General features: G+C 70.1%; 51 protein-coding genes and 1 pseudogene. 33 read left to right on the top strand and 19 right to left on the bottom strand.

The window, feature by feature from the left end; all coding sequences use genetic code 11:
• The first annotated feature begins 40 nt into the window (after positions 1-40).
• The 8 genes from SPR02S_RS65270 (at position 41) to SPR02S_RS41305 (ending at position 8,119) form a co-directional block, all read left to right on the top strand.
• On the top strand, positions 41-250 hold the full coding sequence (locus SPR02S_RS65270) for a hypothetical protein (protein ID WP_019062909.1): 210 nt from the start codon (positions 41-43) through the stop codon (positions 248-250).
• Positions 251-284: 34 nt separating this feature from the next.
• Positions 285-1,118: a M55 family metallopeptidase gene (locus SPR02S_RS41335; RefSeq protein WP_019062908.1), complete on the top strand. Its 834-nt coding sequence runs from the start codon at positions 285-287 to the stop codon at positions 1,116-1,118.
• A complete protein-coding gene (locus tag SPR02S_RS41330; protein ID WP_019062907.1) occupies positions 1,111-2,421 on the top strand; it encodes a M20/M25/M40 family metallo-hydrolase in 1,311 nt (436 codons plus the stop codon). The genes SPR02S_RS41335 and SPR02S_RS41330 overlap by 8 nt, the downstream gene beginning before the upstream one ends.
• 15 nt (positions 2,422-2,436) lie before the next feature.
• Complete coding sequence (locus SPR02S_RS41325) at positions 2,437-4,389, top strand: S9 family peptidase (RefSeq protein ID WP_019062906.1); 1,953 nt, start codon at positions 2,437-2,439, stop codon at positions 4,387-4,389.
• Positions 4,386-5,315, top strand: a complete 930-nt coding sequence (locus SPR02S_RS41320) for a S66 peptidase family protein (protein WP_019062905.1) — start codon at positions 4,386-4,388, stop codon at positions 5,313-5,315. The genes SPR02S_RS41325 and SPR02S_RS41320 overlap by 4 nt, the downstream gene beginning before the upstream one ends.
• Before the next feature lie 138 nt (positions 5,316-5,453).
• A complete protein-coding gene (locus SPR02S_RS41315; protein ID WP_086021698.1) occupies positions 5,454-7,262 on the top strand; it encodes a CocE/NonD family hydrolase in 1,809 nt (602 codons plus the stop codon).
• A 43-nt stretch (positions 7,263-7,305) separates the two neighbouring features.
• On the top strand, positions 7,306-7,548 hold the full coding sequence (locus SPR02S_RS41310; protein WP_019062903.1) for a LapA family protein: 243 nt from the start codon (positions 7,306-7,308) through the stop codon (positions 7,546-7,548).
• A 19-nt stretch (positions 7,549-7,567) separates the two neighbouring features.
• Positions 7,568-8,119, top strand: a complete 552-nt coding sequence (locus SPR02S_RS41305; RefSeq protein ID WP_019062902.1) for a GNAT family N-acetyltransferase — start codon at positions 7,568-7,570, stop codon at positions 8,117-8,119.
• Here SPR02S_RS41305 and SPR02S_RS41300 read toward each other — a convergent pair.
• Positions 8,091-8,438, bottom strand: coding sequence for a DUF6204 family protein (locus SPR02S_RS41300; RefSeq protein ID WP_019062901.1), 348 nt, complete (start codon positions 8,436-8,438; stop codon positions 8,091-8,093). The two genes, SPR02S_RS41305 and SPR02S_RS41300, sit on opposite strands and share 29 nt — an antisense overlap.
• A gap of 159 nt (positions 8,439-8,597) precedes the next feature.
• On the opposite strand from SPR02S_RS41300, the gene SPR02S_RS41295 reads away from it, so the two are divergent.
• A complete protein-coding gene (locus SPR02S_RS41295) occupies positions 8,598-10,565 on the top strand; it encodes a DUF5107 domain-containing protein (RefSeq protein WP_026151331.1) in 1,968 nt (655 codons plus the stop codon).
• Between the two features lie 27 nt (positions 10,566-10,592).
• Here the strand turns inward: SPR02S_RS41295 and SPR02S_RS41290 are convergent, their stop codons facing one another.
• Positions 10,593-10,940 (bottom strand): VOC family protein, encoded by a 348-nt coding sequence (locus SPR02S_RS41290; protein WP_019062899.1) that lies wholly within the window; start codon positions 10,938-10,940, stop codon positions 10,593-10,595.
• Between the two features lie 135 nt (positions 10,941-11,075).
• Between SPR02S_RS41290 and SPR02S_RS41285 the strand changes: the two genes are divergently transcribed.
• A complete protein-coding gene (locus SPR02S_RS41285; protein ID WP_019062898.1) occupies positions 11,076-12,923 on the top strand; it encodes a transketolase in 1,848 nt (615 codons plus the stop codon).
• An 82-nt stretch (positions 12,924-13,005) separates the two neighbouring features.
• Here SPR02S_RS41285 and SPR02S_RS41280 read toward each other — a convergent pair whose 3' ends face one another.
• From SPR02S_RS41280 to SPR02S_RS41270, 3 genes are all read right to left on the bottom strand, one after another.
• Positions 13,006-13,176 carry a hypothetical protein gene (locus SPR02S_RS41280; RefSeq protein ID WP_019062897.1) on the bottom strand — a complete coding sequence of 57 codons (171 nt, stop codon included), beginning with the start codon at positions 13,174-13,176 and terminating at the stop codon, positions 13,006-13,008.
• A gap of 43 nt (positions 13,177-13,219) precedes the next feature.
• A complete protein-coding gene (locus tag SPR02S_RS41275; protein ID WP_019062896.1) occupies positions 13,220-14,041 on the bottom strand; it encodes a class I SAM-dependent methyltransferase in 822 nt (273 codons plus the stop codon).
• A 78-nt stretch (positions 14,042-14,119) separates the two neighbouring features.
• Entirely contained in the window at positions 14,120-15,637 is a 1,518-nt protein-coding gene (locus tag SPR02S_RS41270) for a bifunctional phosphatase PAP2/diacylglycerol kinase family protein (protein ID WP_019062895.1), read from the bottom strand.
• 160 nt (positions 15,638-15,797) lie between these two features.
• Between SPR02S_RS41270 and SPR02S_RS41265 the strand changes: the two genes are divergently transcribed.
• The 7 genes and pseudogenes from SPR02S_RS41265 to SPR02S_RS41240 all read left to right on the top strand — a co-directional run bounded on the left by SPR02S_RS41265 (position 15,798) and on the right by SPR02S_RS41240 (position 21,854).
• Positions 15,798-16,469 carry a histidine phosphatase family protein gene (locus SPR02S_RS41265; RefSeq protein WP_019062894.1) on the top strand — a complete coding sequence of 224 codons (672 nt, stop codon included), beginning with the start codon at positions 15,798-15,800 and terminating at the stop codon, positions 16,467-16,469.
• A gap of 76 nt (positions 16,470-16,545) precedes the next feature.
• Positions 16,546-18,165, top strand: a complete 1,620-nt coding sequence (locus SPR02S_RS41260) for an ABC-F family ATP-binding cassette domain-containing protein (RefSeq protein WP_019062893.1) — start codon at positions 16,546-16,548, stop codon at positions 18,163-18,165.
• A 112-nt stretch (positions 18,166-18,277) separates the two neighbouring features.
• Entirely contained in the window at positions 18,278-18,499 is a 222-nt protein-coding gene (locus SPR02S_RS41255) for a DUF6158 family protein (protein ID WP_019062892.1), read from the top strand.
• Positions 18,500-18,594: 95 nt separating this feature from the next.
• Positions 18,595-18,705, top strand: a pseudogene (locus tag SPR02S_RS60985) (sigma factor-like helix-turn-helix DNA-binding protein); the annotation flags it as partial.
• A gap of 205 nt (positions 18,706-18,910) precedes the next feature.
• Positions 18,911-19,501, top strand: coding sequence for a hypothetical protein (locus SPR02S_RS41250; RefSeq protein WP_019062891.1), 591 nt, complete (start codon positions 18,911-18,913; stop codon positions 19,499-19,501).
• Positions 19,502-19,554: 53 nt separating this feature from the next.
• Positions 19,555-20,802: an aminotransferase class I/II-fold pyridoxal phosphate-dependent enzyme gene (locus SPR02S_RS41245; protein ID WP_019062890.1), complete on the top strand. Its 1,248-nt coding sequence runs from the start codon at positions 19,555-19,557 to the stop codon at positions 20,800-20,802.
• Positions 20,799-21,854, top strand: a complete 1,056-nt coding sequence (locus tag SPR02S_RS41240) for an MBL fold metallo-hydrolase (protein ID WP_019062889.1) — start codon at positions 20,799-20,801, stop codon at positions 21,852-21,854. Before SPR02S_RS41245 ends, SPR02S_RS41240 begins: the two co-directional genes overlap by 4 nt.
• Positions 21,855-21,945: 91 nt before the next feature.
• Here the strand turns inward: SPR02S_RS41240 and SPR02S_RS41235 are convergent, their stop codons facing one another.
• A complete protein-coding gene (locus SPR02S_RS41235; RefSeq protein WP_019062888.1) occupies positions 21,946-22,566 on the bottom strand; it encodes a DedA family protein in 621 nt (206 codons plus the stop codon).
• A complete protein-coding gene (locus SPR02S_RS41230) occupies positions 22,563-23,336 on the bottom strand; it encodes an MBL fold metallo-hydrolase (protein ID WP_019062887.1) in 774 nt (257 codons plus the stop codon). The genes SPR02S_RS41235 and SPR02S_RS41230 overlap by 4 nt, the downstream gene beginning before the upstream one ends.
• 85 nt (positions 23,337-23,421) lie before the next feature.
• On the opposite strand from SPR02S_RS41230, the gene SPR02S_RS41225 reads away from it, so the two are divergent.
• From SPR02S_RS41225 to dnaK, 6 genes are all read left to right on the top strand, one after another.
• The gene (locus tag SPR02S_RS41225; RefSeq protein ID WP_019062886.1) at positions 23,422-23,853 is read left to right on the top strand and encodes a hypothetical protein; all 432 of its coding nucleotides are present in this window, start codon (positions 23,422-23,424) and stop codon (positions 23,851-23,853) included.
• A 127-nt stretch (positions 23,854-23,980) separates the two neighbouring features.
• Positions 23,981-26,056: a phage holin family protein gene (locus SPR02S_RS41220; RefSeq protein ID WP_019062885.1), complete on the top strand. Its 2,076-nt coding sequence runs from the start codon at positions 23,981-23,983 to the stop codon at positions 26,054-26,056.
• A 79-nt stretch (positions 26,057-26,135) separates the two neighbouring features.
• Positions 26,136-27,197: an ATP-binding protein gene (locus SPR02S_RS41215; RefSeq protein ID WP_019062884.1), complete on the top strand. Its 1,062-nt coding sequence runs from the start codon at positions 26,136-26,138 to the stop codon at positions 27,195-27,197.
• A complete protein-coding gene (locus SPR02S_RS41210) occupies positions 27,194-29,011 on the top strand; it encodes a vWA domain-containing protein (protein WP_019062883.1) in 1,818 nt (605 codons plus the stop codon). The genes SPR02S_RS41215 and SPR02S_RS41210 overlap by 4 nt, the downstream gene beginning before the upstream one ends.
• A gap of 53 nt (positions 29,012-29,064) precedes the next feature.
• Complete coding sequence (locus SPR02S_RS41205) at positions 29,065-29,490, top strand: OsmC family peroxiredoxin (RefSeq protein WP_019062882.1); 426 nt, start codon at positions 29,065-29,067, stop codon at positions 29,488-29,490.
• A 116-nt stretch (positions 29,491-29,606) separates the two neighbouring features.
• Positions 29,607-31,490 (top strand): molecular chaperone DnaK, encoded by a 1,884-nt coding sequence (gene dnaK, locus SPR02S_RS41200; RefSeq protein ID WP_019062881.1) that lies wholly within the window; start codon positions 29,607-29,609, stop codon positions 31,488-31,490.
• Positions 31,491-31,493: 3 nt separating this feature from the next.
• On the opposite strand, the gene SPR02S_RS41195 is transcribed toward dnaK, so the two are convergent.
• From SPR02S_RS41195 to SPR02S_RS41185, 3 genes are all read right to left on the bottom strand, one after another.
• Positions 31,494-32,309: an SAM-dependent methyltransferase gene (locus tag SPR02S_RS41195; protein WP_019062880.1), complete on the bottom strand. Its 816-nt coding sequence runs from the start codon at positions 32,307-32,309 to the stop codon at positions 31,494-31,496.
• 66 nt (positions 32,310-32,375) lie between these two features.
• Positions 32,376-33,239: a Sco1979 family transcriptional regulator gene (locus SPR02S_RS41190; protein WP_026151329.1), complete on the bottom strand. Its 864-nt coding sequence runs from the start codon at positions 33,237-33,239 to the stop codon at positions 32,376-32,378.
• Positions 33,240-33,322: 83 nt separating this feature from the next.
• Entirely contained in the window at positions 33,323-34,174 is an 852-nt protein-coding gene (locus tag SPR02S_RS41185; protein WP_019062878.1) for a helix-turn-helix domain-containing protein, read from the bottom strand.
• A gap of 75 nt (positions 34,175-34,249) precedes the next feature.
• Between SPR02S_RS41185 and SPR02S_RS41180 the strand changes: the two genes are divergently transcribed.
• From SPR02S_RS41180 to SPR02S_RS41170, 3 genes are all read left to right on the top strand, one after another.
• Positions 34,250-35,293 carry an ADP-ribosylglycohydrolase family protein gene (locus SPR02S_RS41180; protein WP_019062877.1) on the top strand — a complete coding sequence of 348 codons (1,044 nt, stop codon included), beginning with the start codon at positions 34,250-34,252 and terminating at the stop codon, positions 35,291-35,293.
• Positions 35,294-35,379: 86 nt separating this feature from the next.
• On the top strand, positions 35,380-35,685 hold the full coding sequence (locus SPR02S_RS41175; RefSeq protein WP_019062876.1) for a 4a-hydroxytetrahydrobiopterin dehydratase: 306 nt from the start codon (positions 35,380-35,382) through the stop codon (positions 35,683-35,685).
• Positions 35,686-35,750: 65 nt separating this feature from the next.
• Complete coding sequence (locus SPR02S_RS41170; RefSeq protein WP_019062875.1) at positions 35,751-36,500, top strand: class I SAM-dependent methyltransferase; 750 nt, start codon at positions 35,751-35,753, stop codon at positions 36,498-36,500.
• Here SPR02S_RS41170 and SPR02S_RS41165 read toward each other — a convergent pair.
• The gene (locus SPR02S_RS41165) at positions 36,478-36,945 is read right to left on the bottom strand and encodes a hypothetical protein (protein ID WP_019062874.1); all 468 of its coding nucleotides are present in this window, start codon (positions 36,943-36,945) and stop codon (positions 36,478-36,480) included. The genes SPR02S_RS41170 and SPR02S_RS41165 overlap by 23 nt on opposite strands.
• The gene (locus tag SPR02S_RS41160) at positions 36,942-37,421 is read right to left on the bottom strand and encodes a hypothetical protein (RefSeq protein WP_019062873.1); all 480 of its coding nucleotides are present in this window, start codon (positions 37,419-37,421) and stop codon (positions 36,942-36,944) included. The genes SPR02S_RS41165 and SPR02S_RS41160 overlap by 4 nt, the downstream gene beginning before the upstream one ends.
• Positions 37,422-37,460: 39 nt before the next feature.
• Between SPR02S_RS41160 and SPR02S_RS41155 the strand changes: the two genes are divergently transcribed.
• Positions 37,461-38,423, top strand: coding sequence for a helix-turn-helix transcriptional regulator (locus SPR02S_RS41155; RefSeq protein ID WP_019062872.1), 963 nt, complete (start codon positions 37,461-37,463; stop codon positions 38,421-38,423).
• 39 nt (positions 38,424-38,462) lie between these two features.
• A complete protein-coding gene (locus SPR02S_RS41150) occupies positions 38,463-40,364 on the top strand; it encodes a rhamnogalacturonan lyase (protein ID WP_019062871.1) in 1,902 nt (633 codons plus the stop codon).
• 44 nt (positions 40,365-40,408) lie between these two features.
• Here the strand turns inward: SPR02S_RS41150 and SPR02S_RS65265 are convergent, their stop codons facing one another.
• The 3 genes from SPR02S_RS65265 to SPR02S_RS41135 form a co-directional block, all read right to left on the bottom strand.
• Positions 40,409-40,945 carry an MmpS family transport accessory protein gene (locus SPR02S_RS65265; RefSeq protein WP_019062870.1) on the bottom strand — a complete coding sequence of 179 codons (537 nt, stop codon included), beginning with the start codon at positions 40,943-40,945 and terminating at the stop codon, positions 40,409-40,411.
• Between the two features lie 220 nt (positions 40,946-41,165).
• Positions 41,166-43,835: a cellulose binding domain-containing protein gene (locus tag SPR02S_RS41140; protein ID WP_026151326.1), complete on the bottom strand. Its 2,670-nt coding sequence runs from the start codon at positions 43,833-43,835 to the stop codon at positions 41,166-41,168.
• Positions 43,836-44,084: 249 nt separating this feature from the next.
• A complete protein-coding gene (locus tag SPR02S_RS41135; RefSeq protein WP_026151325.1) occupies positions 44,085-47,003 on the bottom strand; it encodes a glycoside hydrolase family 48 protein in 2,919 nt (972 codons plus the stop codon).
• 267 nt (positions 47,004-47,270) lie between these two features.
• Here SPR02S_RS41135 and SPR02S_RS41130 point away from each other — a divergent pair, with 267 nt between their 5' ends.
• Both SPR02S_RS41130 and SPR02S_RS41125 read left to right on the top strand, forming a co-directional pair.
• Entirely contained in the window at positions 47,271-48,752 is a 1,482-nt protein-coding gene (locus SPR02S_RS41130; protein ID WP_026151324.1) for a cellulase family glycosylhydrolase, read from the top strand.
• Positions 48,753-48,817: 65 nt separating this feature from the next.
• Positions 48,818-50,524, top strand: a complete 1,707-nt coding sequence (locus tag SPR02S_RS41125; RefSeq protein WP_026151323.1) for a glycoside hydrolase family 6 protein — start codon at positions 48,818-48,820, stop codon at positions 50,522-50,524.
• 96 nt (positions 50,525-50,620) lie between these two features.
• Here SPR02S_RS41125 and SPR02S_RS41120 read toward each other — a convergent pair whose 3' ends face one another.
• Positions 50,621-51,406, bottom strand: coding sequence for a phytanoyl-CoA dioxygenase family protein (locus SPR02S_RS41120; protein WP_019062865.1), 786 nt, complete (start codon positions 51,404-51,406; stop codon positions 50,621-50,623).
• A gap of 123 nt (positions 51,407-51,529) precedes the next feature.
• Here SPR02S_RS41120 and SPR02S_RS41115 point away from each other — a divergent pair, with 123 nt between their 5' ends.
• Both SPR02S_RS41115 and SPR02S_RS41110 read left to right on the top strand, forming a co-directional pair.
• Positions 51,530-52,468 carry a class I SAM-dependent methyltransferase gene (locus SPR02S_RS41115; RefSeq protein WP_019062864.1) on the top strand — a complete coding sequence of 313 codons (939 nt, stop codon included), beginning with the start codon at positions 51,530-51,532 and terminating at the stop codon, positions 52,466-52,468.
• A 101-nt stretch (positions 52,469-52,569) separates the two neighbouring features.
• On the top strand, positions 52,570-53,274 hold the full coding sequence (locus SPR02S_RS41110; protein WP_019062863.1) for an SDR family oxidoreductase: 705 nt from the start codon (positions 52,570-52,572) through the stop codon (positions 53,272-53,274).
• A 91-nt stretch (positions 53,275-53,365) separates the two neighbouring features.
• Here SPR02S_RS41110 and SPR02S_RS41105 read toward each other — a convergent pair whose 3' ends face one another.
• Positions 53,366-54,058, bottom strand: coding sequence for a glycoside hydrolase family 75 protein (locus tag SPR02S_RS41105; RefSeq protein ID WP_026151322.1), 693 nt, complete (start codon positions 54,056-54,058; stop codon positions 53,366-53,368).
• Between the two features lie 38 nt (positions 54,059-54,096).
• Here SPR02S_RS41105 and SPR02S_RS63580 point away from each other — a divergent pair, with 38 nt between their 5' ends.
• Positions 54,097-54,318 carry a hypothetical protein gene (locus SPR02S_RS63580; protein WP_158697965.1) on the top strand — a complete coding sequence of 74 codons (222 nt, stop codon included), beginning with the start codon at positions 54,097-54,099 and terminating at the stop codon, positions 54,316-54,318.
• On the opposite strand, the gene SPR02S_RS41100 is transcribed toward SPR02S_RS63580, so the two are convergent.
• Positions 54,305-55,141: an aldo/keto reductase gene (locus SPR02S_RS41100; protein WP_020684267.1), complete on the bottom strand. Its 837-nt coding sequence runs from the start codon at positions 55,139-55,141 to the stop codon at positions 54,305-54,307. The genes SPR02S_RS63580 and SPR02S_RS41100 overlap by 14 nt on opposite strands.
• 119 nt (positions 55,142-55,260) lie before the next feature.
• Entirely contained in the window at positions 55,261-57,087 is a 1,827-nt protein-coding gene (locus SPR02S_RS41095; RefSeq protein WP_019062860.1) for an AMP-dependent synthetase/ligase, read from the bottom strand.
• Positions 57,088-57,671: the final 584 nt, after the last annotated feature.

Here is a 57,671-nt window from a genome sequence, read left to right as displayed (position 1 = left end):
CGTCGAGCGTGGCATCGCGCCCTTCCTCTCGGGGTCCACCGTGTGCCGCCGGCTCGACCAGGACGCGCTCAAGCCCTGGCGGCACCGCTCGTGGATCTTCCTCACCGACCCGGACTTCCGGCCCAAGGCCGAGCGCGTACTGGACCTGTATGCCCGCACCTGGGACGACATCCCGCTCGGCGCGGACGAGTACGTGATCAGCGCGACCGGACCGCTCGGTGATCCACGGCGTGCCCGCGCCGCCCCGTAGGAAGTTGCCTCACGGACGCGTAACGTGACGCTTCATGAAGATCCTCATCAGCGCCGACATGGAGGGTGCCACCGGCGTCACCTGGCCGGCCGACGTGCTGCCGGGGACACCGCAGTGGGAGCGGTGCCGCTCGCTGTTCACCTCGGACGTGAACGCGGCCGTCCTCGGTTTCTACGACGGCGGCGCCGACGAGGTGCTCGTCAACGAGGCCCACTGGACGATGCGCAACCTGCTGCTGGAGCGGCTCGACGAGCGCACCGAGATGCTCACCGGCCGGCACAAGTCCCTCTCCATGGTGGAGGGCGTGCAGCACGGCGACGTCGACGGCATCGCGTTCGTCGGCTACCACGCGGGCGCCGGCATGGAGGGCGTCCTCGCCCACACCTACCTCGCGAACTCGATCACCGGCGTGTGGCTGAACGACGTCCGCGCGAGCGAGGGTCTGCTCAACGCGCATGTCGTCGCCGAGTACGGGGTACCGGTGGTCCTTGTCACGGGTGACGACGTGGCCTGCGAGGACGCCCTCGGGTACGCGCCCGAGGCGCTGAAGGTGGCCGTCAAGGACCATGTGTCGCGGTACGCGGCCGTGTGCCGGACACCGGCCAGGACGGCCGCCGACATCCGCGCGGCGGCGAAGGAGGCGGCGAAGCTGGCGGTCCGTCAGGAACCGGTCAGGGGTGGGCCGTTCACCGTCGCCCTGGAATTCGACGCCGAGCACCTCGCGATGGCCGCGACCGTCGTGCCGGGTGTCGGGCGGGTCGGGGAGCGGAAGGTCGCGTACACAAGCGACACCATGCACGAGGGGATCCGAACCTTCAAGGCGGTCACCACGATCGTTTCGGCCGCGGTGGAGGAGCAGTATGGCTGATATCGACGAGCGGGCGCTGGACGACGTCGTGACGTTCACCTCCGACCTCATCCGCATCGACACCACCAACCGGGGCGGCGGCGACTGCCAGGAGCGGCCCGCCGCCGAGTACGCCGCCGGGCAACTGGCGGGCGCGGGGCTCGAACCCATCCTCTTGGAACGCTCCAAGGGCCGCACCAACGTCGTCGCCCGCATCGAGGGCACCGACCCCTCGGCGGACGCGCTGCTCGTGCACGGTCACCTGGACGTCGTACCGGCGCAGGCCGACGAGTGGAGCGTGCACCCGTTCTCCGGGGAGATCCGCGACGGCGTCGTCTGGGGGCGCGGCGCGGTCGACATGAAGAACATGGACGCGATGATCCTCGCCGTCGTCCGCGCCTGGGCCCGGCTGGGCGTACGGCCCCGCCGTGACCTCGTGATCGCGTTCACCGCCGACGAGGAGGCGAGCGCCGAGGACGGCTCCGGATTCCTCGCCGACCAGCATGCCGGGCTCTTCGAGGGCTGCACCGAAGGCATCAGCGAATCAGGGGCGTTCACCTTCCATGACGGCGGTGGCCGGGAGATCTACCCCATCGCGGCCGGCGAACGCGGCACCGGCTGGCTGAAGTTGACCGCGCGCGGCCGGGCGGGCCACGGCTCCAAGGTCAACCACGAGAACGCCGTCACCCGTCTCGCCGCCGCGATCACCCGCATCGGCGAGCACGAATGGCCGCTACGGCTCACCCCGACCGTCCGTGCCTCCCTCACCGAACTCGCCGCCCTGTACGGCATCGACGCCGACCTTGACGATGTCGACGGGCTCCTGACCAAGCTCGGCCCGGCGGGCAAGCTCGTCGAGCCCACGGTCCGCAACAGTGCCAACCCGACCATGCTGGACGCCGGTTACAAGGTCAACGTGATCCCGGGCGAGGCCGTGGCCTACGTCGACGGACGTTATCTGCCGGGCGGCGAGGACGAGTTCCGCATCACCCTGGACCGGCTCACCGGACCGGACGTCGACTGGGAGTTCCACCACCGCGAGGTGGCCCTCCAGGCGCCGGTCGATTCCCTGACGTACGCTCAGATGCGGTCCGCCGTCGAGGAGTTCGCACCCGAGGGGCATGTGGTCCCGTACTGCATGTCCGGCGGCACGGACGCCAAACAGTTCTCACGCCTCGGCATCACCGGCTACGGCTTCGCACCACTGAAGCTCCCCGAGGGCTTCGACTACCAGGCGCTGTTCCACGGAGTCGACGAGCGTGTCCCCGTCGAGGCACTGCACTTCGGCGTCCACGTCCTCGACCGCTTCCTGCGGAACGCCTAGCAAGTGAGGGAAAGCATGCGGACGTTGGCGTACGGCTCGTGGCCCTCGCCCATCGACGCGGCGCTCGCCGCCGCGCATGACGGACATCCCGAGTGGGTCGGTTTCGTCGGCGACGAGGTCTGGTGGACCGAACCACGGCCCACCGAGGGCGGCCGCCGCACCCTGGTACGGCGCCTCGCGGACGGCACCGAGGAGCCGGTGCTGCCCGCGCCGTGGAACGTCCGCAGCCGGGTCATGGAGTACGGCGGACTGCCCTGGGCTGGAACGGTCCAAAACGGCCAACCTCTCGTGGTCTTCGTGAACTTCACCGACCAGCGGCTCTACCTTTACCAGCCGGGGAGCGAACCGGAGCCTCTGACGCCGGTCTCTCCCGTGGGCGGCGGACTCCGCTGGGCGGAACCGCAGGTGCGCCCGGACCTGGGTGAAGTGTGGTGCGTTCTTGAGGAGTTCACCGGCGAGGGCCCCGGTGATGTGCGGCGCGTCCTGGCCGCCGTACCGTTGGACCGGTCCGCCGCCGAGGACCGGCACGCCGTACGTGAACTCACCGGCGAACAGCACCGGTTCGTGTCCGGGCTGCGGATCTCGCCCGACGGGCGGAAGGCGGCCTGGCTCGGCTGGGATCATCCTCGGATGCCTTGGGACGGCACGGAGTTGATGCTCGCCGAGGTGGCCGACGACGGCGCGTTCGGGGAGCCGCGGAACGTCGCCGGTGGGCCCGAGGAGTCGATCGCGCAGGTCGACTGGGGGTTCGACGGCTCGCTGCTGTACGCGAGCGACCGCACCGGCTGGTGGAACCTCTACCGCGACCACCAGCCGCTGTGCGCCCGCGAGGAGGAGTTCGGCGGGCCGCTGTGGAAGCTCGGCCAGCGCTGGTTCGCACCCCTGGAGAGCGGCCCGATCGCCGTCGTGCACGGCCGGGGCGCCACCCTGCTCGGCGTCCTGGACCCGGAGACCGGCGAGGTCGTCGACGCGGCCGGACCCTGGACCGAGTTCGCCTCCACCCTCGCGGTGCACGGCGAGCGGATCGTCGGCGTCGGAGCCAGCCCGCGCAGCGCCTACGAGGTCGTCGAACTCGACACCCGCACCGGCAGAGCCCGGGTCATCGGCGCCGCCCACGACGACCCCGTCGACCCCGCCCACTATCCCGAACCGCAGATCCGCACCTTCGACGGCCCCGCCGGACGCGATATCCACGCCCACATCTACCCACCGCACAACCCGAGTTGGGCCGCGCCGGGCGACCAACTGCCGCCGTACGTCATCTGGGCGCACGGCGGACCCACCAGCCGGGCGCCGCTCGTCCTCGACCTGGAGATCGCCTACTTCACCTCGCGCGGCATCGGCGTCGCCGAGGTCAACTACGGCGGCTCGACCGGGCACGGCCGCGAGTACCGCAACCGGCTGCGCGAGCAGTGGGGTGTCGTCGACGTCGAGGACTGCGCCGCCGTCGCGCTCGCCCTCGCCGACGAGGGCACCGCCGACCGCGCCCGGCTCGCGATCAGGGGCGGCAGCGCCGGCGGCTGGACCAGCGCCGCGTCCCTCGTCACGACCGACGTCTACGCCTGCGGCACCATCATCTATCCCGTCCTCGACCTGGCCAACTGGGCCTCGGGGGAGACCCACGACTTCGAGTCCCGCTACCTGGAGACCCTGGTCGGACCGCTCGCCGAGGTGCCCGCCCGGTACGCCGAGCGCTCACCCGTCGAGCACGCCGACCGGGTCACCGCGCCCTTCCTGCTGATGCAGGGCCTGGCCGACGTGATCTGCCCGCCAGTCCAGTGCGAACGCTTCCTGGAGCGGATGCGCGGACGCCAAGTCCCGCACGCCTACCTCGCGTTCGAGGGCGAGGGCCACGGCTTCCGCCGCGCCGACACCATGATCCGCGCCCTGGAGGCCGAACTCTCCCTGTACGCCCAGGTCTTCGGCATCGAACCGCCCGGCGTCCCGACCCTGGAGCTCACCAAGTGACCGCGCTCGTCCGGCCGTACCGACTCGCCCCCGGCGCCCGCGTCGCCGTCGTCGCGCCCAGCGGGCCGGTGGCCGAGGAACGGCTGGAGGCGGGCCTCGACATCCTGCGCGGCTGGGACCTCGATCCGGTCGTGGCACCCCATGTGCGGGACCGGCACGGCGAGTTGGGCTACCTGGCGGGCACGGAAACCGACCGCGCGGCCGATCTGCAGAACGCCTGGTGCGACCCGTCCGTGGCCGCCGTGCTGTGCGCCCGCGGCGGCTACGGCGTGCAGCGCATCATCGAGCTCCTCGACTGGGAGGCGATGCGGGCCGCCGGGCCGAAGGTGTTCGTCGGCTTCAGCGACCCCACCGTGCTGCACCAGGCGTTCGCCGCCCGGCTGGGCCTGGTCACCCTGTACGGGCCCGCCGCGGCCGGCGCCGACTTCATCAAGAACGCCCGCACGCAGGAGCACTTGAGGGCGACCCTCTTCGACCCGGAGTCCGTGCGGACCATCCATGCCGCCCCGACCGGCGGCGTACTGGTGCCGGGGCGGGCTCGGGGCGTCACCCTCGGCGGCTGTCTGAGCCTGCTCACCTCCGACCTCGGCACCCCGCACGCGCCCGCCGGTGCGCGCGGCGGGCTGCTGATGATCGAGGACATCGGCGAACTCGCGTACCGCGTCGACCGGATGCTGACCCAACTCCTGCGCAGCGGCTGGCTGGACGGCGTCGCCGGGATCGCGCTCGGCTCCTGGGCCGGATGCGGACCGTACGAGAGACTGCGCCCCGTGTTCGTCGACCGGCTCGGCGGACTCGGTGTGCCCGTGGTGGAGGAGTTCGGGTTCGGGCACGGCGAGGGGGCGCTGACGATACCCCTCGGCGTGGCGGCCGAACTCGACGCGGACACAGGCACGTTGACGCTGGACGAGCCCGCACTGCGGTAGCCGCCCGCTTCTCGAACGGTCACCAAGTCGCCCTGTCGTCAGTCGCCTTGCTCCCCATTCGGTTGCCCTCAGCCCCTCTTCGTCTGCCCTCAGTCTTTCTTCGTCCTCAGTCGGGTTGTCCTCAGTGTGGAGGTCCCTGTGTCCCGTCGTGTGCCTGGAATCCGCGCCGCGCTGGCTCTCACGCTCACCGCACCGCTCACCCTCACCGCACCCCTCGCCCTCGGCGGTCCCGCCACCGCCGCCGACCAATACACCGTCACCGCGCTGAAGTTCACCGTCCCCGCGGGCGGCCGGGACTGCACGGTCGACGCCGATTTGTACCGGCCCGCGGGCGTGGACCGTTCCAACCCGGCGCCCGCCGTGCTGGCGACCAACGGCTTCGGGGGCAGCAAGTCGGACGGTTCGACGGACGCCATCGGCAAGGTCTTCGCACGGCGCGGCTATGTCGGGCTCGTCTACTCGGGGCTGGGCTTCGGAAGGTCGGGGTGTCTCATCTCGCTCGACGATCCACGCATCGACGGGGCGGCCGCCTCGGGGCTGATCGACTTCCTGGCGGGGACGCGGGCCGCCGTCGACGGGACCAGGGCCGACTTCGTGACGCTCGACGCGAAGGGCGATCCGCGCGTCGGGATGATCGGCGGCTCGTACGGGGGCGCGGTCCAGCTGGCGACGGCGGCCGTGGACCACCGGGTCGACGCGCTCGTCCCGCTGATCACCTGGAACGACCTGGCGTACTCCCTCGACCCCAACTCCCTCGCTCCCGACAACACGGTCGGCGAAGGCGGTTGGACCGTTCCAGGCGCCTTCAAGTGGCAGTGGGCCAACAGCTTCTACCTCACCGGCGAGACCCAGCCCCTGACCGTACCGAGCCTCGACCCGACCCGGATCAACTCCCTCACCTGTCTGCACTTCGTCACCAGGGCCTGCGCCATGTTCCGCACCCTGAACTCCGGGAGCTACCCGACCAGGGCGACGGCCGACCTGCTCGCCTACATGCGCAGCGTCTCGCCGGTGTCGTATCTGAACCGGGTGAAGGCACCGACGCTGCTCGTCCAGGGGCAGGCCGACAGCCTGTTCAACCTCAACGAGGCGACGGCGACGTACAAGACGCTGAAGGCGCACGGGACGACCGCGAAGATGATCTGGCAGTCGCTGGGGCACAGCAGCGGGACGGCAGCGCCGGTCGCCGGTGAACTCGACCTGAGTCAGGGCGACTTGGAGTCGAGCTATGTCGGCAGGCGCATCGCGGCCTGGTTCGACCGCTATCTGCTCCGGCGGACGGACACGGACACCGGACCGGCGTTCGCCTACTACCGCGACTGGATCACGGACCCCGCCGACACCTACGCCACCGCGAACCAACTCCCTGCGCTCGACGAGAAGTTGTACCTCTCCGGCGACGGCAAGCTGGTGGACGACCGGGCGAAGGTGGCGCGTGGCAGCGGTAAGTACGCCAACCGGCTTGTCCCCACGAGCCATTCGGAGAGCTCGTTGGCCGGGACGATCGGCCTGCCGGACCCGGCGCCGTACGACATGGCGGGCACGTACCTGGGTTGGACCGGTCCACCCCTGGCCCGTACCACGGACGTCGTCGGCGCCCCGAAGGCGACGCTCAAGGTCGTCTCACCGGAGGCACGGCGCGTCCAGAACTCCGGCGACGCGGCCGACAACCTGGTCCTCTTCGCCAAGCTCTACGATCTCGCCCCCGACGGCACCAACACCCTTGTCCACCGGTTGGTCGCTCCTGTCCGCGTGCCGGACGTCACGAAGAGCTTCACGGTCACCCTGCCGGGGATCGTGCACCGGTACGCGAAGGGGCACCGGCTGCGGTTCGTGATCGCGGCGAGCGACGACGCGTACACCGGGAACCGGGGGATCAAGCCGGTCACGGTGGTCAGCTCGCCGCAGGACACCGGGGTGCTGGAGCTGCCGGTCCTCGCGGACTGAGTCTCACCGTGCGTGATGGGCGATTCGGGCTCACCCTGGAGGCATGAGCCCGAAGACCACCGAGAGCGGCGGTAGGACCGGCCAGCGGGAACGCGTGCTGACGCCCGCCCGGATCACGGTTCTGCTGCTCGCCGTCCTGGCCCTGATCTTCATCTTCGAGAACACCCGCGACACGAAGATCCGCCTGCTGATCCCCGAGGTCACCATGCCGCTGTGGATGGCTCTGCTGGGCACGGCGATCATCGGCGCCCTGTGCGGGTGGTATTTCATGCGACGCCGCCGCTAGGCCGGATTAGGGTGTCGGGATGCCGCACACCGCTTCCCGCTATCTCGCCGAGGGCCCCCGCGTGGGCATTCGCCACTTCTCCTACGAGGACGGTGCCGAGTTCACCTCGCGTGCCAGGGAGAGCAAGGACCTGCACCAGCCGTGGCTGTTCCCGCCGGCGAGCGGGGACGCGTACACCGCCTACGCGCGGCGGCTGATCCAGGATCCGACCAAGGCCGGGTTCCTCGTGTGTGAGGTGGACGGCGGCGGCATCGCCGGGTTCATCAACATCAACAACATCGTCCAGGGCGGCTTCCAGTGCGGAGCGCTGGGCTACGGCGCCTTCGCGCACGCGGCCGGGCGCGGGCTGATGCGCGAGGGGATGAACCTCGTGGTGGGGCACGCCTTCGGACCGATGCGGCTGCACCGGCTCGAAATCAACGTGCAGCCCACCAACGCCGCGTCGATCGCCCTCGCCCGCAGCTGCGGGTTCCGCCTCGAAGGCTTCTCGCCGGACATGATCTACATCGACGGCGCGTGGCGGGACCACGAGCGCTGGGCGATCACCGCCGAGATGCGGACTTCCGGTTGACCTTCATCGTGTCCAGGTCCGTCACCGTCGACTTCAGGTCGCGGAAGCCGTAGCCGAGGCCCTTGAGCGCGGTCTCCGCGCGATCCTCCGCGAGCGCCGCCGCCATCTCCGGGCCGTCCGCCGCGTCCGACACCACCACATACCGCCACGAGAAGTGCTTGAGCGGCGCCGGTTCGTAACTGAGCGAGCCCTCCTCGGTGAACCGCATGCTCAGCATCCCGTGCTCCGCCGCCTCGCCCAGCAGCCGCTGCCGCGCCTCGTCCGTCAGTGCGTCCCAGGTGCCCCGGACGATCACCCGGTACGTGTGCTGCTCGCCCATCCGCTGTTCCACTCCTCGGTCCCTGTCGTCGAACGGCCCGACTGTACGTCGGCGAGCGGCGACCGCACGCGGATTTTTCCGCCCGCTCCCCGCGGGCCCCCGTCTTTGCGGAATCCTGACTGGCAATGCCCCTGGCCACCGCACCCGTTGCCGGGTTCCATAGTGATCGTGACGACGATCCGACGTGAGGTACTGACCCTGCCCACCGCCGAGTTGGGTCCGGACAACCCGCTGCCCCCACTGTGTCCGCTCGACGAGACACACCGTGTCGACGACCGGGACCGCGAGGACCTGCCGCGCGACATGGCCCGGCAGGTCGGCTACGAACCCCTCCGCAGCCTGCTGCCGACCCGCGTCCGGGACGGCTACGACAGAGACCGCACACCCCGCCGCATCGACGCCCTCGTGATCGAGAACGACCGGCTCCGCGCCACCGTGCTGCCCGCCCTCGGCGGCCGGATCGCCTCCCTCGTCCACAAGCCCACCGACCGTGAACTCCTGTACCGCAACCCGGTGTTGCAGCCCGCCAACTTCGCCCTCAACGGTGCCTGGTTCTCCGGCGGCATCGAGTGGAACATCGGCGCCACCGGCCACACCACCCTCTCCTGCGCACCCCTGCACGCGGCCCGCGTTCCCGCCCCCGACGGCGGCGAGATGCTCCGCCTCTGGGAGTGGGAACGCCTCCGCGACCTCCCCTTCCAGGTCGACCTCTGGCTCCCGGACGGCTCCGACTTCCTCTACGTCGGCGTCCGCATCCGCAACCCGCACGAGCGGCCCGCGCCCACCTACTGGTGGTCCAACATCGCGGTACCGGAGGAACACCGGGTCCTCGCACCGGCGGAGGAGGCCTGGCACTTCGGATACGAGCGGCGGCTGCGCCGGGTGCCCGTGCCGTCGTACGACGGATTGGACCGGTCCTATCCCCTCAACAGCCCCTACGCAGCCGACTACTTCTACGAGATGCCGGACGGGCGGCGCCGTTGGATCGCCGCGCTCGACGCGGACGGGCACGGGCTGGTGCAGACGTCCACCGATGCGCTGCGGGGGCGAAAGCTGTTCGTGTGGGGCACCGGCACCGGCACCGGCGGCCGGCGCTGGCAGGAGTGGCTCACCGAGCCCGGGACCGGCGGCTACTGCGAGATCCAAGCAGGCCTGGCCCGTACCCAGTTGGAGCACGTAAGGCTGGACCCGGAGAGCGAGGTGTCCTGGCTGGAGGCGTACGGGCCGCTCGACGCCGAGGCGGCGGGGGAGTGGTCCGCCGTCGTGGACGGTGCCGAGGCGCGGCTCGAAACCGCCCTGCCTCGCGCCGACTTGGACGCCGCCTATACCGCCTGGAAGCCGTATGCCGACACCGAACCCGGTGAGATCCTCGCGACCGGCTCCGGCTGGGGCACCCTCGAAGTCCTGCGCACCGACTGGAAGTTGCCCGGCACGCCCTTCGAGGAGTCCATGCTCGGCGAGGCCCAGGCGCCCTGGGCGGAACTCCTGCGCAGCGGTGTCCTGCCCGAGCCGCGCCGGGTCCGGCCGCCCGGCGAGACACTGGTCGCCTCGCACTGGCGGGACATGCTGGAGACCGCGCCCGCGACCCCGCTCACCGAGTACCACCTCGGCGTCGCGCAGTGGCACGCCGGTGATCGGGCGCAGGCGGTGCGGAGTTGGGAGCGGGCCCTCGAACTCGCCCCGTCCCTCTGGCCGTTGCTGCGCTGCCTCGCCGTAGCCGATCAGGAGGCGGGGAACCACGAGCGGGCCGCGGACCGGTACAACGAGGCCTTCGCCGATCTGTGTCATGAGCGGCGGGACGCGGGGGAGCGGTGGACCGCCGCGACGGCCGCGCTCGGGCGGGAGGCCGTCGAGGCGCTGCTGCGGGTGCGGCGGACGGCGGACGCCCGGGCGGTGTGGGAGATGCTGCATCCCGTGACCCGGGAACGCGGCCGATTCCTGCTGCTCCAGGCCGAGTTGCTGCTCGCGGAAGGGCGGCGCGACGACGCGTGGGCGGTCTTCGCCGACGGCTTCGAGGTCGCCGACCTGCGCGAGGGCGCGGAGTCGATCGGTCGGCTGTGGTCCCGGCTCACCGATGAGCCACTGCCGACGCGCTACGACTTCAGGATGCGCCCGGACACGCCCTGAGACGAACCGCGGACCGGCGGTTTCCGATCAGCCCCGCCGGTCCACGTACTCGTAGACCATCCCGTCCGGATGCATCGCGATCAGGTTGCGGCCCGCCGGTGAGGCGATGGGGCCCGCGACGATGTGGGCGCCCAGTTCGGTCAGGACCGCGTGGGTCTCGTCGACGTCCTTGACGGCGATGGTGGCGGCGACCTTGCGCAACACCTCCAGCTCCGCCGACGGCCCGCTCATCAGCAGGAAACAGCCGACCGCGGCCACCGAGACCCCACCCCGCTCGAAACGGAGCGCGGTGCCTCCCGCGAGCCGTTCGTAGAAGGGGACGGCGGTCTCCAGGTCGTCGACGCAGATACGCAGCGTGGCTCCCAGAATCTCCATACGGACGAGCCTAGTTGGGGCGGGCGGGCCGTGGTGATCCTTTCGGGCGATCCCGGTGAGCGTTCGGCACGTGTTTGGGCGGCCTGCTCAGGGGGACGCGGAATGCCTCGCACGGCCACCCTCCGAAGGAGCCTCATGAACACCGGTGAACTCGTCGAACTCGGACAGCAACTGCGCGTGGACAGTGTGCGGGCCGCCGACGCGGCGGGCTCCGGTCATCCCACGTCCTCCATGTCCGCCGCGGACCTGATGGCCGTCCTGCTCGCCCACCACCTCCGCTACGACTTCGACCGCCCCGCCCACCCCGGCAACGACCGCTTCGTCCTCTCCAAGGGACACGCCTCACCCCTGCTCTACGCCGCCTACAAGGCCGCAGGAGCGATCGACGACGCCGAACTGCTCACCTTCCGCATGCTGGACAGCCGTCTCGAAGGGCATCCCACTCCGCAGCGGCTCCCGTGGGTCGAGACCGCCACCGGCTCGCTCGGCCAGGGACTCCCGGTCGGCGTCGGCATCGCCCTGTCCGGCAAACGCCTTGAGCGCGCCGGGTACCGCGTGTGGGTGCTGTGCGGGGACAGCGAGCTGGCCGAGGGCTCGGTGTGGGAGGCCGCCGAGCACGCGGCGTACGAACACCTCGACAACCTCACCCTGATCGTCGACGTCAACCGGCTCGGGCAGCGCGGACCGACCCGGCACGGGCACGACCTGGACGCGTACGCGCGCCGGTTCCAGGCCTTCGGCTGGCACACGGTGGAGATCGACGGACACGACGTGGACGCCGTCGACCGCGCGTACGGCGAGGCAGCGTCCACGCATGGGCAGCCCACCGTGATCCTCGCCCGCACCCTCAAGGGCAAGGGCGTCGCGTCCGTCCAGGACCGCGAGGGCCTGCACGGCAAACCGCTGCCGGACGCGGACGCGGCGATCGCCGAACTGGGCGGCCCGCGCGATCTGCGTGTCCAGGTGCGGGAACCCTCCGCCGCCCGCGCGCTGCACTCCGTACGCGCCGACCACCTGGAGCTCCCGCGCTACGACCGGGGCGACGACGTCCCCACCCGCGACGCCTTCGGCCAGGCCCTCGCCGCGCTCGGCGCCGCCCGCGGTGACGTCGTGGCGCTCGACGGCGAGGTCGGTGACTCCACCCGCACCGAGTACTTCGCCAAGGAACACCCCGACCGCTACTTCGAGTGCTACATCGCCGAGCAGCAGCTCGTCGGCACCGCGGTCGGGCTCGCGGCGCGCGGCTGGGTGCCGTACGCCTCCACGTTCGCGGCGTTCTTCACGCGCGCGTACGACTTCATCCGCATGGCCGCCGTCAGTGGCGCGGGGATCAACCTGGTCGGCTCGCACGCTGGTGTGTCGATCGGGCAGGACGGGCCCTCGCAGATGGGCCTGGAGGACCTGGCGATGATGCGCGCGGTGCACGGCTCGACCGTGCTGTACCCGTGTGACGCCAACCAGACCGCCCGGCTCGTCGCCACCATGGCCGGCCTGGAAGGCGTGCGCTATCTGCGGACCTCGCGCGGCGCCGGGCCGGTCGTCTACGGCCCCGACGAGGAGTTCCCGGTCGGCGGCAGCAAGGTGCTGCGCTTCTCCAGCCGGGACCGCCTGACGATCGTGGCCGCCGGGGTGACCGTGCCCGAGGCGCTGGCCGCCGCCGACGCGCTCGACCGCGACGGCATCCAGGTGCGGGTCGTCGACCTGTACTCGGTCAAGCCCGTCGACGTGGAGACCCTGCGCCAGGCCGCCGAGGACACCGGCTGTCTGCTCACCGTCGAGGACCACCATCCCCAGGGCGGTGTCGGGGACGCGGTCCTGGACGCCTTCCTCGACGGCCGGCCGGTGCCGCGCCTGGTCCGGCTCGCCGTACGCACCATGCCCGGCTCGGCGAGCCCGGCCGAGCAGCTGCACGCGGCCGGCATCGACGCGGAGTCGATCGCGGCGGCCGGGCGGCTGCTGGTGGAGACGGCGGTCGTGCGCTGAACGCGCTCGCCGCCAGGGGCCCGTGCCCGCCGACTTCCCGGCGGGCACGGGCCCGATGTCTGTGGGGTGATGAGGTGGTCCGCTACCAGCGGTACCAGCGTCCCCTGGCGCCGCCCGCCGAGGTGCCGCGCACCAGGAAGCCGAGCAGCCACACGGCGAGCACGATCAGCGCCACCCACCAGAGGATCTTCACTGCGAAGCCGGCGCCGAACAGGACCAGCGCCAGCAGAAGGACGATCAGGATCGGAACCATGTGTGTAACCTCCTGACCGCCCGAGTGCCCCCGAACCGGCGGATCACGCGCCCTTACGGCCCAGGATCTCCCCGTGCAGCACGGCGAACCAGCCGTCCTCCCGCTTCCCCCACTCCCGCCACGCCTCCGATACGGCGGTCAGCTCATCGGCGGTCGCGTGGCCGCCCTCGGTGGCGACCCCGGCATACGAGGAGGCGACGGTACGGTCCGCCCACAGGCCGCTCCACCAGGCCCGCTCGTCCGGGGTGTGGAACGTCCAGGTGCTGGAGGTGGCCGTGACGTCCGTCAGCCCCGCCCGCAGTGCCCACGATTTGAGACGCCGTCCGGCATCCGGCTCGCCCCCGTTGGCGCGGGCCACCCGGCGGTACAGGTCCAGCCAGTCGTCCAGCCCCGGCACCAGCGGGTACCAGGTCATGACCGCGAAGTCCGCGTCGCGGACGGCGATGAACCCGGTCGGCTTGGTCACCCGGATCATCTCGCGCAGCGCCTGCACCGGATCGCCCACGTGCTGGAGCACCTGATGGGCGTGGACCACACAGAACGTGTTGTCCGGATAGTCCAGCGCGTGCACGTCGGCGACCGCGAAGTCGACGTTCGTCAGGCCGCGTTGGGCGGCGGTGGCCCGGGCCTGGTCCAGGATGCCCGGCTCGCGGTCGACACCGGTGACGTGCCCGTCGGGTACCAGCGCCGCCAGGTCCGCGGTGATCGTGCCCGGACCGCAGCCGATGTCCAGGATCTTCATGTGCGGCTTGAGCGAACCGAGCAGGTAGGCCGCGGAGTTGGCGGCGGTGCGCTGGGTGTGCGAACGCAGTACGGACTCGTGGTGCCCGTGCGTGTAGACGGCGGTCTCCTGCGGCTTCGGCATGGCTCTACCTACCCCTTCGCGTCTTCTTCGGCGTAGGCAGAACGGTACGCGCGCATGTCGCATGATGAGACCTGCGTTTTACAATGTGGACTGATGGGTGATCAGGGTCTCTGTCGGCGGGCGGTACACGGTCAGTGCCTCGGGCTGCTCCTCCAACGTCAACTCGCCTGCCACATCCGTGACTTCGCCGTCGTAGGCGAGCAGCGTGCCCGGCGCCAGACCGCTCAGGCGCAGGCGGTGCACCTGGGCCGCCGCGTGGGCGGGGGAGCGGGTGAACGGGCCCGCGAGGGCCGCCGCGAGCAGACGCAGTGCGGGCCTCCTGCCGCCGTGCACGAGCCGGATGTCGAGACGCCCGTCCGCCAGGTCGACGCGGCGGCCGGAGGCGATCCCCATCCGGTGATAGGTGCCGTTGCCGGCGAACAGCAGCCACAACGGGCGGGTACGGCCGTCGAGTTCGGCCTCCAGCGGATGCCGGTCCGCGCGCAGCACCCACAGCGCCGCGAGGACGCCCGCCGGCCAGCCGCCGATCCGGGGCGCCCAGCGCTCCCGCTCGCGCACCAGCTCCGGATAGACGCCCAGGCTCAGGGCGTTGAGGAAGATGCCCCGGGTGGCACCGGACCTGAACCGGCCGACGTCCACGCGTACGGCGGCGCCCTGCTTGATCGCCCTGCTCAGATCGCGCGGGCCCTCCACGCCGAGGTCGTAGGCGAAGTGGTTGAGCGTGCCGCCCGGGAGGACCGCTAGGGGCAGGCCGTGACGCAGGGCGACCTCGGCCGCCGCGTTCACCGTGCCGTCGCCGCCGCACACCCCGAGCACCCGGGCGCGGGCCGCCGCCTTCTCCAACTCGGTCTGTATGTCCGCCGGTTGGCAAGCCACGACCTCCGCGCCGGGCAGGAAGTCCGTCAGCGCGTCCGCCCGGTCCGCGCTGCCCGACGCCGAGTTGACCACCATGACCAGGCCCTCGCCGGCCTCCAGCGCCGGGACCTCGGCGCGGGCACGGGCCGGCGGCACGATCTGCCCACGCGTCGGCACCATGCCCCGCACCGCGAACGCCGCGCACGCGCCGAGGGCGGCGCCCGCCAGCACGTCGCTCGGGAAGTGGACACCGGTGTAGACGCGGGAGGCGGCGACCGAGAACGCGATCGGCGCCACCACCGCGCCCCAGGCGGGGGACTCCAGGGCCACACCGGTCGCGAAGGCCGCCGCCGACGCCGCGTGCCCGGACGGGAACGAGGTGGTGATCGGCTGCCGCTTCAGCTGCCGGCCCAGCGGGACGGGGTCCAGGACGGGACGGGGGCGGCGCACGGTCCGCTTGCCGATCGTGTTGATGGCCAGCGAGGCCAGGGACAGGGAGGCGATGCCCCGGGCGGCGGCCCGGCGGGCCCGCGGAGTGCGGCTCGCGGCCACCGCGGCGGCCGTCGCGAACCACAGCACGCCGTGATTGGCGCTCCGGCTCAGCCGCGGCAGCACGGGCTCGCCGGCGGGCCAGTTCCGGTCGGCGGCCACCTCGAAGAGGCGCGAGTCGAGGGAGAGCAGCCACTCGCGCAGGGCGTGGCGGCCGGGGAGGGGGACCGTGAGGTCGACGTCAGGGCTCATGCTCTGCCGGGTACCCTGAAATGGCCGTTTGCTGCCCGGCGGACCGTCGGTGGACCGTTCCAACGTCATCCACCGTCGGCGGCCCGTTCCAGCGACATCCACCGTCGGCGGCCCGTTCCGCCCGGACCGTGGATGGACCGTTCCATCGGAGGACCCCCGCATGCGCCTGCTCCTCATACGCCACGGCCAGACGACGGCCAACGTGGCCTACCTCCTCGACACGGCCGTCCCCGGCGCGGAGCTGACCGACTTGGGCCGCCGCCAGGCCGTCGCCCTCCCGGAGGCCCTCGCCGACGAGGACATCGAGGCCCTCTACGCCTCCACCCTGATCCGCACCCAGCACACCGCGGCCCCGCTGGCCGCCGCCCGCGGCCTCGACGTACGCGTCCGCGACGGCATCCGCGAGCTGACCGCCGGTGACCTGGAGATGCTGCCCGGCGACACGGAGCCCGGCCACGAGTACATGCGGATCGTGTTCGCGTGGGCGGCCGGTGACACGGAGCTGCGGATGCCCGGCGGCGAGAGTGGCGCCGAGGCCCTCGCCCGCTACGACAGCGTGATCGCGGAGGCCGCGGACAGCGGCGCCCGCACCGTCGCCATGATCAGCCACGGCGCCGCGATCCGGATGTGGACGTCCGCCCGCGCCGACAACATCGACGTGGACTTCGCCGCCGCCCGCCCCCTCGACAACACCGGCATCGTGATCCTGGACGGCTCCCCGGCCGACGGCTGGAAGGCACTGTTCTGGGAGGGCGCCGTCGTGGAGACGGCCGCACCGGACACGGACGGCGGCCCGACCGGACAGCCGCTCGACGAGGACCAGAAGCCCTAGCGAAATCTCGGTGCGGTTTTGGCGGGCACAATAAGGGTTTGCCGGTCCGCGAGGCCGCCCCACAGAATGCGTGGTCATGGGACATCTGGAAGCCGCACACCTCGAGTACTACCTCCCCGACGGGAGGCCGCTGCTCGGCGATGTGTCCTTCCGGGTCGGCGAAGGCGCCGTGGTCGCCCTGGTCGGGCCCAACGGCGCCGGCAAGACGACCCTGCTGCGGCTGATCTCCGGCGAACTGAAACCGCACGGCGGCACGGTCACCGTGAGCGGCGGCCTGGGCGTGATGCGCCAGTTCGTGGGATCCGTACGCGACGAGACGACCGTACGGGATCTGCTGGTGTCGGTCGCACCGCCCCGCATCCGCGAGGTCGCCGCCGAGGTCGACAAGGCCGAGCACGGCATCATGACCGTCGACGACGAGGCGGCCCAACTCGCCTACGCGCAGGCCCTGTCGGACTGGGCCGAGGTGCACGGCTACGAGTTCGAGACCCTGTGGGACATGTGCACCATGGCCGCGCTCGGAGTGCCGTACGACAAGGCGCAGTTCCGGCAGGTCAGCACCCTCTCCGGTGGTGAGCAGAAGCGGCTCGTGCTGGAGGCGCTGCTGCGGGGCAGCGAAGAGGTGCTGCTCCTGGACGAGCCGGACAACTACCTTGACGTGCCCGGCAAGCGCTGGCTCGAGGAGCGGCTCAAGGAGACCCGCAAGACGGTCCTGTTCGTCTCCCACGACCGTGAACTCCTCGCCCGCGCCGCCGAGAAGATCGTCTCCGTGGAACCCTCGCCCACCGGCGCCGACGCCTGGGTGCACGGCGCCGGCTTCGCCACCTACCACGAGGCCCGACGTGAACGCTTCGCCCGCTTCGAGGAGTTGCGCCGCCGCTGGGACGAGAAGCACGCCCAGCTGAAGAAGCTCGTCCTGAACCTCCGTCAGGCCGCCTCCATCAGCCACGAGTTGGCGTCCCGTTACGCCGCGGCCCAGACGCGCCTGCGCAAGTTCGAGGAGGCCGGACCGCCCCCTGAGCCGCCCCGCGAGCAGGACATCACCATGCGCATCAAGGGCGGCCGCACGGGCGTAAGGGCCGTCACCTGCAAGGGACTTGAACTGACGGGGCTGATGAAGCCCTTCGACCTGGAGGTCTTCTACGGCGAACGCGTCGCCGTCCTCGGCTCCAACGGCTCGGGCAAGTCGCACTTCCTGCGGCTCCTCGCCGGCGAGGAAGTGAAGCACACGGGGGAGTGGAAGCTCGGGGCACGTGTTGTGCCCGGGCACTTCGCTCAGACCCACGCCCACCCCGAACTCCAGGGGCGCACCCTCCTCGACATCCTGTGGAAGGAACACGCGCAGGCCCAGGGCCCCGCCATGTCCCGACTGCGGCGCTACGAGCTCACCGGCCAGGCCGAGCAGAGCTTCGACCGGCTCTCCGGTGGGCAGCAGGCGCGTTTTCAGATCCTGCTGCTGGAACTCCAGGGTGTGACGGCTCTTCTGCTCGACGAGCCGACCGACAACCTCGACCTGGAGTCCGCCGAGGCTCTGCAGGAGGGACTGGAAGCGTTCGACGGCACGGTTCTGTCCGTCACGCACGACCGGTGGTTCGCCCGGTCCTTCGACCGGTATCTGGTCTTCGGCAGCGACGGCAAAGTGCGTGAGACGACCGAGCCGGTGTGGGACGAGCGGCGGGTGGAGCGGGCGCGGTAGCCCTTCCGCGCGGGGCGCGGCGGTCACCTTGGTACAGAGGCCGCGGGGCCGGAATGCCGGAATGTTCGTAGAGTGGACTCAGGACCCTGAGACTCGACGAGCGGGGCACACCATGACCGGAGTCGACCCTGCGCGCCTGGACGATGCTCAGCTCATGAAGGAGCTGGAGACCATCCACCGCACGCGCCACGACACCCTGCTGTACGGCTCGAACGACGCGCTGCGCGCGCACAACGACCGGATGGCCGGGCTGGAGGGCGAGTACCTGCGCCGCCACCCGCGTCGCCTCGTGGCCCCCGGCCGGACCCGGCAGGGGGCACGCGAGCGGGACTGAACGGTGGGTGTCCGTGCCTTGAGATGGTGTGCGTTTGTTCGTCGACCGGTACGACCCCGAGCGCGGGAACGCGTTCGAGAGTCATGGAGCTTGCGACGCAGAGTCGGATTGCTGAGCGGTTCGGGATTTCGCAGATGCATGTGTCTCGGTTGATCAGTCGGTGTTGTCGGCGGATTCGGGAACAGGTTCTGCAGGAAGTTGCCTAGCTGCGGGCCGGCGGGGGCTGATCGCGCCCACGCGGCGGAGCCGCAAATCGACACAGCCCCGCGCCCCTGAAGGGGCGCCCCGGCCGGCCTGGATTTCACCCGCTCGGCCCCTCACGTCCCGCTAATGGGGCTTGGCCGCGCGCGGCTCCGCCCGGACCGGGCTTCGATGGTGGTGCCGTCGTCCTCGGTCTAAGGAGACCCGCTCATGCGTCGCACCGCCCTTGCTCTGTCCGTCGTCGCCCTTGTCGGCGTCGCCGGGCCCGCTGTGGCCGCTGATCCGGGTGCCGAGGTCAGTCCGAGCACCGTGCGGGCGGGTGGGAACGTCACCGTTTCCGTCACCTGCGGGGCGATCGGGGGGACCGTGGCCGAGACCATCGACGCCACGTCCCAGGGGTTCGACGACGGGACCGTTCAGCTGCAACGCGTGCCCGGCAACGACGACCGGGCTGCCGGGGCCGCCTATCGGGGGACCGCGCGGATCTCCGACGGCGAAGGGGGCGGGCGGGACTCCGCGTGGACCGTCGACGGGACCTGTCCCGCGCCGCCCGGCGGACAGGGCAGGCCCTGGAGCGCGACCTTCAGCATCGAGCGCGGGGGCGGCGGGCAGCCTCCGTGTCAGGAGCCCCGGGGGGATGCCTGTGGTGGTGTGCCTGCCGCGATTCAGCGGGGGGTGCAGGCGGGGGAGGGCGGTACCTTCACCGACTCCGTTCCGGCTCTGGTCGCCGGTGGTGTACTGATCGCGGGTGCCCTCGGCGGTGCCGTGTACCGGCTGCGCAGGCGGACGCCGGGACACTGAGCGGGCGAGCGGGACACGGCACGGCACTGCACGAGGGACTGCGCGGAGGCACCATGCGGCAGGCGGACGCGGTAGGGCAGGGGCCTGTGCGGTACGGGCCGGTGTTTCCCGACGACGGACTGCCCGTACTGCCGGAACTGGCCGCCGTCCTAGCCGCCGCCGCGTCCCGGACCGAGGAACAGCCCGTCGGCGGCGCCCCCGTACTCCTCGACGCCGCGAGCGGTTACTTCGACCGCCGGGGGCTGCCCGCCGACCCCGCCCGCGTGGCCGCCGCCCCGGGTGCCCCCGCGCTGCTGGTCGCGCTGACCGCCGCGCTCGGCGGTGACGTACTCGTCCCCAGACCCTGCGCCGCCTGGTGGGCGCCGTACGCGCGCCTGTTGGGCCGATCCGTGTTCCATGTGGGCACCCCGGCCGAGTGCGGTGGGGTGCCCGATCCGTACGCCCTGCTGGAGACCGTGCGCCGGGTCCGGGACGAGGGCGGTGACCCGCGGCTGCTCGTCCTTTCGGTGGCCGACGACCCGACCGCGACCGTGGCGCCGCCCGAGGTCATGCACGAGACCGTCGAGGCCGCCGCGGGCGAGGGGCTGCACCTGGTCAGCGACGAGACCTGGCGCGACACCCTGCACACACCCCGGGGCACCATGCTGCTCAGCCCCGCCGAGATGCTGCCCGACAAGGTCACTGTCGTCACCGACCTGGCCGGCGCGCTCCTCCCGTCCGGCTGGCCGGCCGCCGTCGCCCGCTTCCCCGAAGGTCGTGCCGGACAGGCCCTACGCGCGCGCGTGCTCGACGTTCTCACCGCACTCGGCGCCCGCGTCGCCGCACCGGTCGCCGCCGCGGCCGGCCACGCCCTCGGCGAACCCCCGCCCGTCCTCGCCCGCCGCGACACCGCCGTACGCCTCCACGCGCGCGTGGCCGCCGCCGCGCACGCCGCCGTCACCGGGGCGGGCGCCTTCTCCCGGCCGCCGCAGGCGGGACGTCATCTGTACGTCGATCTCGGGCCGTTGCGCCACGCGCTCACACCGCAGGGAGTGGGCGACGCGCAGGACCTGGAGGAGTTCCTCACCGCCCGGCTCGGCATGCCCGCGCCGGGCGGCCACCGGTTCGGCGACGACCTGGGCGCGCTGCGGGTCCGGCTGTCCACCGGGGCGCTGCTGGGCCGAACCGATGCGGAACGCGCGGAATGTCTCACGTCACCCTTGCCGTTGGAACTGCCACACGTGCAACGCGCGTTGATGTCCTTGAGGTCGATCTTCGACGATCTCCGCGACGACGCTCAGCGATGGGAGCCTCCTCGATGACGCAGCAGTCCGAGTCGACCACCGACACCAGTACGGCCATGCGGGAAGCGGCCGTCCTGACGTCCCCGTTCACCCCCTCGTCCCCGCCGCTCGCCGAACCCCGCCCCCTCGGCGAGCGACGCGTGTGGCCCCGCGCCTTCCACGACCGGCTCACCGCCCCGCTCCCCGGCCTCAACGCCTACGCCCGCTTCGCCCGCGAGGGTTCCGTGCGACCCCGGCCCGAGGGCCTCGCCGACATCCCCCAACTCCCGTTCGCGCCCGAGCCGTTGCCCCAGGTGGACGCCCTGACCGTCGCCGTCACCTGGGCGGGCCACGCCAGTTGGGTGGTGCGGATCGGCGGCCTGACCATCCTCACCGACCCGGTCTGGTCCCGCCGCATCCTCGGCACCCCGGCCCGGATCACCCCCGTAGGCGTCGCCTGGGAAGCACTCCCACCCATCGACGCCGTAGTCATCAGCCACAACCACTACGACCACCTCGACGCCCCCACCCTGCGCCGACTCCCGCGCCACACCCCGGTGTTCGCACCGGCAGGCCTCGGCACCTGGTTCAGACGCCGCAGATTCACCCACGTCACCGAGCTGGACTGGTGGGAAGCGGCCCAACTGGACGGCGTCCGCCTCGACTTCGTACCGGCCCACCACTGGTCCAAGCGCAGCCTCACCGACACCTGCCACTCCCTGTGGGGCGGCTGGGTGATGACAGCACCGGACGGCCAACGCGTCTACTTCGCAGGCGACACGGGCTACGGCCACTGGTTCTCCCGAATCGGCCACCGCTACCCGGGAATCGACCTGGCGCTCCTGCCCATCGGCGCGTACGACCCGCGTTGGTGGCTCAGCGACGTCCACTGCGACCCGGAGGAGGCGGTCCAGGCCGTACAGGACCTGGGCGCGAGACGGATGGCCCCCATGCACTGGGGCACGTTCGTCCTGTCGGCGGAACCGGTCCTGGAACCCTTGACGCGGGTCAGGGCGGCTTGGGAGAAGGCCGAGCTGGCGCGCGAGAACCTGTGGGATCTACCGGTGGGAGCTTCAAGAGTGCTGGACTAGATGCCCTAAGAGAGGCGCGGGGCTGTGTCGATTTGCGGCTCCGCCGCGGGGCGCGCCCAGCCACAACGGACCCGCACCCCGCAACGAAACATCAACGGGCAGCCCGAACCCGCTTCCAAACAGTCGGCGCCACACTGATCACCACGGTCAACACAACTGCCGCCACCACGCCCTCCCAAGGCTCGGGAAACAGCGACCCACCGAGAATGCCGATCAGCTGGTACGTCACCGCCCACGCCAGACAAGCAGGCGCATTACCCCGGGCAAACCGGCGGATCGGCCACTCGGCCATCAGGCAGGCCAACATCACCGGGATCCGACCCGCCGGCACCAACCGGGACAGCACCAACACGGCGACCCCATGGTCGGCCAACTTCGCCTGCGCCTGCGCAAGCCGCTCCTCCGGCGCCCGCGCCCGAATCGCCTCCAACCACCGCGACCCGTTCTTCGACCCCATCCCCCGCCGCCCCAGCCAGTACAACGCGACGTCCCCGAGAAACGCGGCCAGCGAAGCGGTCACGAACACCAGCGCCATCGCGAACGGCGCCGTCTGATGAAAGGCGACCACGGCCGCCGAACTGACCAGCGCCCCCGTCGGAATCACCGGCACCAGCGCCCCGAACAGCACCAGCAGGAACAACGTCGGGTAACCGATGGCCTGTTGAGCGGATTCGGGCGACGTCGTGGCCGTAGCGGCCGCGATCCAGCTCACCGGGCGACCTCCGGCCGCACGCTCTCCCCGTGCCCGAGCCGGTGCACCGCGACGGAGGGCGCGAGTTGGGCGGCGATCCGCACGAACTCGTCGCCCGGCGTGTGGAATTCGTGCGGGCGCACCGCGTCCATCCCGATCGGCCAGTACGTGCCGTAGTGCACCGGCACCGCACTGCGCGGCGAGAGTCGCGCGAGGGCCTGGGCCGCGCGGCCCGCGTCCAGATGCCCCTCGCCGAGATACGGCCCCCAGCCGCCCACCGGCAGCAGCGCCACGTCGACCGGCCCGACCTCCTTGGCCATGTCGTCGAAGAGCCCGGTGTCCCCGGCGAAGTAGGTGCGCGCCTCGCCCTCGACGACGTAGCCCAGCGCGGGGGAGCGGTGCGGTCCGACCGGCAGTCGGCGTCCGTCGTGCCGTGCGGGGACGGCCCGTACGACCAGGTCACCGACCATCGTCTGGTCGCCGGGGGACACCTCGTCGATCCGTAGCTGCCGGAGCCGGCGCAGTCCGGGCACCGCGCGGAGTGCGCCCCGGGGCACGAGCAGGCGCGTGCCCGGGGCCAGGGCGCCGAGCGAGGGCAGGTGCAGGTGGTCGGCGTGGAGGTGGGAGACGAGCGCCAGGTCCGCGCGATGGGCCTCGGGCGGCGGCACCGCGCCCCGACGGCGTCGTAGATGTGCGAGGCGGCGCGCGAACAGGGGGTCGGTGAGGACGCGCGTGTCCGAGTCCTCGATCGTGCAGGTGGCGTGACCCCACCAGGTGATCTCCACCGGCACCTTCTTTGCCTCCTTCGCGCGACTCCCCCGAAGCCTACGGGCAGGAGTAGGGTCGGCGGCGAAACCCGGAGGTGAGGGGGACGCCATGGGACAGGTACGCGGTGCCTCGGGTATGCGCTCGCGGCTGCGGGTCACGGCGATCGCCAGCCTGACGCCGCTGGAGGAGCTGGACGACGACCCCTTCCTGGTCGACTCCCGCAGCCAGCACGCGATGTGCGCCCGCTGGGCCACCGACCACGGCTATGTGATCGCCCGCGAGCTTCTGGTGCGCGGGCTGCGCCCCGACCACAGCGCCCTGTGGGACGGCGTCCGCCCCGGCCTCGACCTGTTCGTCGCCCCCAGTCGCCGGGTCCTGGAGAGCGCGCTGTCGTCCGTCGACGAGTTCACCGACGAGTGCGCGCGACGCGGGGTGCGGATCGAGACGGTCGGCCGCGCGGAACCCTGCTACGACGCCCAGATGAAGGCCAGCGTGCACCGACGGCTGTCCATGCCGACGGCCGGCTACGACGGCCGCTAGTTCCGGGGCCCCGCTTCTCGCTTGGTTCCAGGGACCCGCTCATCGCTCCAGGGTCCCCGCGTCCCGTATGACAGGCTGGGGACAGGCCTGCCAGGTCGTCGGGCCAGGGACGTGAGGTGTACGGGGCGTGGGTGGAGCGCGTTGGCGGCGGCTCGCCAGTCAGGTCGGGCGCAGTGTCGCGGTGTGGGCGATCTCCACGGTCACCATGCTGGTGCTCGCCGGGATCCTGCCGGACTTCAAGCTCCAGTCGGCGGACGGCGACAGCGCGACCCGGATCGGTGTCACGGCCGCGTTCGGCGCCGGCGCCTTCGGTCTGCTGTCGGCCCTCGTCTGGCCGTTGCTGGTACGGCTGTTGCTGCTGGTGCCCGCGCTCGTCCTCGGCCTTCTCGTGTTCGTGCTCAACGGGTCGCTGCTGCTGATCGCCCTGCGGATCAATCCCGACGGCGGGTTGCGCGGCCAGGTCGCCCCCGAGACCGCCGTCGTCGTGGCCGCCGTGATGTCCGCCGTCGCCTCCGCCACCGGCGGTGCCCTCGCCGTGCGCGACGACGACGCCTACCGCCGTCGCCTCTACCGCCTCGCCGACCGTCGCCGCAGAGCCATGCCGCCGGGCCCGTCCAGCCCCGGCACCGTCTTCCTCCAGCTGGACGGCGTCGGCCACGACGTGCTGCTCGCAGCCGTGGCCAAGGGGCTGATGCCGACCGTCGCGAAGCTCCTCGGCGGCGATCGCCCCACCCACCGCCTCACCCCCTGGCGCACCGACTGGTCCAGCCAGACCGGCGCCAGCCAGCTCGGCATCCTGCACGGCTCCAACCACGACATTCCCGCGTTCCGCTGGTACGAGAAGGACACCGGCGAGGTGATGGTCTGCAACCGTCCGACCAGCGCCGCCGAACTCCAGCGCCGCGCCGTCGAGTTCACCGGCGACGGCGGTCTCCTCACGCTCGACGGCGCCAGCCGCGGCAACCTGTTCAGTGGCGGCGCCGACGAACAGGCCCTGGTCCTGTCCATCGCCATTCGCCGCCGGGGCCGCGAGAACCGTTCCCGCGCGGGCTACTTCGCCTATTTCTCCGACCCGGCCAACGCCGTCCGCACCGCGATGTCCTTCGTCGCCGAGGTCGGCCGCGAGATCGGTCAGTCGACCCGCTCCCGCCTCACCAAGCAGCGCCCCCGGATCAAACGCGGCGGCCTCTACCCCCTCGTCCGCGCCTTCGCGACCGTCGTGGAGAGGGATGTCGTCGTCGCCGCCGTCATGGGCGACATGCTCGCGGGCCGCACCGCCGTCTACGCCGACCTCGTGGCCTACGACGAGGTCGCCCACCACTCCGGCCCGCGCAGCCGCGACGCCGCCAAGGTGCTCCAACGCTTGGACCGTTCCATCGCGCTGATCGAGAACGTCGCCGAGCACGCCCCGCGCCCGTACCGCATCGTCGTCCTCTCCGACCACGGCCAGAGCCCCGGCGAGACCTTCCAGGGCCGCTACGGCCTCACCCTCGGCGACCTGGTGCGCGCGGGCTGCGGGCTGCCTGTGCCGCGCCGGGCCCGGCGCACCCACAGCGGTGCCGAGGCCCGCGCCGCCGTCCGCGCCGCGCTGCGCCGGCCGGTCGAGGAGAAGGACGGGCAGCACCGCCACCCCGGCCGCCACTCGGAGCCGGTGGTGCTGGCCTCCGGCAACCTCGGCCTGGTCTCCTTCCCGGACGTGCCGCACCGCATGACCAAGGAGGAGATCGACGCCCGGCATCCGGCGCTGCTGACGACCCTCGCCAACCACCCCGGCGTCGGCTTCGTCCTCGTCCGCAGCGAGGAGCACGGAGGGGTCGTGCTGGGGGCGCACGGTGCGGAACTCCCGGTGGCCGAACTCGACGACAAACAGGGCCCGTTGGCGGACTTCGGCCCCGGTGTCGCGGACGCCGTCCGGCGCACCCACTCCTTCCCGCACACCGCCGACATCATGGTCAACTCCTGGTACGACCCGGCCGAGGGCGAAGTCCTCGCGTTCGAGGAGCAGATCGGCTCGCACGGCGGCCTCGGCGGTGCCCAGGGCAAGCCGTTCCTGCTGTCGCCGCACGCCTTCTCCGCACCGGTCGACGACGGTGAGGACCTCGTCGGCGCCGAGCACGTCCACCAGGTTCTGCGCCGCTGGCTGCGCGAGTGCAACGGACCCCAAGTGCCGCTGACGGACGAGCAGTCGGAGCGGGCCGCCTGAAAATCGGCTGCGCCGGGTCGGCCGTAAGCACACACTGGTGGAGTCTCCCCACCTCGAACCTCCTTCAGGAGCTGCTGCTTTGCAGGCTGCCGTCACTGTTACGCCCGCCCGTATCCCCGAACTGCTGCTCGGCCTCGCGACCGTCCGGCCCGTGTTCATCTGGGGTGCGCCCGGCATCGGAAAGTCGTCCCTGGTAAGGGAGTTCGCGGAGTCGTTGGGTCTGGAGTGCGTGAGTCTGCTCGGTACGCAGCTCGCGCCCGAGGACCTGATCGGGGTGCCGCAGATCCGCGACGGGCGGTCGGTGTTCTGTCCGCCGGAGGCGATCGCGCGGGACGAGCCGTACTGCCTGTTCCTCGACGAACTCAACGCGGCCACACCGGATGTGCAGAAGGCGTTCTACTCGCTGATCCTGGACCGCCGTATCGGGAATTACGAACTGCCCAAGGGTTCCATCGTGATCGGCGCCGGGAACCGGGCGACCGACAACGCGCTGGCCCGGCCGATCGCGTCCGCGCTGATCAACCGGCTCACCCATGTCCACCTGGAGGCGTCGCCGAAGGACTGGCTCAACTGGGCCGCCGCCAACGGGATTCACCCGTGGATCCTGGACCACCTCACCGACCGGCCCGACCACCTGTGGTCCAAGCCGCCGAAGACCGAGGAGGCCTTCTCCACGCCCCGTTCCTGGCACATGCTCTCCGACGCGCTGGGCTCCTTCGGGCCCGACCTCGACGAGGACACCCTGAAGGTGATCGCGCACGGCACGCTGACGCCCGCGCACGCGGTCGCGTTCTGCGGTTACGTCAAGATCGTGCGCAGCCGGTTCGGCATCGAGGCGATCATCAAGGGCGACGCCCGCTGGCCGCACCGCCCCGAGGACCGCGACCTGCTGTACTACCTCGCCGAGTCCTTCCGGGGTCGGCTGGTCAAGGAACTCCCGGTCAGCAAGGAGCACTTGTCGGCGAACGGGCTGCAGACCGCGTACCGCGCCAAGTCGCTGCTCGTGCAGCTCGCCGAGATCTCCGTGGAGGTCGCGCAGAGCGTCATCGCCCCGGACACCGACGGCAATCCGCTGCTGCCCGCCTGGTTCCTGGTCGAGGCGGCCCGGGACATGCCCCGGCTGGTCGAGGCCCGCCAGTGAGCCGCACGCAAGGGAGCAAAGGGAGCAAGGGGAAGCCGAAGAAGAAGGACCTCGCAGCCGAGGCCTTCGAGGAGGGGCTGCGCCTCGTGCGGGCCAACCGCGCGCTCGCCGCCATCGGCTTCAGCACCTGCCGCCGGGACGACTGCCACCACACGCCCAACTCCGGTCTGGTACGCGTCGATTCCAACGGTGTGCTGCACGTCCACCCCACCCGCCGCGCCGAACCCGCCGAGTGGGCCTGGGCCATCGCGCACTGCATCATCCACCTGGGCTTCGGCCATGTCCCGGCCGCGTCGAAGCTCCGCGACCAGCCCGACGGGCCCGCGCTCGCGGCGAATTGCGCCGTCGTCAACCGCTTCCTGCTCGGCTTCCCCATCGGCGTCACCCCCGAGGACCTGCCCGCCTCCTATCCCGGCGGCGACGAGGACCAACTCGCCGCCCGCTGGCGCCGCGACGGCGTCCCGCCCCTCTACGACCGCTGCGGTACGGCGGGCGGCGAACCGGACCAGCTGCTCGTGCCGTGGGACACCTGGCAGGGCGGCAAGGCCCCCGACTGGCAGCTGAACTTCGCCAACGCCCTCACTCGCACGGTGGCCATGGCGATGGACGTGGCGGGCGGTCGGCGTGCCTCGATGCGCGGTGGACCCACCCGACTCCAGCCCTGGGAACGGGCGTTGAGCTGGTTCGTCTCCTCCTACCCGCTCCTCGGCGGCATCGCGGCCGGCATCACCCTCGTCGCCGACGCCGAACTCGCCCGCGCGCACGGCATCTCCGTCGCCGCCGTCGACACCGAGGCGGCCGAGATCTACGTCAACCCGCTGCGCCAACTCGACGACGAGGAATGGCGGTTCGCCCTCGCCCACGAGATGCTGCACGCCGCCCTGCGCCACAGCGACCGCTGCGGGGTCCGCGACCCGTTCCTCTTCAACATCGCCGCCGACTACGTCATCAACGGCTGGCTGTGCGAGATGGACGTCGGCCGGATGCCCGAAGGCCTGCTGTACGACCCGGAGTTGAAGGACCTCTCCGCCGAGGAGGTCTACGACCGGATCGCCGGCGACCTGCGCCGGATGCGCCGCCTGGCCACCCTGCGCGGCAAGGGCGTCGGCGACATCCTCGGCGGCCCGCTCGGCAGCCCGCGCGACTACGTCGACCTCGACGAGTTCTACCGGCGCGGCCTCGCCCACGGCCTCGACCTGCACCAGCAGTACGAACGCGGCTTCCTGCCCGGCGGGTTGGTCGAGGAGATCCGCGCGCTCAGCCACCCGCCGCTGCCGTGGGACGCCCAACTCGCCCGCTGGTTCGACGAGTTCGTACCACGCCCCGAGCCCGTCCGGTCGTACGCCCGCCCCTCGCGCCGCCAGTCCTCCACGCCCGACATCCCGCGCGCGGGCCACTATTTCCCGCCCGAGGAGATCGCCCGCTGCACCTTCGGCGTCGTCCTCGACACCTCCGGCTCCATGGACCGGGGCCTCCTCGGCAAGGCGCTGGGCGCGATCGCGTCGTACGCCGAGGCCCGTGACGTACCGGCCGCCCGGGTCGTGTTCTGCGACGCGGCCCCGCACGACGCGGGCTATGTGTCGGTCACCGACATCGCGGGCCGGGTCCGGGTGCACGGGCGCGGCGGTACGGTCCTGCAGCCCGGGATCGACCTGCTGCACCGCGCGGACGACTTCCCGCGGGGCGCGCCGATCCTGATCATCACGGACGGCTGGTGCGACGTCCTGCGGGTACGGCGCGAACACGCCTATCTGATACCGCAGAATGCTCGCCTGCCGTTCACCGCCCGTGGGCCGGTCTTCCGGGTGCGCTGAAGCGGAATGTGATCGGATGGGTTCGAACGACATCCGCGTCGAAAGGAAACATCGTGGCAACCACGCGCACCGCACACACCGTCTGGGAAGGCGAACTCATCAAGGGCAGCGGCGAGGTCACCTTCGACTCGTCAGGCATCGGTGTGCAGCCGGTGACGTGGGCCTCGCGCGCCGAGGACGCCAACGGCAAGACCAGCCCCGAGGAACTGATCGCCGCCGCCCACTCCAGCTGCTTCTCCATGGCGCTCTCCCACGGCCTGACCGGCGCGGGCACCCCGCCCACCCGCCTGGAGACCAAGGCCGACGTCACCTTCCAGCCCGGCGAGGGCATCACCGGGATCCACCTCACCGTCCGCGGCGAGGTCCCCGGCCTGGACGCGGCCGGTTTCGCCGCCGCCGCCGAGGACGCCAAGAAGAACTGCCCGGTCAGTCAGGCCCTCGCGGGTACGACGATCACGCTGACGGTGGAATCCGCCTGACCCCCGCTTCCCCTCCCGTCTCGATGCCGCGCCCGGAAAAACGGGTGCGGCATTGACATTCCCGCACTCAAGTTCTCAGCTGGAGATCGGGCAGCGCCTGGCGGAAGGGGACGGCGATGGGACGTGCGGTCGGGATCGATCTGGGGACCACGAACTCGGTGGTCGCGGTGCTGGAGGGCGGCGAGGCCACGGTGGTGGCCAACGCCGAGGGGGCGAGGACCACACCCTCGGTCGTGGCCTTCGCCAAGAACGGCGAGGTGCTCGTCGGCGAGGTCGCCAAACGGCAGGCCGTGACGAACATCGAGCGCACCGCGCGCTCGGTGAAACGGCATATGGGCGACACGAGTTGGCGCTTCCCGGACACGGGCGCCATCGACGGAACGCGGTACCGCGCCCAGGAGTTGTCCGCGCGCGTGCTGCAGAAACTGAAGCGGGACGCGGAGGCCTATCTCGGCGAGGATGTCACCGACGCCGTGATCACCGTCCCCGCCTACTTCGACGACTCCCAGCGCCAGGCCACCAAGGAGGCCGGCGAGATCGCGGGCCTCAAGGTGCTGCGGATCATCAACGAACCGACCGCCGCCGCGCTCGCCTACGGCCTGGACCGGGGCGAGGAGCAGACCGTGCTGGTCTTCGACCTCGGCGGCGGCACCTTCGACGTGTCGTTGTTGGAGATCGGCGACGGCGTCATCGAGGTGAAGGCGACCAACGGCGACACCCATCTCGGCGGCGACGACTGGGACCAACGGGTCGTCGACTTCCTGGTCAAGAAGTTCCAGGGGCAGTACGGCATCGACCTCGGCAAGGACAAGATGGCGCTCCAACGCCTGCGCGAGGGCGCCGAGAAGGCGAAGATCGAGCTGTCCTCGTCCTCCGAGACGACGATCAACCTGCCCTACATCACGGCCTCCGCCGACGGCCCGCTGCACCTCGACGAGAAGCTGACCCGCGCCGGGTTCCAGGAACTCACCGCCGACCTCCTCGACCGCTGCAAGAACCCCTTCCACCAGGCGGTCAAGGACGCGGGCATCAAGCTCTCCGCGGTCGACCACGTCATCCTCGTCGGCGGCTCGACCCGGATGCCCGCCGTCACCGACCTCGTCAAGGAACTCACCGGCAAGGACCCGCACAAGGGCGTCAACCCCGACGAGGTCGTGGCCCTCGGCGCCGCCCTCCAGGCCGGGGTCATCCGCGGCGACGTGAAGGACGTCCTGCTCCTCGACGTCACCCCGCTGTCCCTGGGCATCGAGACCAAGGGCGGCATCATGACGAAGCTCATCGAACGCAACACGACCATCCCGACCCGGCGTTCGGAGATCTTCACCACCGCCACCGACAACCAGCCCTCGGTCGGCATCCAGGTCTACCAGGGCGAGCGTGAAATCGCCGCGTACAACAAGAAGTTGGGCGTCTTCGACCTCACAGGCCTGCCGCCCGCGCCGCGCGGGGTCCCGCAGATCGAGGTCGCCTTCGACATCGACGCGAACGGGATCATGCATGTCTCGGCGAAGGACCTGGCGACCGGCCGCGAGCAGAAGATGACCGTCACCGGCGGCTCGGCCCTGGCCAAGGACGACATCGACCGGATGATGCGGGAGGCCGAGCAGTACGCGGACGAGGACCGCAAGCGCCGCGAGGCCGCCGAGACCCGCAACCAGGCAGAGCAACTCGTCTACCAGACCGAGAAGTTCATCCACGAGAACGAGGAGCGCGTCCCGGCCGACATCAGGACCGAGGTCGAAACGGCGGCCACGGAACTGAAGTCCCTCCTGGAACACAACGCCGACACCGCCGAGTTGCGCACCGGCGTGGAGAAACTCGCCACCGTCAGCCAGCGGATGGGCCAGGCGATGTACGCGCAGGCGGCCCAGCAGTCACCCACGGAACAGGCGGAGCACACCGAGGAGCCTGACGCCGCGCGGCAGCACGAGGAGGAGGAAGGTGTCGTCGACGCGGAGATCGTCGACGACGAACGCGACACGAAGGGCGGCGCCGCGTAGGTATCAGGCCTTGCGGGCGACCCCGCCGTACAGGGGCACGATGCCCTCCGCCTGGGCCGCCACGTCCACCGGGTCGGGCCGCCAGCCGTAGACCGAGATGACGCCCGGGCCGAGCAGCTCCAGACCGTCGAAGAACCGGGAGAACTCGGCCAGGGAGCGCGGATAGAACGGGGTGCCGCTGCGGCGGAAGTGCTCGGCCGCCTTCGCGATGGCCTCCGGGTTGAGGTCGGGGGTGACCTGCGACATCACCAGGTAGCTGCCCGGGGCGAGCACATCGACGTACCGCTTGATCAGGCCGTACACGTCGTCGCCGTCGGTGGCGTCGCCCAGGTAGTGGGTGAGCGCGACCAGTGACAGCGCGACCGGCTGGGTGAAGTCCAGGGTCTCGCCGGCCAGCCGCAGGATCGTGTCCGGGTCGCGGACGTCGGCGTGGACGTACTCGGTGCTGCCCTCGGCCGAGCCGTGCAGCAGTGCCTCCGCGTGCCGCAGCACGATCGGGTCGTTGTCCGCGTACACGACCTTGGCGTCCGGGGCGACACCCTGCGCCACCTGGTGCAGGTTCGGCTCGGTGGGGATGCCGGTGCCGATGTCCAGGAACTGGCGTATCCCGGCCTCGGCGGTGGTCCGTGTCGCCCGGTGCATGAACCGGCGGTTGGCCCGCGCGCCGCGCAGCGCGGTGGCGTCGACGGCGAGGATCCGGCGGGCCAGTTCCTCGTCCACCGGGTAGTTGTCCTTGCCGCCGAGCCACCAGTCGTACACCCGCGCCGGGTGCGGCCGGCTGGTGTCGATACGGGTGGACGCGGCTTCGGATCCGGTCATGCGGTGTCGTCTCCTCGGGAGTTCCGAACTACGGGAGTCCAGGTCTTCTTGGTGCCGGGACCGTGCTCAGAAGGTCTCGCGGTAGTCCCGCAGGATCTTCTTGGTGCGCTGTGCGGACGCGGCGTGCGCCGTCATGTGGTCGAGGACCTCCAGATGCGCGGAGACCTCCGTACGGGAGTCCAGATACAGGGCGCCGGTCAGATACTCGGTGAACACCATGTCGGGCAGCTCCGGCTCGGTGAAACGGAACAGCGAGAAGGGCGCGTACGTCCCCGGGTGCGGGCCGTTCTCGAACTCGGCGACCTGGAGCGTGACCCGGTCGCGCTCGCCGAACTCCAGGAGTTTGTCCAGCTGTTCGCGCATCACCTCGCCGTGGATGCTCACCGGACGCCGCAGCACGGTCTCGTCCATGATCACCCACAGGTGCGGCGGATTGTCCCGTTCCAACAGCCCCTGCCGCGCCATCCGCAGCGACACATGCCGCTCGATGGTCTCCGGACCGGTCTGCCCGATCGTCCCGGCGTCCATCACGGCACGCGCGTAGGCCTCGGTCTGCAACAGGCCCGGCACGAAGTGCGGTTCGTAGGAGCGGATCAGCCCGGCGGCACCCTCCAGGCTCACGTACAGGCTGAACCACTCCGGCAGCACATCGTGGAACCGCTGCCACCAACCCGGCTGGTTCGCCTCCTCGGTGAGCGCGACGAACGCGGCCGTCTCCTCCTCCGGCACCCCGTACGTCGTCAACAGCACCTGGACGTACGGCACTTTCAGCGCGACCTCGGCCATCTCCATCCGCCGTACGGTCGCCGGGGCCACCCGCAGGACCTGCGCGGCCTCCTCGCGCTTGATGCCGGCCGCCTCACGCAACTCCTGCAGCCTTCTGCCCAGCACCACTTGGCCCACTGTGGGCGCGGGCCGTCGTTCACTCACGCCACGCCTCCCCACGCGCCGAAGTCTGGGGGCAGTGTGCCATGTTCCGGCCACCGTCTCAGCGGTTCGGAGGTGATCATTCGTCAGTCTCCCAGCGCGTGCAGGTACTTGGCGGTCGCCGGGTCGGCCGGGAGGAACGTCTCGATCGCCAGCTCCGAGACCGTCACGTACATCGGGGTGTTGAACGTGGAGATCGAGGAGACGAAGGACAGCACCCGGCCGTCGTGCTCGATCCGCATCGGGAGCGCGAAGTACGGGACGGCCGGGGAGGGTTCGTCTAGGGAGTCTCCGTCGTCTCCGCCGTCGGCCGTCTCGGGCGCCGGATACGCGGCAACCTCCTCGTACAGCGCCCGCAGCGGCTCGGAGCGGTGCAGGGCGATCTGCCGTTCCATCTGCGCGAGGAGGTGTCCGCGCCACTCACCCAGATTGCGGATGCGCGGTGCCATCCCCTGCGGGTGGAGCGTCAACCGCATGGCGTTGAGCGGGGGTTGGAGGAGGGACTCCGGCACGCCGTCCAGGAGCATGGTGATGCCCCGGTTCGCCGCGACCACGTCGTAGCCGGCGTCGACCACCAGCGCCGGATACGGCTCGTAGCCCTGGATCAGCCGCTCCAGACCCTCGCGCAACGCGTCCAACGCCGGGTCGTCCAGCGGGGTTTCCGGATAGTGCGGGGCGTAACCGGCCGCCAGGAGAAGGGAGTTGCGCTCGCGTACCGGAACATCCAGGTGCTCGGCGAGCCGTAGGACCATCTCCTCGCTCGGCCGGGACCGTCCCGTCTCGACGAAGCTGATGTGCCGCGCCGAGGAGTCGGCCCGCAACGCCAGCTCCAGCTGACTGACCCGCCGCCGCTCCCGCCAGGCCCGCAACAAGGGGCCGACGCCCTTGCCTGCCGGGGCGGCGGCAGCGATGTCAGTGCCGGTGGGGACAATGGTCATACGCACGACCGTAGTCGAAGGAGAGCGCACGTGAACGAGTCGAGGAGCCCGTCTGGGCAGGCCGCCGGGAACTCCATGGGGGCCACGGCGATGTACCGGGCCAGAGTCCGCGGCTGCCTCCTCGGCGGCGCGGTCGGCGACGCCCTCGGGTACGCGATCGAGTTCACCTCCCTCGACCGCATCCGCGCGACCCACGGACGGCACGGGGTGACGGGATACGTGCCCGGCGCCCACGGCACCCTGGGCCTGATCAGCGACGACACCCAGATGACCCTGTTCACCGTCGAGGCGCTCATCACGGCCCACGCGCGGGAACGGGAGAAGGGCATCGGCGGCGCCTGGTCCGTCCTGCTGCGCGAGGCGTACGAGCGCTGGCTGGAGACCCAGTCCAAGTCCGCACCGGGCGACAGCGCCACGTCCGGCCTGGTCGCCGAGCCCTGGCTGTACTCCCGCCGCGCCCCGGGCAACGCCTGCCTGTCCGGGGTCGCCCAGAGCTACGCGCCCGACCCGTGGCTCCCTCTCGACGGCAAGCCCGGCCGCGTCAACCCCGACTCCAAGGGCTGCGGCACGGTGATGCGCTCGGCCCCCTTCGGCCTGGTCAACACGGCCGACGGTGCCTTCGAGATGGCCGCCCGCGGCGCCCAGATCACCCACGGCCACCCCACCGGCTACTACGCGGCGGGCGCCCTCGCCGCGATCGTCGCGCACCTGGTCGCCGGGGACTCCCTGGAGGGTTCGGTCCTGCGCGCGCTACGACTCCTGGAGCGCCACCCCGCTCACGAGGAGACCTCGGCCGCCCTCCGCGCAGCCCTCGACCTGGCCGCCGAGGGCTCGCCCACCGCGGAGAAGGTCGAGTCGCTCGGCGCGGGCTGGGTCGCGGAGGAGGCCCTCGCGATCGGCGTCTACAGCGCGCTCGCGGCGAGGGACGTGAAAGCCGCGCTGCTGCTGGCCGTGAACCACTCCGGCGACAGCGACTCCACCGGCTCCATCTGCGGCAACCTCCTGGGCGCCCGCTACGGCGACCACGGCCTGCCGCACAGCTGGGTCCAGCAGGTCGAGGGCCGTGCCGCGATCGCCGCCCTCGCCGACGATCTCGCGGCCGAGTGCGTACAGGGCTGACCGCCGGGCACCCTTCTGACCAGGTGCGCAGCCACCCTCCTGTGGCACGCTGAAGAGGAACCCGACCCCGAGGAAGGAGCGCGGCCATGCCCGTCGCACCGCTGTCGCAAAAAGAGATCGAGGACCGCCTCGCGGAACTGCCGGGCTGGTCCGTCGACGCCGACCGGCTCACCCGCGTCTATCGCCTCGCCTCCCACTTCGCGGCCACCGCGATGGTCGTCCACATCGCCCAGGTCCAGGAGGAACTCGACCACCACTCCGACCTGACCCTCGGCTACAACACCGTCACCCTCACCGTGAACACCCACAGCGTGGGCGGCGCGATCACCGAGCTGGACTTCCAACTGGCCCGCAGGGTCGAGGACTTGGTCCCGGGCCACGGCGCGGGCTGACCGGAGCCGAAAGAGGAGAGACGGGGAGCGGCGGGCAGCGACGGGGAGAGGCAGGGCAGAAGCGCGTGCTCGACTACGACAAGGAAGCCGACGCGTACGACGCGACGCGTGGCGGTGAGCCCCGCGCCGCAGCGGCCGCCGAGGCGGTACTGGGCTTCGTCCCGCGGAACGCCCCAAGCCTCCTGGACGTGGCCTGCGGCACCGGCATCGTCACCCGCCGCCTGGCCGCGGCCCGCCCCGGCCTCCGGGTGACGGGCCTCGACGCCGCACCGGCCATGATCCGCAGAGCGGCGGCGAGGGTACCGGGCTCCGTACTCCTCGCGGACAGCCGTCAACTCCCTTTCCCCGATGGGGTGTTCGATGCCGTGACCACCGTATGGCTGCTGCATCTGGTGGACGGCCCACAGGACGCCAGGGCGATCATCGCGGAGTGCGCGCGGGTCCTACGCCCGGGCGGCGTGTACATCACCACGGTGGACAAGGCCCTCGCCCACGACGTCGGCAGCGACATCGACACCGTCCTCGCACCCCGCCCACGCCGCCCCGCCCAGGACGACGCCGACCAAGTCCGGGCGTACGCCGCCGAGTTCGGCCTCCACCCGGCCGGTGCGGCCCGCTTCCTGGGCCACGGTCAGGGCCGTAGCCCCCGCAGTACGGCCGCGGACCTGCGACGTGGCTGGTTCACCCAGCTGCCGCCCGGCGAACCGCTGACCGAGGGGTTCGTCGCCGAGCTCGAGTCGCTCCCGGACCAGGAACGGCCGCGCGCGGACCCCGAGTTCACGATCCTGGCCTTCAGGAAGCCTTCGGCCGGGTGAAGTCCATCGTCCAGTTGGTCACCCAGCTCGCCCCGTCGTCCACCGAGAACGCCTGCTCCCAGCGCGCGCCGCTCGCGGAGACCCCCGACCACACGAACCGCACCCGCACCTCCTTCCCGTCGTGCGTGTCGTCGCCGTAGAACTCGCCCCGGCCGTCCTCGAACCGCCCGGTCACCGGCGGGAACAGCTTCCCGGTACCGCTCGACGACCAGTTCAGGGACCACTGTTCGGCCTCCCGGTCGAAGAGCCGCAGGGTCAGCCCCTTCGATCCCAGGTACGGCATGTCGATCTCGTCGACGTTGGCGGCCCCGTCGAAGAACGGCAGACAGCGGCTCGCGCCCGCGAACTCCTCCCAGCCGCTGGCGGGTTGGAGGAAATCGGTGAGTCGACGGTTCGCGACCTCCCACTCGCCGTGGAAGAAGTCGAAGTCGTGCGGGCTGCTCATGTGCGGTCTCCAGTGGTTCCGGCGGGCAGGGCGTCGGCCAAGTAGGCGTCGAGGTCCGGGACTTCGGGCATGAGCAAGTGCCGTACCCAGGCGTCCCGTTCGTGCAGGATCGGCGGCAGCTCCCAGACGCAGCCGATCCACGGCAGGTCGGGAGTGACGAAGTGGGCCGGGTCGAGGTCGGGGCAACCCAGCACCGGCTGCCCCGCCGACGCGCCTCGGAAGTGCAGGACGTTGTCCCACACCCAGCTGTACGCGTTCAGATAGGCGCCGTCGTCACCGCCTCGATGCAGCACGACGAACGTCGCCGGGGGAGTGCCGTCCGGCTCGGGCAGCAGCTCCGGCAGGATCGCGTACGCCGCCTTCTCCACCTCGGGTGCGATCCCCGCGGGGTCGGCGGTGACGTGGTAGCGCTTGATGTGCCGCCCGGCCACCTCGATCGGCGGTGGCACGGTCAGCAGTTTCTCCGTGAAGGGCATGACAGGACGCTAGGACGACTTCACTGACATCCTGTGTCAGTGAAGTCCAGCCGACTTGTCTCGATCCTCCTGCTGCTCCAGACCCGGGGCCGGATGACCGCCGCTCAGCTCGCCGAGGCCCTGGAGGTCTCGGTCCGCACGGTCTACCGGGACGTCGAGGCACTGAGCGCGGCGGGCGTCCCGCTGTACGGCGACGCGGGCCACGCCGGCGGCTACCGCCTCCTCGACGGCTACCGCACCCGCCTGACCGGCCTCACCACGGACGAGGCCGAAGCCCTGTTCCTCGCCGGAGCGCCGGGACCGGCCGCCGAACTGGGCCTCGGCCCGGTCCTGGCCGCCGCCCAGCTGAAGGTACGCGCGGCCCTGCCGGCCGAACTGCGCGAGCACGCCGACCGGATCAGCGGCCGGTTCCACCTGGACGCGCCGGGCTGGTATGCGGAGGCCGACGAGACACCGTTCCTGCATACAGTCGCCGACGCCGTATGGCACAACCGTGTGCTGTATGCCATGTACCGCCGCTGGCGCGAGCCCACCGACGTGGAGCGCCGCCTGGAGCCGTACGGCCTCGTGCTGAAGGCGGGCCGCTGGTACGTCGTCGCCGGCCCCGGACCGCGTACCTTCCGTGTCGACCAGATCCTCGAACTCACCCCCTCCGCCTCCGGCGAAGAGTTCACCCGCCCGGAGGGCTTCGACCTGGCCGCCTACTGGACGGCCCACCAACAGGACTTCCACGACCGCCTGTACCGCAGCGAGGCGGTGGTCCGGCTGGCGCCGGGGGTGACACTCGCCCGTGCGGTTCCGGTGAACGGGCAGACGGAGCGGGACGGTTGGACCCTGATGGCGGTCCCGATCGAGTCCGTCGAGCTCGCGCACGGCGAATTCCTGCGGCTGGGCACGAACATCGAGGTCCTCTCGCCGCCCGAACTGCGTGACCGCATCGCTCACACGGTGGCCGAACTGGCCAAGAGATACGGCAACTTGCTCACGGGCAGCGGCAACTGAGGGTACGCAACCCGTCCGTCCTCCCAGGAGGTACGCCACGTGAGCCACCCGCACCCGCACGTGCACCCACATGTCCACCCACCCCACCACCCCCGCAGACGAAGGGCCGTACTCTCCGCCCTGACCGCAGCGGCTGCCCTGGTCCTCGCCGGACTCACCACCGGCGGGACCGCCCAGGCCGCCACCGCCCGCCAGGTCGAGGCCCTCGACCGGGGCGTCGTCAGCGTCCACACGGACACCGGCAACCTGGTCAGCTGGCGCTGGCTCGGCACCGACCCCGACGACGTCTCCTTCAACGTCTACCGCGCCGGTACGAAGGTCAACTCCGCCCCGATCAGCGGCTCCACGAACTATTTCCACGCCGGTGCGCCCGCCCAGGCCGACTACACGGTCCGTGCGATCGTCGGCGGTGTGGAACAGGCCGACTCGGTCCACGCGATCCAGTTCCGCACCGGCTACAAGGACGTCCCGATCACCCCGCCCGCCGGCGGCACGACCCCCGACGGAGTCGCGTACACCTACGAGGCCAACGACGCCTCCGTCGGCGATCTCGACGGCGACGGCCGACTCGACTTCGTCCTCAAGTGGCAGCCCACGAACGCCAAGGACAACTCCCAGTCCGGCTACACCGGGAACACGATCCTCGACGGGATTACCCTCGACGGCACCCGCCTGTGGCGCATCGACCTGGGCCGCAACATCCGCTCCGGCGCGCACTACACACAGTTCCAGGTGTACGACTACGACGGCGACGGCAAGGCCGAGATCGCCACGAAGACGGCCGACGCCACGGTGGACGGAGCGGGCACGGTCATCGGCAACTCGGCGGCGGACTACCGCAATTCGAGCGGCTATGTGCTGTCCGGACCCGAGTACCTGACCATGTTCAACGGCCAGACCGGCAAGGCGATGAGCACCGTCGACTACGTCCCGGCCCGCGGCACGGTCTCCTCCTGGGGCGACTCGTACGGCAACCGGGTCGACCGATTCCTCGCCGGTACCGCCTACTTGGACGGCAGCCGTCCCTCCCTGATCATGGCGCGCGGTTACTACACGCGCACGGTGATCGCCGCCTGGGACTGGCGGAACGGAGCTTTCACCCGCCGCTGGACGTTCGACACCAACTCCTCGACCAACACCGGCAAGGGCTACGACGCCCAGGGCAACCACCAGTTGGCGGTCGCGGACGTCGACGGGGACGGCAAGGACGAGATCGTCTACGGCTCGATGGCCGTCGACGACAACGGCTCCGGCCTGTGGACCACGAAGAACGGCCACGGAGACGCCCTGCACGTAGGCGACTTGGACCCCTCCCGCCCGGGCCTGGAGGAGTTCAAGGTCGACGAGGACTCCTCGAAACCGTCCTCGTGGATGGCGGACGCGAAGACCGGCGCGATCATCTGGTCCACGCCGGCCAACGGCGACAACGGCCGGGGTGTCTCCGGGGACATCTGGGCGGGCAGCGCGGGCGCCGAGTCCTGGTCGGCGTCGGAGAGCGGCGTCCGCGACCCCAAGGGCACGGTGGTGTCGAGCCGCAAGCCCTCCAGCACCAACTTCCTGTCCTGGTGGGACGGCGACCCGGTGCGCGAACTCCTCGACGCCACCCACATCGACAAGTACGGCACGACCGCCGACACCCGCCTGTTGACCGCCTCCGGCGTCCACTCCAACAACACCACCAAGGCGACCCCGTCGCTGTCCGGTGACCTCCTCGGCGACTGGCGCGAGGAGGTTGTCTGGCCCACCACGGACAACACGGCGCTACGGATCTACGCGACCCCGTACGAGACGAGCACCAGGATCACGACCCTGCTCCACGACACCCAGTACCGCACGGCCCTGGCCTGGCAAAATACTGCATACAACCAACCGCCCCACCCGAGCTTCTACATCGGCGACGGGATGACGACGGCGCCCCGGCCGACGGTGTACACGCCGTAGAAGCCGAATACACCCGCCGTAGAACCCGATCGGAATCGCTCGGCTCAGCTGAACCCGCCGCTGAAGTCGGAGTTCAGCTGGGCCGAGCAGATGTTGTAACCGCCTTGCGCCTGACCGGACTTGGTCCTGCCGTCGATGGTGATGGAGCAGTGGATGTTGCCGCCGCCCTGGAGCTGTGCGGTGACCTGGTAGTACAGGGCGTCACTGTTCACGGTGATGGTCTTCGACAGGGGCAGGCCCTTGCCCTGGAGGTTGGTGCCGTCGCTGCCGTAGGTGATGTCGACGCCGGAGGGCGCGCTGCCCCACACCTTGATGAGGGCCTTGCCGGACGGCGCGTCGTCACTGGTCGTCGCGGCCTTCGTCGCCTTGGCCTTCACGGTCTTGGTGACGGTGACCGTGGGTCCGGGCTCGGCCTTCTCGACCTTGGCCGCCTTGGGCGCGGCGGTGACTGTCCTGGTGGCGGTGACCGTTCTGGTCGCGGCGGGCTCGGCACTCGTCTTCTCGCTGCCACCACCACCGTTGCCCGCGACCCCGATCAGCGCGCCCAGCGTGAAGAGGGCGATCGCACCGGGGATGGCCACATGCTTGCGGGCCCATTTGGGACCTGACGGTGGCGGGGCGGGGACGTACGGGGGTGGCATGGGTGGTGGCGGCTGGTACGACATGGGGTCCCCCTGGCGATTAGTTGGGGGTTGAACTTAACGCCCGATATAAGGGTGGCGTGAGAAGCGTGAAGAAGAGGTGACCAATTTGTGACGTCGGAGTGGAGGGTGCGCACCCCTGAGGCGCGCACCCTCCTGGTCAGGCCACCGTGCAGCTCTGATCGCCCACCTTGAACGCGCTCGGTTTCGTGTTCACCCCCGACCAACTCCCCGTGAACCCGAACCCCACCGACGACCCCGCGGCCACCGTCCCGTTCCAGCTCACGTTCTTCGCCGTCACCGCCGCGCCCGACTGGCTGTAGTCGGCGTTCCACAACTGGCCGATCTGCTGCCCGTCCGCGAAGGACCAGCCAAGTGCCCAACCGCTCCAGGCGGTTGAGCCGGTGTTCGTCAGCTGTACGTCGGCCTGGAAGCCACCTGTCCACTGGTTCGTGATCGTGTACGTCACCGTGCAGGCACCCGTGGGCGTCGGATCGGTACCGCCGCCACCCCCGCTGCCTCCGTCGCCGGCGTCGGACGAGTCGCCGTAGACGACCCCGCGGCCGTTCGTCGACACATACACGCGGCCGTACACCCGCGGATCACCGGTGATCGCCGCACCCGTCCAACCCCATTGATGCGCATCGTCGTTGATCCGCGTCCAGGTCACTCCCTTGTCGGTCGAGCGGAAGATGCCGCGTACGCCGCCGATCTTCGCGCTCGCATAGAGCGTCTGGTACGAGGCACCGGTCGCCGCCTTGCCGAAGCCGATGGTGTCGGCCTGGTCGACGTTCGCGAGCTTGGCGAAGGTGGCGCCGCCGTCCGTGGAGTGCCACAGCCCGTACGCCCCGTCGCTCGCCCCGCCCGCCAGCCAGACGTCCCCCTTCGTGCCGGGCAGCGCCTTGAAGCGCACGCTGTCACCGCCGGGCAGACCGGTCGCCGCCGACGCGGTGAAGGTCGCCCCGCCGTCCGAACTGACGTAGAAATGCCCGGACTTGAAGCCGTAGAAGGTCTTCGCATCCACCCGGTCCGACTCCACGATCGCACCCGCCGGGATACCGCCGGCCGCGGCCCAGGACGAGCCGAAGCCCGTCGCGTACTGCACCCCCGCACCCGCCGGACTCCACACGAACCGACTCCCGTCGGCCGCTGCGGCGACGGTCCCGCCCCCGCTGACACCCGAAGGATCGGTCCCCGCGAACCAGTTGGCGCCGTTGTCCGTCGAGAACGCGATGTGCGCTCCCGAGTCCACATTGCCCACGCGTACAACGGTGTTGGGGTTGGCCTCGGCGAAGTCGAGACTCGTGGTCGTCGTGAAGGAAGGCGAAGTGAACATCATCGAGGGGACCTTGGCCGGATCCGTGTGCCGGAACCCGCCGATGTCGCCCAGCGCGCTGAGGAGTTGGGCCCCGCCGGACGGGGGAGCGGCGAGGTCGTTCACGGCCGTCTCCTCCAGCCCCTGCACCATCGGCTTCACGGTGAACTGGCCGCCGCTGTCCCAGTTCGTCAGGTTCTCCGTGCCGTAGAGCGTCGCCCCCGTCCCGTACATCATCCGGTTCGAGTCGAACGGGTCGATCTCCAGCGACTCGGTCATCCACCCGAGTTTCGGGGCCTGTTCGGGCGGCGAGGGATTCGCGCCGAAGGTCAGCCACGGCGAGGACGACACGTCCATGGTGTAGCGGTTCGCACGGTTGGGATACGACGTGTAGTCCCACGCCTTCGTCCAGGTGCCGCCGCTGTCCGTGGACCGGAAGATCTGCGTGTCCGGCCACCAGGAGCTGTACGCCGTCGCCATCACGGTCCCGGGATGCTGCCGGTCCACGGTCAGTCCGCTGAACCCGTAGTAGGTGTCGGCGTCCGCGACCGGGCTGATGTTGGTCCAGGTACCGGTAGCGGTCGCATACCGCCACACCTGCCCCTTGCCGCCGTCGTACGGCCCACCCTTGTCGCTGTATGCGATGTACAGATAACCGTTGACCGCATCCAGTACACCCTTGTGCGCCAGATACCCGGTGGGCTGCCCGCTCACCCGGCTCCAGGTCGCCCCCGCGTCCGTCGACCGGTACACGGCGTTGGCCTGGTCGGCGACCCCGACATAGATCGTCCTGGTCGCGCTGCCGGCCGTACCCGTCGACTCGTCGAAGGTGACCCACACGATGCCCTGGTTGTCGCTGGCGTAGCCGCTCGTGTCGGTCGGATCCTGCACGTAGTTCCCGACGTTGGGGAAGTTCGCCACCTGCGACCAGGTGACCCCGGAGTCGGTGGACCGCCACAACCCCTTACCGCTCGGCGCCCCCAGATACAGCACGCTGTCCTTGTGGGGATCGACGGCCAACCGCTCACCCATACCGCGCCCCGGCATGTTCCCACCGAGCTTGAACGGCAGATCGGCCTTCTCCCAACTCCCACCCCGATCCGCCGACCTGAGCACGGCCCCGTTCGTAGGATCCCAACTGTTCGTATACGTACCGACAGCCGCGTACACCTTGTCCGGATTGACTGAGTCGGAAGCGAGACTCACCACCCCGGTATGCCCCCACGCGTCCCACCCGACCGAGTCGAGCAACGGCGTCCAGGTCTTCGTAGCCTCCTGCCATCGATAGGCCCCGCCAATGTCGGTACGGGCGTAGGCGAGATTCTTCTCGCTCCGGTTGAAGACGATGCCAGGCACGAAACCCCCACCGTCGATCCGGGCGTTGTGCCATGTGTACGTGTCAGCCGCGACCGCCACATTCGGCGCGTCCACGTTCGCGGCAAGGGCGGACGGACTGCCCACCAACAAGCCTGCGGCGAGGGCCAGTACGGCGGTGAGAATTCGAGTTCTTCGCACGGAGGGGGTCCTCTCGTGAAGAGGGATTGAGACACGAGCGCCGGGCGACCCCCAGTGCGGGTAGGGGCCGCCCGGCCGGTAGGCCCCGCCGTCAGATGACGGGACCACGCACACGGAACTCCGAGGCACTCTCCGAGAGACGGGCAGGTCCAACACCCCTGTTTTTAGGGGCGCGGGGAACTGCGCGACCAGCCACAACGGACCGGCACTGTTCCAAACCGCCCAACCCGCGGAGCGCCTCGCGGGGGACTATTCAAGAAGCTCCGCATACGACCCCATGGCCAATGCGACATCCGCCTGAGCCCAGAACCGGTGATACGTGAAGACCGGCGCGGCCCCACCCGCCAGATAACTCTGGATCTTCGACCAAGCCGGATCGCTCTTGTAGAAGGACCTCAACGAGGCAAACGTAGAAGCGGAGTTGACCGCGTCCCCGTTCGGCATCGTCCCGCTCCACCCACTCGGCACATACACACTGTCGTCGAACCGGTTGTAGTCCGCCCGAGTCTCCGGAACGGCGACACCCAGACTGTCCTGGTAGTTGCCCCACATCCCGTCCAGCAGTGCCTTCGCGGTCGTCTTCGCCGCCGTGGAGCCGGACTTCGCGCCGTAGTACGTCAGCGTCTTGGCATACGCGGCAGCCACCCCCACGTCATTCGTGTAGTCGGCAACGGTGACATGAAGTCCCGCATTGGAACCGGGACTTGACGCGTTCCACGTATCCGGCTGCCCCGACCACTGCAACGTCGAGGGAATCAGATACGTCCCGTCCGGATTGATCGTGGTCTTGGACAACGCCCAAGCCACCCACTTGTCGAGAACCGCCTTCGCGCTCGCGTTCCCCGTCTGCTGGTAGTACTCGGCGACCCGCTCCATCGACCACGCCTGGAACCCGAACCACTGGTTGGACGGCGGGTCGTGATAGACGGGCTGCTGGTCGTAGTACATGCCGTAGAACGTCGACGTCCCGGCCGGCGGACTCGCGTACCGCCCCTGCCAACTGTTCGTCGCCCCACCGGCGATGGCACCCTCACTCGACTGGAGCCAACGGTAGAACTCCAGCTGCCGCGACAGCGAGGTACCCCAATCCGCCGCGCCCGTAGTGGACTTGGGCTTCAGATCGGCATACGAACTCAACGCATAGGCGGCCAACGGGTTTTGATAACCCCCGTGCACATGACTCGACCCGATGCGCCAGGCCCAACCCGCACTGGTGTCATTGGCGCCGCCCCACGCGTAGTACCAGGACAGCAGATAGTCCGAGGCATCCTTGCCGGTCCCGGCCGGGCACGTGGACGGTCCGACGCAGTTGCCGATTTTCTTGAAGTACTTGTCGTACATGGCGTAGCGCAGATAGTCGCCCATCTTCGCCGCCTTGCCGACGGTCGTGGAGACGTCAGTGCCCTTGCCCTGCTCCTTGGCCCACACGTCGGCCCAGTACGCGGCCTGCACTGCCCGCGCGTCGGCGTCCGGCGCGTCGGTGTACTTCCACTGCTTGGCGTACGAGGAGTCACCGGTGTAGAGGTCCAAGTACCCGTTCGTACCGCCGTACTTGAAGGCGTCGCAGGTCGGCTGCGGCACCGTCTCCCACACGGACTCCTGCGCTCCGCGCTGGAAGGTGTTGATGTACGACGGCCCGCTCGCCGTCGGCCCCGCCTCGCACCCGCCGCCCGGCGTGTCGCCGTAGCCGTAGGTGTTGTCGACGTCCTCCAGCCAGTGCATACCGTAGACATCGTCCGAACCGTATGCGGTCTTCAGTTCACCGGCGATCGGATCCGATCCCACCGGCACCGAGGTGTCGAGCTTCGCCGGATACTCGTTCGGGGTGTCCAGCTCGGGCGCGTACGTAGCCGGCTTCGAGGCGTTGTAGAACGAGTTCGTCGGCTGGTCGGCATGCGTCGGGATCATGTACTTCTCCATGAGAGCCCAGGCACCGTTGAACTTCGACCAGTCGCCTGTCACCTTGCCGTACATCGCCTGGAGCCACAGCAGATAGCTGTACGCCTCCGACGTCGTCTCGTGCCCCTGGTCCGGCGCCTCGACGATCAGGGTCTCCACCGAGTGGTAGGGGATGCCCTGGGGCGAGAAGTAGCCGTTCGCAGGGTTGGTGATCTTGCCGTAGAGGTCCAGGAGGCGGGCGTCGTACGTGTTCGCCGCCGCCAGCTCCGTCACCGTGACCGTCGCCTTGGTGAACCCCGTCGCCGTCGACTCGAAGGACGCCGTACCGGTGCCCGACGCGTCGGCCGTGAGGGTCACCGTCTGCGCGGTGTTCCAGTTCGACGGCGTGAACGTGAGCGTCCCGCCGCTGGTGACCGACAGTCCCGAGTTGCCGCTCGCGCGGGCTGTCGTGACCGTCACGTTCGACGCCGGCTGCGTCGACAGCGACACCGCGTAAGTGCCAGGCTTCCCCTGCTGCACGCCGAGTTGGGTCGGCGTCGCCACCACCGAGGGTCCCGACGCGACCGTGATGCCGACCGGCGTCGACTCCCCGGACGCGCCCAGGCTGTCGTAGGCCTTCGCCACCAGTGAGTGACTGCCCACGGTCAATCCGGAGGTCGAAAGAGAGTACGGCGAGCTCGTGTCCGTGCCGAGCAGCGTCGTGTCGTCGTAGAACTCCACCTTGCTGATCGTCGCGTTGTCGGCCGCCGCCGCGGTCGCCGCGAGCGGGATCGCCACTCCCTGCGTGTAGATCGCGCCCGCGCTCGGGCTGGTCAGCACGGTGATCGGCGGCTGGTGCGCGCCGGCGCAGGTGGTGCCGTTGACCGCGAACGAGGTGGGCGCGGTGTTGGTGCCGCTGTAACTGAACTGCGCGCCGGTCGAGACGGCCGCGCCCGCGGCGATCGTCCCGTTGTACGACGCGTTCGTCACCGAGACCGCGCTGCCGGACTGGGACCAGGTGCCGTTCCAACCGTTGCTGAGCTTCTGGTTGCCCGCGTAGCTGTACGTGAGAGTCCAGCCGTTGATCGCGTCCGTACCCCGGTTGGTGAGGGTCAGATCCGCGGTGAAGCCGGAGCCCCAGTCGTTGGTCTTGTAGTCCACGCTGCACTGAACTGTCGCCGCCTGGGCGGGAGTTGTGCCGGTCGCCAGCATCGAGACCGGAAGTGCGAGGGCCGCCACGACAGCGGTCCAGAGTCTCCGCGTCACGCGGCGTCTCCTTCTGGGGTGCATGTGCTGGTTCCTCCTTGCGGCTCGGAGAAGTGGGGGCGGAGCAGCAACAAGCCTTGAACCAGTGGGAGCGCTCCCATAGTGGGGACGGGGGTGTGAGCGGTCAAGGTGCTTACGGAGTCGAAAAAATTCGACGAACGAGGTTGCGGGAAAGTCAAGCAACTCCCCTGTTCTTTGCTGTCACTTGGCGCTACCTTCCTGGACACCAGTGGGAGCGAATCCGTCAGTCGACGCGTCCGTGCGACGCGTCCGAGCTGCAAGGACTCGCTCATGCGACACCCCCCGCGTTCAGTACTTTTAGCCGTCGCCGGTGCGACCGCCCTCCTCGGGGCAATGGTCGTTCCGGTGGTCACGGCGTCCGGCGCCACTCCCGCGTGCACGGTGGAGTACTCGGTCACCAGCCAGTGGGACACCGGCTTCCAAGGTGCAGTGCAGATCACCAACAACATGGCACCGGTGAGCAGTTGGAGCCTGAGCTTCGACTTCGCCGGCGGCCAGAAGGTCACCCAGGGCTGGAACGCCAAGTGGTCCCAGTCCGGTACGACGGTCACCGCGGCCAACGAGAGCTGGAACGGCTCGCTCGGCACCGGCGCGAGCATTAGCGCCGGGTTCCTCGCCAACTTGTCGGGGAGCAACGCCGTACCGTCCGCGTTCAAGCTCAACGGGACGACCTGCAACGTCGATGCGGAGCCGACACCACCCACGTCGCCGCCTCCGACCTCACCACCGACCAGCGGCACCGCACCCGCGCTGCACGTCTCCGGGAACAAGCTCGTGGACGCCGACGGCACCAACCGCCGTCTGCTCGGCGTCAATCGGTCCGGCGGCGAGTTCATGTGCGTGCAGGGCTACGGCATTTGGGACGGCCCGGCGGACGACGCGGCCGTCGCGGCGATCGCCGACTGGAAGGCGAACACGGTCCGCATTCCCCTCAACGAGGAGTGCTGGCTGGGCCTTTCGAACATCAAGCCCGAGTACGCGGGCGCCAACTACATCGCCGCCGTGAAGGACTTGGTGGCGAAGGTCGAGGCGCACGGCATGACGCCGATCGTCGAACTGCACTGGACCTACGGCCAGTACACCGGCAACTCGGCGGGCTGCTCCGACGTGCACGCCACCTGCCAGAAGCCGATGCCGGACGCGCAGTACACACCGTCGTTCTGGTCCTCGGTCGCCAGCACCTTCAAGGGCGACCAGGCCGTCGCGTTCGACCTGTTCAACGAGCCCTACCCGGACCGTGCGACCTCCACGACCACCCAGGCGTGGCAGTGCTGGCGGGACGGCGGCACCTGCCCCGGCATCGGGTACGAAGTCGCCGGTATGCAGGATCTCGTCGACGCCGTACGGTCCACCGGCGCCACGAACGTCATCATGGCCGGCGGGCTCGCGTACTCGAACGACCTGAGCCAGTGGCTGACGTACAAGCCCACCGATCCGACCGGCAATCTCGTCGCCGCGTACCACGTGTACAACTTCAACACCTGCGCGACCGAGAGCTGCTGGAACTCCACACTCGCCCCCGTCGCGGCCCAAGTACCGCTGGTGGCAGGGGAGATCGGCGAGAACACCTGCTCGCACGCCTTCGTCGACCAGGTCATGAAGTGGTTCGACGACCGCGGGCTCTCGTATCTCGGCTGGACCTGGAACACCTGGGACTGTTCCGCGGGTCCGTCCCTGATCTCCGACTACGCCGGTACGCCCACCGCGTACGGCATCGGGCTGCGCGACCATCTGCGCGCCCTCAACGGATAGGCGCCCCCAGCCAACCCAACAGCACCCGCAACCAACTTCCTTCACAGACAAGGAAACCCGCACTCATGAGCCGTACCAGAACAGCGTTGCTCGCTGCCTTGGTGCTCGTCGCCGGGGCCTCGGGGACTGCGGTCGCCGCCGCTCCCTCGGCGGACACCGGCATCGCCGCGATCCCGTGCAGCGTCGACTACAAGGTGCAGAACCAGTGGGACACCGGCTTCACCGCCGCCGTCACCATCACCAACAACGGGGCCGCGAAGTCGAGTTGGGCCGCGAAGTGGTCGTACGCCGGTAACCAGCAGATCACCAGCGGCTGGAACGCGAAGATCAGCCAGAGCGGGACCGCCGTCACGGCGGCCAACGAGACCTACAACGGGAGCCTGGCGACCGGGAGTTCGGTCAGCTTCGGCTTCAACGCCTCCTACAGCGGCACCAACGCGCTCCCGACGACCTTCACCCTCGACGGCGTGACCTGCAACGTCGACGACGGCAGCGGCGGGGGAGGCGGCACCGATCCCGGCACGCGGGTCGACAACCCGTACGTGGGCGCCAAGGTGTACGTGAACCCGGAGTGGTCCGCGAAGGCCGCCGCGGAGACCGGCGGCAGCCGGATCTCCAGCCAGCCCACCGGCGTCTGGCTCGACCGCATCGCCGCGATCAACGGTGTCAGCGGCGGGATGGGCCTGCGCGCCCACCTCGACGCGGCGCTCGCCCAGAAGGGCACCGGCGAAGAGGTCGTCCAACTCGTCGTCTACGACCTGCCCGGGCGCGACTGCGCTGCCCTCGCCTCGAACGGTGAACTCGGCCCGACCGAAATCGGCCGCTACGAAAGCGAGTTCATCGACCCGATCGCCGCGATCCTCGCCGACAGCAAGTACGCCTCGCTGCGGATCGTCACCACGATCGAGATCGATTCGCTGCCCAACCTCGTGACCAACACGGGCAGCAAGGCCACCGCCACCCCGCAGTGCGACACGATGCTCGCCAACGGCAACTACGTGAAGGGCGTCGGCTACGCGCTGAACAAGCTCGGCGCGATCCCCAACGTCTACAACTACATCGACGCCGGACACCACGGCTGGCTCGGCTGGGACGACAACTTCGCCCCCTCCGCGAACCTCTTCTACCAGGCCGCCAACGCCGAGGGCGCGACCGTGAACGACGTGGCCGGCTTCATCACCAACACGGCCAACTACAGCGCCCTGAAGGAGAACAACTTCACCATCAACGACAGCGTCAACGGTGTCTCCGTGCGCCAGTCCAAGTGGGTCGACTGGAACCGGTACGTGGACGAGCAGTCGTACGCCCAGGCGTTCCGCAACCAGTTGGTGTCGGTGGGCTTCAACTCCGGTATCGGCATGCTGATCGACACGTCGAGGAACGGGTGGGGTGGCTCTGCTCGGCCCACCGGACCGGGAGCAACTACCAGTGTGGACACGTACGTTGACGGCGGGCGCTACGACCGGCGGATCCAGGTCGGGAACTGGTGCAACCAGTCCGGTGCGGGTCTGGGCGAGCGGCCGCAGGCTGCTCCTGCCACCGGTATCGACGCGTATGTGTGGATGAAGCCGCCGGGGGAGTCGGACGGGTCCAGCACGGCCATCGCCAACGACGAGGGCAAGGGGTTTGACCGGATGTGCGATCCGACGTACACGGGGAATGCGCGTAACGGGAACAACATGTCGGGTGCGCTGGCGAACGCTCCGCTGTCGGGGCACTGGTTCTCTGCGCAGTTCCAGCAGCTGATGGCGAACGCGTACCCGCCTCTGTAGGCCGGCTCTGAGCTGCGGGCCGTATGTGGCTGGTCGCGCCCACGCGGCGGAGCCGCACATCGATACAGCCCCGCGCCTCTTTCAGGGGCGTGGGGGTCAGCCCTCACTCGACAGGCCCCGGCGGATTGCTTGCTCCACCACCGAATAGTCGCCGTTGGACCGTTCCAACTCGTACGGCGCCGCCGGCATCAGTGGCGGCTGGCCCATGAAGCGGGGGCGTTCGCCGTGATGCGGTTGGGCCGCGTGGACCAGGAAAGGGTGGCAGAGGTAGACGTCACCGGGCTTGCCGGTGGCGTAGGTGAGGGGGCGTCCGGCGGATGCCTCGGCCACCTTCGGGCCGAGGGTCAGGGAGGAGGCGCCCTTCTCGCCGTACGGTTCGAGGACGCGTGGGACGTCGAGGTGGGAGCCGACCCGGATGCGCGTCGGCGCGTTCTCCTCGGTGACCTCGGTGTAGAGCATCAGCATCAGCAGGGCCCGGCCGCGCGAGCGCAGGTTCGTGCACGGCCACTCGTTCTCCGCGCCCTCCGCCGTATAGCTGCCCTCGATGTGCCAGCCGGCGTCGTCCGGTTCTGTCGGGTGCGGGAAGCGCAGCGGAAAACTGCCCACCGAGTATCGGGACTGCCAGCGGCCCGCGCCCACCAGGAGGTCGAACGCCTCATGCAGGACAGGGGAGTTGACCGAGGCGGCGAACGGCCCCTGGGCCATGTCGCTCACCCACACCACAGGGTCCTTCCAGGTGCCGGGGTCCTCCGCGTCGTAGCCCGTCTCCCGCCACAGCAGCCGAGCGCAGTGCTCGGCGACCCGCGGTGGGAAGGCCCCCTCGATCTTCACGAACCCGTCTTCGAGGAACCGTTCGACCATCACGTCGTCCGTGTCGTCCATACGGGCATGCTCGGCGACGGACGACCTGTTCCGCACCTCATTTTTTGCCGCTTCGGCAACGGAACTGGCCGTCGAACGGTGCGTCGCGCAGGCTGGCGGCACGCGGACGAGAGGGTGACCACCATGGCGCACGAGCACGATCACGAGCACAAGCACGACCACACGCAGGGGCAGGAGCACGACCACAAGCCCGGCAAGGGCCGCCACCACCACGACCACACCGACCTCGACTGGGCCGTCATGGGCCCCCTGCTGGAGACCCAGGCGGAGCTGTTCGCGCCGTTGTACGAGCGGGCGATGGCGTGGCTCGCGAAGGAGCGGACCGATCCGGGGCTGATCGTCGACGTGGGCAGCGGGCCCGGTGTGGTCGCGTGTCTGTTCGCGGAGACGTTCCCGGGTGCCCGGGTCGTTGCCGTGGACGGTTCCGAACCGCTCCTGGAGCGGGCCCGCGCCCGTGCGGACCGGCAGGGCTTCGGTGATCGTTTCAGCACGCTGACCGGTGAACTGCCCGAGGTTCTGGGGCAGTTGGAGTACCCGGCCGACCTGCTGTGGGCCAGCCGCAGCCTGCATCACCTCGGTGACCAGCGTGGCGGTCTCGCCGCGTTCGCGGAGCGGCTCGCGCCCGGTGGCACCCTCGCGATCATGGAGGGCGGCCTGCCCTCCCGGTTCCTGCCCCGCGACTTCGGCATCGGCCGCCCGGGCTTGGAGGCGCGGATCGACGCGATCGAGGCCGAGTGGTTCGCGCAGATGCGCGCCGACCTCCCCGGCGCCGTCACCGAGACCGAGGACTGGCCCGCCCTCCTGACCTCGGTCGGTCTCAAGCACACCGGCAGCCGCAGCTTCCTGCTCGACCTGCCCGCCCCGGCGCCCGACCGCGTCCGCGCCTACGCCGCGACCTGGCTGACCCGGGTGCGTGACACCTACGGCGAGGCGATGGACGCCGACGACCGGGCCACCCTCGACCGGCTCGTCGACCCCGAGGACCCGGCGGGTGTGCATCAGCGCGCCGATGTGTTCGTGCTCGCCGCGCACACCGTGCACACGGCAGTGCGGACCGGCTGAAAAGGCCCGTGATCTCGGCGGCTTGACTTCGAGAGTGCTCAAGGTGATGAACTGCCCCTCAGACTGCACGGAGTTCACCGACCCACGGGGGTACGACCACCATGAACGACAACTCTCACGTCGCGCTCATAACCGGCGGCGGCAGCGGTATCGGGGCCGCCGTCGCCCGTCAACTCCTCAGCGCCGGGGGCCGGGTGGCCGTCACCGGCCGCAGCGAGCAGCGGCTGCTCGACTTCTCCGCTCAACTGGGGCACCCCGAGGGCCTGTTGACGATCCCCGGCAGTGCCGCCGAGTACGACGAGGTGCAGACCGCCGTCGAGACGACACTCAAACGGTTCGGGCGGCTCGACGCGGTCGTCGCCAACGCCGGGGTCGCCACGCACGACTCGGTCGCCGAGGGCGACCCGACCGGGTGGACCGAGATGGTGCTGACCAACGTCCTCGGTCCCGCCCTGCTGATCCGGGCGTCCGTCGACGCGCTGAAGCAGACGCACGGCCGGATCGTGCTGATCGGCAGCGTCGCCGGGTTCGTGCACACCCCCGGCAACATCTACGGCGCGACCAAGTGGGCGATGACCGGCCTCGCCGAGAACACCCGGCGCGAGGTCACGGAGTTCGGCATCGGGGTGACGCTGGTCGCCCCGGGCCGGGTGGAGACCCCGTTCTGGGACGGCAACGGCAGCCTGCCGTCCGGCCATCTCCTCACCGCCGACCAGATCGCCGACTCGATCCTGTGGGCGATCCGCCAGCCCGCCGGCGTCGACATCAACACCGTCGTCGTACGACCGATCGGGCAGCCCAACTGACGTAGCCGACCCAACTCGCCCACGGTAAAGGCCCGTTGTCGCGAACAGTCGAGACTGTCGCGACAACGGGCCAACTCATGCCCTGCTGGGCTCAGTTGTTCGCCAGGAACTGCTTCGCCAGCTGGTCGCCCAGCGAGACCGCCGCGCTGTGGCTCTCGATGGGGGAGACCGTCGAGTTCTTGAACAGGATGTACGTCACGCCGGATTCGGCGCCGCCGGTCGCCGGGTCGGGGTCGATGCCGAGGGCGCCGGCCGTGGCGTACGAGGCCTCGCCGATGATGTTGGTGGGGCCGGTGTCGCCGACGACCGCGTACTCGACCTTGTTGTTGTAGATCACGGCGACCACACCGCCGCCCTTGATGCCGGCGCCGGAGTAGTTCCAGATGCTGCTGGAGCTGGGCACCACGATATACGGCAGTGAATCCGCCTTCAGGGGCTGGCCGTTGGACTGGTGGAACGCCGTGTCGTCCTGGTACCAGGGGTCGGCGTTCTCGTTGCAGTTCGAGGTGCGCTGGCCGTCGCAGTCGATGTCCATGTCGGCCTTCCAGAACACGGCACCGTTCTTGCCGCAGACCGGGATGGTGGCCGAAGTCTCGTCGTCGGTGCGGTACTTGCCGTTCGATATCTGGGAGCAGGACGTCACCTTGGAGAGCAGGTCGGCCGCGCTGACCGAGCCCTCCTGGGCCGACTTGGGGGTGGCGCCGGAGGCGCTCGCGGGGAGCACTCCGGCGGCGAGCAGGGCGGCGCCCGAGGCCGCGGCGAGGGTCAGTGTTCGCATGCGCACTGTGGGGGACCCTTCTGTTAGGAAAGTTTCCTTACCAGGTGCGCAACAAGGTGCCCCGTCATCATGCCCGCGTCAAGACCCTGGTACGAACCAAGTGGGCCGACGGGACGGAAAGCCGCACGGAAAGCGGCACGGAAAGCGGCACCGAAAGCGGCACGGAATGCGGCACGGAAAAGCGATGCGCCCCGGAGTCAGAAGGCTCCGGGGCGCTCGCACTGCCTGCGGTTCAGGCCATGTGCCTTGATTTCAGGCCGCGTTGAACGTCGACGGGTCGGGACCGAGGCGCCGCTCCTCGTTCAGCGCGCTGATCGCCGCGAGGTCCTCGGTGTCCAGGCTGAAGTCGAAGACCTCGATGTTCTCCTTGATCCGCGACGGCGTCACGGACTTGGGGATCACCACGTTGCCGAGCTGGATGTGCCAGCGCAGCACGACCTGGGCCGGGGTGCGGCCGTGCTTCTGGGCGATGGCGACGATCGCCGGGACCTCCAGGAGGCCCTTGCCCGAGCCGAGCGGCGACCAGGCCTCGGTCGCGATGCCCTGCTCCGCCTGGTACTCACGCCCGGCGCGCTGCTGGAGCTGCGGGTGCAGCTCGATCTGGTCGACCGCCGGGATGACCGAGGTCTCCGCGATCAGCCGGGCCAGGTGGTCGGGCTCGAAGTTGGAGACGCCGATGGCACGCACGCGGCCGTCCGCGTACAGCTTCTCGAACGCCTTGTAGCTGTCGACGTACTTGTCCCGGGCCGGGGTGGGCCAGTGGATCAGATACAGATCCAGGTACTCCAGGCCGAGCTTCTCCAGCGACACGTCGAACGCGCGCAGGGTCTCGTCGTACCCCTGGTCCGCGTTCCAGAGCTTGGTGGTGACGAAGAGGTCCTCGCGCGGGACGTCGGACGCGGCGATGGCCTTTCCGGTGCCCTCTTCGTTGCCGTAGATCGCAGCGGTGTCGATGCTGCGGTATCCGGCCTCCAGCGCCGTGGCCACCGCCCGCTCCGCCTCGTCGTCCGGCACCTGCCAGACGCCGAAGCCCAGCTGGGGCATCTCGACACCGTTGTTGAGGATGATCGGGGGGACCTTGCTGCTCACGAGCTCTCGATCCTTCAGTCGTCGGTTGGTACTCACATCGTCAACGATCACGGGCCGTACCGCATTCCTGACCGCGAGATCCGGCCTGGGCCGTGTCCGCTCCCGGAGGGTCTACCCGCTCAGGCCCGGTACAGCGCCTCGACCTCGTTCGAGTACGTGTTCTCGATGGCCTTGCGCTTCAGTTTCAGGGACGGGGTCAGCAGACCGTGCTCCTCGGTGAAGGGCTGGGCCAGTATCCGGAAGGTGCGGATCGACTCGGCCTGCGAGACCAGGGTGTTCGCGGCGACCACCGCGCGCCGCACCTCGGTCTCCAGGTCGGCGTCCCGCACCAGCTGGGCCGGGGACAGCTGCGGCTTGCCGCGCATGGTGAGCCAGTGCTCGACGGCCTCGTGGTCGAGGGTGACCAGGGCGGCGATGTAGGGGCGGTCATTGCCGACGACGATGCACTGCGAGACCAGGGGGTGGTCCCGTACCCGCTCCTCCAGCAGTCCCGGCGCGACGCTCTTGCCGCCGGAGGTGACCAGGATCTCCTTCTTGCGCCCGGTGATGGTGAGATAGCCGTCCTCGTCGAGGGAGCCCAGGTCACCGGTGGCGAGCCAGCCGTCGTGCAGGGTCTCGTCGGTGGCCTTCTGGTTGTTGAGGTAGCCCTGGAAGACGTTGGGGCCGTTGAGCCAGATCTCGCCGTCGTCCGCGATGTGCACGGTGACCCCGGGGATGGCCTGGCCGACCGTGCCGTAGCGGGTGCGGTCGGGCGGGTTGGCGGTCGCGGCGGCCGTCGACTCGGTGAGGCCGTAGCCCTCGTAGATCTGCACGCCCGCGCCCGCGAAGAACAGTCCGAGGCGACGGTCCATGGCCGACCCGCCGGACATGGCGTTGCGGATACGGCCGCCCATGGCGGCCCGCACCTTGGAGTAGACGAGTTTGTCGAAGAGCTGGTGCTGCATGCGCAGCCCCGCGGACGGGCCCGGGCCGATGCCCCAGGCCTTCTCCTCGATCGCGTCCGCGTACCGCACCGCGATGTCGACGGCCTTCTCGAACGGGCCGGCCTTGCCGTCCTTCTCGGCCTTGCGGCGGGCCGCGTTGAACACCTTCTCGAAGATGTACGGCACGGCGAGAATGAACGTCGGCCTGAAGGCGACCAGGTCGGGCAGCAGGACGGCCGCGTTGAGCTGCGGCTGGTGGCCGAAGCGGACCCCGCCGCGGATCGCCGCGACCTCCACCATCCGCCCGAAGACGTGCGCCAGCGGCAGGAACAGCAGGGTCGCCGCCTCGTCGCCCTTCTTCGAGTGGAAGACGGACTCCCAGGTGTCGATGACCGTGTCCGCCTCGTACATGAAGTTGCCGTGCGAGATGACACAGCCCTTGGGTCTGCCCGTGGTGCCCGAGGTGTAGATGATCGTCGCGGTCGAGTCCGGGGTTACGGCCTGGCGGTGCCGGTGGACCACCTCGTCCTCGATGTGCGCGCCGGCGTCGTACAGCTCCTGCACGGCGCCCGTGTCGAGCTGCCACAGCTGGTGCAGCGCGGGGAGGCGGTCGATGACGGTGGCGATCGTCATCGCGTGGTCCTCGTGCTCGACCATCGCCGCCGAGACCTGCGCGTCGTGCAGCATCCAGAAGCACTGCTCGGCGGACGACGTCGGATAGATCGGCACCACTTGGGCGCCGATCGTCCACAGCGCGAAGTCGAACAGCGTCCACTCGTAGCGGGTACGGGACATGATCGCGACCCGGTCGCCGAAGCGGACGCCCTGCGCGAGCAGGCCCTTGGCAAGGGCGAGGACCTCGTCGCGGAACTCGGCGGCGGTCACGTCCCGCCACCTGTCCTGCTCGTCCTTGCGGCCGAGGGAGACATGCAGGGGGTCGTCCTGGGCACGCTGGAAGACGACGTCGGCCAGACCGCCCACCGGCGGTGCCAACGCCAACGGAGGGTTGTTGTACTCGCGCAAACCCCGCTCCCCGCTCCTGTTGGCACTCCCCTACAGCGCCGTGAAAGCTACCCCACCGGGCGGAAGGGCGGGAGGGGGTCGGAAAACGAGAGGCCCGTACGTCCGCACTGGTCAGCGGCGGAAAATGCCCGCACAAGGGGAAGGGTCGGACAGAAATCCTTACGGTTCCGTAGGTTTCGGGCCCGTAATCTCCACTGAATCTGTACGACCCGCTTACCCCTGGCGTCCCGATCGCTCCACGTCACCGGTGTGACGCCGTCTCCTCCCCGGCCGGTCTCCGCGCGGCGGGCGCGTCGAAGCCGCCGACGTACCGGACGCTTCCGTGCAACTCGTCCTCAACTTCCCCTGCCTCAAAGTAAGTTCAAGATAAATCATGCACAAACCCAAGCACCCGGAGATGGGAATCACAGTGTTCGGCGATCGAATGTGGCTCGTCCAAACCGAAGCCGCAGGGATTTCCCAAAAGATCTTTTCGAAATAATCTTCGGAAGTCCTTCCGGCGAGCCCTCGAAGGGAATATTGAGTTGAAGACCAAAAACACTCATCGCCGGTCACTGGGACGCCACAGGAAGGTGGTCGTGGCC

Origin of the sequence: Streptomyces prunicolor NBRC 13075 (assembly GCF_000367365.1) — a bacterium.
Taxonomy (GTDB): Bacteria; Actinomycetota; Actinomycetes; order Streptomycetales; family Streptomycetaceae; genus Streptomyces; species Streptomyces prunicolor.
The sequence above is the reverse complement of the archived record's forward strand: the minus strand, read 5'-3'. Positions and strand labels throughout refer to the sequence as shown.

Coding starts and splice junctions, on each gene's coding strand:
- SPR02S_RS41335 (WP_019062908.1), top strand. CDS start 285: ATGAAGATCCTCATCAGCGCCGACATGGAGGGTGCCACCGGCGTCACC.
- SPR02S_RS41330 (WP_019062907.1), top strand. CDS start 1,111: ATGGCTGATATCGACGAGCGGGCGCTGGACGACGTCGTGACGTTCACC.
- SPR02S_RS41325 (WP_019062906.1), top strand. CDS start 2,437: ATGCGGACGTTGGCGTACGGCTCGTGGCCCTCGCCCATCGACGCGGCG.
- SPR02S_RS41310 (WP_019062903.1), top strand. CDS start 7,306: ATGAGCCCGAAGACCACCGAGAGCGGCGGTAGGACCGGCCAGCGGGAA.
- SPR02S_RS41305 (WP_019062902.1), top strand. CDS start 7,568: ATGCCGCACACCGCTTCCCGCTATCTCGCCGAGGGCCCCCGCGTGGGC.
- SPR02S_RS41300 (WP_019062901.1), bottom strand. CDS start 8,438: ATGGGCGAGCAGCACACGTACCGGGTGATCGTCCGGGGCACCTGGGAC.
- SPR02S_RS41290 (WP_019062899.1), bottom strand. CDS start 10,940: ATGGAGATTCTGGGAGCCACGCTGCGTATCTGCGTCGACGACCTGGAG.
- SPR02S_RS41285 (WP_019062898.1), top strand. CDS start 11,076: ATGAACACCGGTGAACTCGTCGAACTCGGACAGCAACTGCGCGTGGAC.
- SPR02S_RS41280 (WP_019062897.1), bottom strand. CDS start 13,176: ATGGTTCCGATCCTGATCGTCCTTCTGCTGGCGCTGGTCCTGTTCGGC.
- SPR02S_RS41275 (WP_019062896.1), bottom strand. CDS start 14,041: ATGCCGAAGCCGCAGGAGACCGCCGTCTACACGCACGGGCACCACGAG.
- SPR02S_RS41270 (WP_019062895.1), bottom strand. CDS start 15,637: ATGAGCCCTGACGTCGACCTCACGGTCCCCCTCCCCGGCCGCCACGCC.
- SPR02S_RS41265 (WP_019062894.1), top strand. CDS start 15,798: ATGCGCCTGCTCCTCATACGCCACGGCCAGACGACGGCCAACGTGGCC.
- SPR02S_RS41260 (WP_019062893.1), top strand. CDS start 16,546: ATGGGACATCTGGAAGCCGCACACCTCGAGTACTACCTCCCCGACGGG.
- SPR02S_RS41255 (WP_019062892.1), top strand. CDS start 18,278: ATGACCGGAGTCGACCCTGCGCGCCTGGACGATGCTCAGCTCATGAAG.
- SPR02S_RS41250 (WP_019062891.1), top strand. CDS start 18,911: ATGCGTCGCACCGCCCTTGCTCTGTCCGTCGTCGCCCTTGTCGGCGTC.
- SPR02S_RS41245 (WP_019062890.1), top strand. CDS start 19,555: ATGCGGCAGGCGGACGCGGTAGGGCAGGGGCCTGTGCGGTACGGGCCG.
- SPR02S_RS41240 (WP_019062889.1), top strand. CDS start 20,799: ATGACGCAGCAGTCCGAGTCGACCACCGACACCAGTACGGCCATGCGG.
- SPR02S_RS41225 (WP_019062886.1), top strand. CDS start 23,422: ATGGGACAGGTACGCGGTGCCTCGGGTATGCGCTCGCGGCTGCGGGTC.
- dnaK (WP_019062881.1), top strand. CDS start 29,607: ATGGGACGTGCGGTCGGGATCGATCTGGGGACCACGAACTCGGTGGTC.
- SPR02S_RS41195 (WP_019062880.1), bottom strand. CDS start 32,309: ATGACCGGATCCGAAGCCGCGTCCACCCGTATCGACACCAGCCGGCCG.
- SPR02S_RS41185 (WP_019062878.1), bottom strand. CDS start 34,174: ATGACCATTGTCCCCACCGGCACTGACATCGCTGCCGCCGCCCCGGCA.
- SPR02S_RS41180 (WP_019062877.1), top strand. CDS start 34,250: ATGGGGGCCACGGCGATGTACCGGGCCAGAGTCCGCGGCTGCCTCCTC.
- SPR02S_RS41175 (WP_019062876.1), top strand. CDS start 35,380: ATGCCCGTCGCACCGCTGTCGCAAAAAGAGATCGAGGACCGCCTCGCG.
- SPR02S_RS41165 (WP_019062874.1), bottom strand. CDS start 36,945: ATGAGCAGCCCGCACGACTTCGACTTCTTCCACGGCGAGTGGGAGGTC.
- SPR02S_RS41160 (WP_019062873.1), bottom strand. CDS start 37,421: ATGCCCTTCACGGAGAAACTGCTGACCGTGCCACCGCCGATCGAGGTG.
- SPR02S_RS41135 (WP_026151325.1), bottom strand. CDS start 47,003: ATGCACCCCAGAAGGAGACGCCGCGTGACGCGGAGACTCTGGACCGCT.
- SPR02S_RS41130 (WP_026151324.1), top strand. CDS start 47,271: ATGCGACACCCCCCGCGTTCAGTACTTTTAGCCGTCGCCGGTGCGACC.
- SPR02S_RS41125 (WP_026151323.1), top strand. CDS start 48,818: ATGAGCCGTACCAGAACAGCGTTGCTCGCTGCCTTGGTGCTCGTCGCC.
- SPR02S_RS41120 (WP_019062865.1), bottom strand. CDS start 51,406: ATGGACGACACGGACGACGTGATGGTCGAACGGTTCCTCGAAGACGGG.
- SPR02S_RS41115 (WP_019062864.1), top strand. CDS start 51,530: ATGGCGCACGAGCACGATCACGAGCACAAGCACGACCACACGCAGGGG.
- SPR02S_RS41110 (WP_019062863.1), top strand. CDS start 52,570: ATGAACGACAACTCTCACGTCGCGCTCATAACCGGCGGCGGCAGCGGT.